We start from the raw sequence: 57,671 nt of genomic DNA on the forward strand, positions 1-57,671 counted from the left end.
TGAGCACCGTCTCCCGCCGCTGAAGGCCGGGCCGCGCGCCCGGCCTTTTCTTCACCCTGGCGGCCAGCCCGCCAGCCAGCACCATCGGCCGGGGGCCAGATCGGCCGGCAGCACGAGCGGCCCGAAGCTGCTGCGGTGCAGGGCCTCCACGCGGTTGCCTACCGCCGCGACCATGCGCTTGACCTGGTGGTACTTGCCCTCGGTCAGGGTCAGGCGAATGCCTCGTTCGCCGACGACCTCGCAAACCGCGGCGCGCACCGGTGCGGGGTCGTCGTCGAGCACCACGCCGGCGAGCAGCCGCTCGACCTGGGTGGCATCGACCGGGTGCTTGCAGCCGACCTCGTAGACCTTGGGCACATGGTGCTTCGGCGAGGTCAGCCGGTGGATCAGCGTGCCGTCGTCGGTCAGCAGCAGCAGGCCGGTCGTGTCTTCGTCGAGCCGGCCGATCGGCTGCAGGCCGCGCTCGCGCAGCGGGCCGGGCAGAAGCGTCAACACGCTGGGGTGGTGGCGCGGCTTCTGCGAACACTCGTAGCCGGCCGGCTTGTGCAGCATGACCAGCGCCTTCTCATGGAAGGGCCAGGCCTGGCCCTCGACTTCGAACACCAGGCCCTCGGTCGGGACGTCGGCGGCCGGGTCGTCCATGACCTGGCCGCCGATGCGTACCAGGCCCGCGTCGATCAGGCCGGCACAGGCGCGCCGGGTGCCGAAGCCCTGGCTGAACAGGATTTGCGAGAGTTTCACGCGGCGATGGTAGCTACCATCGCCGCTTTGCTCCGTGAGGGGGAGGGTGCCGATGCGACTGCTGCGCTGCCTGTTCATCCTGCCGCTGCTGGCCGCGGGCCTGTTCGGCCCGGCGTGGGCGGCGCCGGTTGCTGCCGCCCGTGCTCTGCATGCGCTGTTCGCCGAGGAATGGGAGCGCGCGCTGCGCGAGAGCCCTGAAATGGCGAGCTACCAGGGCGACACCCGCTACGACGACCGCTGGAGCGACCTGAGCCCGGCGGCCATCGCGACCACCGAAGCGGGCGACCGCGCGGCGCTCGCCAGGCTGCGCCGGATCGAGCGCCGCGCGCTGGGGCCCGACGATCGGCTCGACTACGACACGTTCGCGTGGCAGCTCGAGCGCCGCATCGAGGGCCAGCGTTTTCGCGAATACCTCGAGCCGATCAACCAGCGCAGCGGGGTCCAGCTGGCGTCCGACATCGCCGAGATCATGCCGTTCGACAAGCCGGCCGACTACCGCCGCTACCTCGCGCGCCTGGCCGCGCTGCCGCGGCTCGTGGACCAGGTGATCGTGCTGATGCGAGAGGGCCTGCGCGCCGGCCAGGTGACGCCGCGCGTGCTGATCGAGCGGGTGCCGGCGCAGATCGGCGCGCAGGTCGTCGACGACCCGGCCGCGAGCCCGTTCTACCGGCCGTTCCTGCGTTTCCCGGGCGGGATGAGCCATGATGAGCGCGCGGTGCTGGAGGCCGACGCCGCGCGCACGATCCGCGAGGCCGTCGTGCCGGCCTACCGCCGGCTGCAGGCCTTCGTGCAGGCCGAGTACCTGCCCAAGGCACGCCCGACGATCGCCGCCACCGACCGGCCCGACGGCGCGGCCTGGTACGCCTGGCGCGCCAGGCTGAACACGACCACCGACCTGAGCATCGACGAGATCCACCAGATCGGGCTGAAGGAGGTGGCGCGCCTGCGCGAGGCCATGGACAAGCTGCAGGCCGAGATCGGTTTCACCGGCAGCCGGCAAGCCTTCTTCCAGCACCTGCGCAGCGACCCGAAGTTCTTCGAGCCCACGCCCGAAGCGCTGCTGCAGGCCTACCGCGCTGTGGCCAAGCGCATCGACCCGGAGCTGGCGCGCGTGTTCCGCACGCTGCCGCGCATGCCCTACGGCGTGCGGCCCGTGCCGGCCGAGGCGGCGCCGGACGCGACCGCCGGCTACTACACCGGCGGCGCGTTCGACGGCAGCCGCCCAGCCTACTTCTACGCGAATCTCTACCGGCCCGAATCGCGCCCCCGCTGGGAGATGCTGCCGCTGACGCTGCACGAGGCGGTGCCGGGCCACCACCTTCAATTCGCCCGTGCCCTGGAACTGCGGGGCCTGCCCATGTTCCGCAAGACCGCCTACTTCGTCGCCTATGGCGAGGGCTGGGCGCTGTATGCCGAGCGGTTGGGCTACGACATGGGGCTGTACGGCGACCCCTACGATCGCTACGGCCAACTTGCCTACGAGATGTGGCGCGCGGTGCGGCTGGTGGTCGACACCGGCATGCACGCCAAGGGTTGGACGCGGGAGCAGGCGATCGCCTACTTCATGGACCACACGCCCAAGACGGAGCTGGACATCGTCAACGAGATCGATCGCTACATCGGCGACCCGGGCCAGGCGCTGGCCTACAAGCTCGGCGAGCTGAAGATCTCGGAACTGCGGCGCCGGGCCGAAGCGGCGCTCGGTGAGCGCTTCGAGCTGCGCGACTTCAACGATGCGGTGCTCGCGACCGGGTCGGTGCCCCTGGGCGCGCTGCAGGCGCACATCGAGGCCTGGCTGGCGGCCCAACAGGCGCTTCGGCGGCGTTGAGCCGGCCTGGGGTTCATTGCGGCACCCAATGCGCAATTCGGCACATGGCACCCCACCTGCGGTCGGAGAGAATCGGCCGGAGCGGCTCCGGGATGCCGCCATCGCAGAAACCATAACAACCGTGCTCTGCAGCTACCGTCACCGTCGTGTCGTGCTGGCCCTGTGTCGCTGTTTGACGGGCTGGCTGGCGACCGGGCTTGCGGTCTGGCTTGCGGTCGGGCTGCTCGCGGGCCCGGCGGTGGCGGCGCCGGCGCCGACACGCTGGGCGCAGGTGACCGAGGTGGCGTTCCAGCACCTGACGCAGGACAACGGCCTGCCCAACGAGATCGCCACCGCGGTGGCCCAGGACGGCGACGGTTTCCTCTGGGTCGGCACGCTGTCCGGCCTGGCCCGCTGGGACGGCTACCGCTTCCGCGTCTACCAGGCCAGCCCGCGCACCGCCGGGGCGCTGCCCGACAACTACATCCAGGTGCTGCACGGTGACCGCGCCGGGCGGCTGTGGATCGGCACCAGCGCCGCGGGCCTCGCGCGCTACGACGCCGTGGCGGACGCCTTCGTGCGCTACCCGGTCGGGCCGGGCGGGCTCAGCCACGTCAGCGTGCGAGCGATCATCGACGACGGGCGCGACGGGCTGTGGGTGGCCACCGATGGCGGGCTGGACCATCTCGATCCGGCCAGCGGAAAGTTCGCCCGCGACGAGGTCGGCGAGTCTGCGCTCGAGGGCCTGCGCATCAACGCGCTGCTGCGCGATGCGCAGGGCGGCCTGTGGGCCGGCACCTCGGCCGGCCTGTTCCATCGGGGCGCGACCGGCGACCGCTTCGCTGCCGTGCCGCTGCTGCCGGCCGGCGTGCCCCAGCCCGAGCTGCAGAGCCTGGCGCAGGACAGCGCGGGCCGCGTCTGGGCCGGCACACAGCAGCACGGCGCTTTCGTGCTCGCGCATGGCGCGCAGGGGCCGGCCCAACCGGTGCGCGAGAGCCCCCCGGCCCAGGCCCTGCCGGACGGCCTGGTAGGGCTGGAGCACCAGCAGGTCATCGCGATCCACGAGGTCAGGCCGGGCGAGATGTGGCTCGCGACGAACGGCCAGGGCATCGTCGCGGCCGACTGGGCGGCGCGCCAGACGCGCCGCATCCGCAACGTGCCGAGCTGGCCGCTGAGCCTGCCCAACAACGCCTTGCACGCGCTGTACCGTGACCGCGCCGGCCTGGTCTGGGTGGCGACTGACCGGGGCATCAGCCGGCACGACCCACGCCAGTCGGCGATCCTGACCCGTTTTGGCGCCGCTGGTGCGGGCGCGCCGGCGGCCGTGCGCGCCGGCACCGAGGTCAGCTGGATCCTGCCGATGCCGCAGGGCCGGATCTGGCTCGGTACGCACAAGACCGGCATCGAGATCCTGGATGCGAGCGGTGTGCGCGTCGGCGGCCTGCGGCCCGACCCGCACCGGCCCGACGGCGCGCTGCCGCCCGGCACGGTGTATGGCATGGACCGCGCCAGCGACGGCAGCGTCTACATCGCGACCAAGGGCGGGCTGTACTGCGCCAGCGCCGACGGCACGCACCTGCATCGCATCGCCTGGCCCGGGCGGGACCCCGCGAGCGCGACCTGGGCCGTGCTGGTCGACGGCGACACGGTGTGGGTCGGCGGCCAGAGCGATGGCCTGTGGAAGCTCGACCTGAAGAGCGGCGCCGCCACGCCGTTGCTGCGCGTCCCGGGCGATGCGTTGAGCGACCAGCGCATCGTCGTGCTCGCGCGCGGCTCGGCGGGCAGCCTGTGGGTCGGCACGCGCTACGGCCTGAACCGCTACGACCCGGCCAGCGGCGCGGTGCAACGCTACCTGCCCGACGCCGCGTCGCCGCACGGGTTGTCCGGCGGTTTCGTCTCCGCCGTTCGGGCGGATGGCCAGGGTCGCGTGTGGGTCGGCACCTACGGGGGGGGCATCGACATCCTCTCGCTGGATGGGCAGCAGCACGTCGCCGCGGTCACCCGGCTCGGTGCCGAGCAGGGCCTGCCGGACAGCAACGTCAACGCGCTGCTCGAAGACCGCCAGGGTCGTGTCTGGGTCAGCACCGACAGCGGGCTCGCGACGGTCGACCCGGCCAGCCATGCGATCCGGCCGCTGCGCCGCGCCGAGGGGGTCGTGTTCCCGGTCTACTGGAGCGGCTCGGCGGCCCGCACGGCCGACGGCGAACTGCTGTTCGGCGGTGCCGGCGGCATCACCATCGTGCGGCCCGAGCAGCTCCAGCCCTGGACCTACCGCCCCGCCGTGGTCGTGACCGACCTGCAGGTCGGCGGCAAGAGCGTGTCGCCGGCAGGACTGTTGGATCCGGCGGCGGGCCAGCCGGCGCGGCCCCTGGCCGTGCCGGCCGACGCGAACAGCCTGGCGGTGGAGTTCTCGGCGATCGACTACTCGGCGCCCGAGCGCAATCGCTACGCCTACAAGCTCGAGGGTTTCGATGCCGACTGGGTCGAAACCGATGCCGCGCGCCGCCTGGCGGCGTACACCAACCTGCCGCCGGGGCGCTACCGGCTGCTGCTGCGGGGCTCGAACCGCGACGGCGTCTGGAGCGAGCAGGCGCTGGCGCTGCCGATCCGGGTGCTGCCGGCCTGGCACCAGACGATGTGGTTCCGCACGACGGCCGTGCTGGTGCTGGTCGGGTTGCTGCTGGTGGTCGTGCAGGCCCGCACCCGGCTGCTGCGCGCGCGCCAGGCCGAGCTCGAGCGCAAGGTCGGCGAACGCACCGCCGAGCTCGAGGCCCTGCACAAGGCGCTGGAGGACAAGTCGCGCGTGCTCGAGCGCAGCAGCATCACCGACCCGCTGACCGGGCTGCACAACCGCCGCTTCCTGACCGAGCACATCGAGACCGACATCGCCGGCAGCCTGCGCCGCGCGCAGGAGGCACGCGCCGCGGGCGCGCTGCCGGCCGACACCGACAGCGTGTTCTTCCTGATCGACGTGGACTACTTCAAGCGCGTCAACGACCTGCATGGTCACGCGGCCGGCGACGCCGTGCTGGTGCAGTTCGGCGCTCGCCTGCGGGCGGTGATGCGCGAGTCCGACCACGTCGTCCGCTGGGGTGGGGAGGAGTTCCTGGCCGTGGCGCGCAACACCGACCGCGCGCAGGCCGAGGAGCTTGCCGAGCGCATTCGCGGCGTGATGGCCGACATTCCGTTTTCCGACGACGAGGGCCGCTCGCTCGCCCTGACCTGTTCGATCGGCTTCGCCTGCCTGCCCTACCTGCCCGCGCGCCCGCATGCGCTGGGCTGGCAGGACGTGGTGCGCCTGGCGGATATCGCGCTGCTGGCGGCCAAGCGCGCCGGCCGCAACGCCTGGGTGGGCTTGCATGCCACCGACGCGGCACAACCCGAGGGCCTGCTCGCCAGCGTGCAGGCCGGGCCGGATGAGCCGCTGCGCCGCGGCCAGATGCGCGCCAGCAGCAACAAGCCGGCGCCGGCCGTGCAGCAGGCCCTGGTGCCGGAGGCCGGCGGCACGGCGGCGTGGCCCTTCAGCGCTGCTGCCAGCTGACCCCTGCCAACTTGCCGCTGACCCGGCAACTTCGGTCCGCTCACAGGCGAAGGACCTGGACCTTGCACCATAGCCCCGAGAATTGAGGAAAGCTGAGGCGCCCATCGGCGTCGTACATCTTCCATAACGACAGCGCTGTGCACGGCAAAGGCGGTGCGCGAAACGTCACGGACACTTGAATGATCGCTTCCGGCGGTGTGGGCGGACACGGAATATCCCACCGATCTGGAATCAGGTTGGCGTCGAGCACAGGCGTCAATGAGCCGTCGTTCTCTCGGCGCGCGAGTACGAGGTGCGCGTCTTCGCAGCGGTAGCTGCGTCCTTCCCACGTGATGCTGCCGGTGTTCTGCACCTCCCAAGTCTTGACGAACTCCTGGCCGGCAGACACCACCTCGCCGTCCGGGTACGTAACGTCGCGCACGAAGCTGGCATGGTCACCGTCATGTCGCGTGGGCAGCAACGTGAGCGAGGCCGCACCCAACTCGTGATAGATCAGCCTGGCCAAGTGCAGCGGCGCCGTGTGCAGCGCTGCAGCCAGGCCCAGCAGCGTCTTGAATGTGACGTTGTGCAGATCGCCGCGCAGCAGCCGATAGAAGGTCTCGCGCGAGATGCCCGCGACTTGGCAAAGCTCTGTCTTGGACAGGCCCAGTTCCCTGCAGCGACGAAGCAGGAAGGCGGCGAGCATGCCTGCAATTCTGAGGTTAGGTCCACGATTGTCAAGCCGAACTGACAACGCACCTCCCACAATCGGCGAGCAGAAAACTGGCTGCCGTTCGACCCATGGGGGGCAAATATGAACTCCTGGCATGCGCCGTTGTTTCGTCGTGTGGAGTCTGCTAGTCGGTCCAACCGGTCTCTCCAAGCCCGATTCATTGTTGCTGGTGCGATATTGACCGAAATTGCTATGGGCACGGTCCTTCTTAGTGCCTGTGCCTTGGTGGAGCTAAGTGGAACGCTGACCAAGAAGACAGGCGAAGCAATGACGGACTATTCAAAGGATAACGAAGGCCTCGTCGGAAAGATGGCCGGCTTTGGAGGGCGAATCAATACGGCAGTGGGGACCGCTGTGGAGGGAGTTGGCAAAGACGGTAGAAGTGGGTCGACCGAAACAAGGGCGAATCGCGCGCCCAGCGCGGTGGCGGAGCAGTCAGTGGTCCAGATAGCAACCGATTCCGGCAAATCAGACTCGTCAAGGCCAGCATTTGCAGCCGACCGCGAACGAAATGGCGGAGGTCAGGAAGGTATTGCGGGTCCCAGCGTAATGTCGAACTCCGAGGCGCAGAGAATACTGACTCAACTTGGATTTCGACCCGGGCCAGTGGACGGGACCTTCGGTGAACGCACAGTCAGCGCGTTGATTTCCTTCCAGCGAGAAAAGGGCTTGATCCCCACGGGAAAGCTGGATCACGAAACCATTGAGGCGCTGCGCGCGGCCAAGCGATCCTTATAGATTTAAGCGGAGCCTGCCGCGCATTTTCCTTACTCTTCCGGCCAACGTTTGTTTCGCCAATTGAAAATCGTCCCGTTAAGGAATCTATGAGCAACAACTCAAGGTGCACCATTAGACTCACTCGCATCGGATCGGCGATATTATCGTTCTTGGCAACTTTCTTTCTGACGGCGGTCTTGTTGCCTTCTGACAGCTTGGCGGGGACTGAGGTATCTATATCTACTCAAGGCGGCAAGGTCTTGCTTTCGACCTCGGCCGCTTCGCAACGTATCAAGCAGGAGCTTGAGCGACAGATGTTGGCGATTGGGTATCTACTTCGGTCAGCGCAAGAGGGGATTCTTGTCTACGAAGGTGATGCGGATTCGGCGACTAACTTCATGTGGACCAACTCGTACACCGGCGAGAAGCCAAAGTTCCGGTTCCGTGTGAATATTGTCGACCTCTCTGATTCCCGCCGGGTTGTTCTCGCCAAAGTTGTATTCATACCGGGAACGAAGCTACGCCCGGAACACGAGGAAGATCGCGCTCGGACAACCGATCTGGAAGAAGCAGAAAGTCTGCTCCGGAAAGTTGCCGCGGGCCTCGATCAACACTAGAGGCTGGAGGCGCCGCCCGAACTAACTGCGGGCCTGTGAGGCCCGGTTCTTGGAAGTTGTCGACAAAACGTGCCGATACTCAGGCTAGGTTGCGCAACTCCCGCAGCGCGACCGACAGCATCGCCAGATCGGCGCTCTTCGCGTCGGCCAGCTCCGCCAGCACGCGCTGGGCGCGCTCCAGCGCGACGGCATTGGCCGCCTCCCAGGCCGCGAGCATCTTGGCCGAGCCGCCGTCGCCGGTGGCGAGCACCTCCTGCGTGATCGCGCGCTGCAGGCCGGCCAGGTCGTCGCCGAGCGCGGCCTTGGCCAGGCTTTGCCAGTGGCTGCTGCCGGGCAGATCGTCGATCTGCTGGCGCAGGCGCGCCAGGCCCAGCCGGCTGGCGACACCGACGTGCACTTCGCCCACCTCGGTCACGTCGCGCCGCGCGGCCTCGGCGACTTCGGCGATGTCGAGCGCTGCGAACAGGCCATCGGCACTCGCCACGCGTGCCGCCAGCGCGGCCGGCACGCCGGCGGCGACCCAGGCCTGCGCTTGCTGTGAACTCGCGGCCTGCGCGGCCAGCGGCTCGCGCAGTGCCTCCACCGCCGCACGAAAGCGGGTGAAGGTTTGCTCCATCGGCTCGGCGAGGCGCTTGTAGCGCAGGAACCAGGTGGTGGCCCGCGCCGTCAGCCAGCCCTCCTCGATCAGCATCTCGGACTGCACGGCATCCGGCACCAGGTTGTCCAAGGCCTCGACCTGCTGCCACAGCGCCACGTGGCCCATCACCTCGCGTGTGCAGAGGTAGGCGCGCACGACCTGCGCCGGCTTGGCGCCGGTCATGTCGGCCAGGCGGTGGACGAAGGTCGAGCCGACGCGGTTGACCATGCTGTTGAGCACGTGGGTCGCGACGATCTCCCGCTTCAGCGGGTGGCGCGGGATGTAGCTGGCCATGCTCTGGCGCAGCGGCGCCGGGAAGTAGCGCTCGAGCGCGCTGCCGATCCAAGGGTCCTCGGGCAGGTCGGATGCGGTGATCTCGTCGAACAGCCACATCTTGCTGTAGGCCAGCAGCACCGCGCGCTCGGGCGTGGTCAGCCCGATGCCGCGCGCGGCGCGCTCGGCGATCTCGTCGTCGGTGGGCAGGAACTCGATCGCGCGGTTCAGCCGCCCGGCCTTCTCGAGAAAGCGCATGAAACGCGCCTCCTGGTCCAGCAGCTTCGCGCCGAGGCGGCCGGTCACCGACAGGGCCTGGGTCTGGAAGTAGTTGTCGCGCAGCACCAGCGCGGCGACCTCGTCGGTCATCTGCGCCAGCGTCGTGTTGCGCTGCTTCTCGGTCATCTCGCCGTCGGCGATCGCCAGGCCGAGCAGGATCTTGATGTTGACCTCGTGGTCCGAGGTGTCAACGCCGGCGGAGTTGTCGATCGCGTCGGTGTTGATCGACACGCCGTTCAAGGCCGCTTCGATGCGGCCGAGCTGCGTGAAGCCGAGGTTGCCGCCTTCGCCGACGACGGCTGCGCGCAGCTCGCGGCCGTTGATGCGCAGCGCGTCGTTGGCGCGGTCGCCGACCTCGGCGTGGGTTTGCGTGCTGGCCTTCACATAGGTGCCGATGCCGCCGTTGTAGAGCAGGTCGACCGGCGCGCGCAGGATGGCCGACAGCAATTCGTTCGGCGCGAGGCGCTCGGCCTCGATGCCCAGCGCCGCGCGCGCCTGCGGCGAGATCGGGATCGACTTCTCCGAGCGCGCCCAGACGCCGCCGCCGGCCGAGATCAGCTCCTGGCTGTAGTCGGCCCAGGACGAGCGCGGCAGCTTGAACAGGCGCTCGCGCTCGGCGAACGAGCTGGCCGCATCGGGCGTCGGGTCGATGAAGATGTGGCGGTGGTCGAAGGCCGCGATGAGCCGGATGTGCCGGGACAGCAGCATGCCGTTGCCGAACACGTCGCCCGACATGTCGCCGATGCCCACGACGGTGAAGTCGGTCGTCTGGATGTCGGTGCCGCGTTCGCGGAAATAGCGCTTGACGCTTTCCCAGGCACCGCGGGCCGTGATGCCCATCGCCTTGTGGTCGTAACCCACGCTGCCGCCCGAGGCGAAGGCGTCGCCCAGCCAGTGGCCGTATTCCTTGCTGACGGCGTTGGCGTAGTCGGAGAAGGTGGCCGTGCCCTTGTCGGCCGCGACGACCAGGTAGGGGTCATCGCCGTCGAGCCGCGTGACCATCGGCGGCGGCACGACGGTGGTGCCGGCGAGGTTGTCCGTCAGGTCGAGCAGGCCGCGCAGGTAGTCCTGGTAGCAGGCCACGCCTTCCTTCAGGTAGGCTTCGCGCTCGCTGGGCGGCGGTGCCTTCTTCAGCACGAAGCCGCCCTTGGAGCCCACCGGCACGATGACGGTGTTCTTCACCATCTGCGCCTTGACCAGGCCCAGCACCTCGGTGCGGAAATCCTCCGGCCGGTCGGACCAGCGCAGCCCGCCGCGCGCGACCTTGCCGCCGCGCAGGTGGATGCCCTCGAAGCGCGGCGAGTAGACGAAGATCTCGTACAGCGGCTTGGGCTCGGGCAGGCCGGGCACCTTGGCCGACTCGAACTTGAACGACAGGAAGCTGCGCCGCGGCCCCGCCGCGCCCGAGTGGCCGACGCCGGTGCGCCAGAAGTTCGTGCGCAGCGTGGCCAGCACCACGGCCAGCAGTTGCCGCAGCACGCGGTCTTCCTGCAGGTTGCTGACGCGGTCCAGCGCCTGCTCGATGGCGTTGACCTGCGAGGCGGCCCCCTGCTCGTCGCGCACGCCGGGGTCCAGCCTGAGCTTGAACAGGTGCACCAGCATGCGGGCGATGCGCGGGTGGGCGATCAGCGTCGCCTCGACCGCGCTTTGCGACAACGCGAAGCCGATCTGCTTGAGGTAGCGGGCGTAGGCGCGCAGCACAACGATCTCGTCGGCGCCCAGGCCGGCGCGCAGCACGAGCCGGTTCAGGTCGTCGCTCTCGACCTCGCCGCGGTAGACGCGGCCGAAGCAGTCCTCGAACAGGCGCGACAGGGTCTCGGGCTCGATCTCGTCGGCCGCCGTGGCCCGCAGGTCGAAGTCGTGCAGCGACAGCGAGCCGGCGGCCGCATGAAGCCGGTAGTTCTGCTCGCCGAACACCCGCACGCCCATGTGCTCGAGCATCGGCAGGCTGTCCGACAGCACGATCGGCTCGCCCAGGCGGTAGACCTTGAAGCCGAGCGCGGCGGGCTCGCCGCCGAGGGGGCGGTACAGCGCCAGCGCGAGCGGTGATTCCGCTGTCAGCGAGGCCACGGCACGGACATCCGGCACGGCCGCACGCGCCGGCACACGCTCGCGGTACTCGGGCGGGAAGGCGCCGGCCCAGGCCTTGTACAGCGCGATGCCGCGCGCCTCGCCCTCGGCTTCGGTCAGCGCGTCGCGCAGGCTGTCGTCCCAGCGGCGCGCGGCCTCGGCCAGCTTGCGCTCGAGCTCGCGCCGGTCCACCACGGGCAGCTGGCCCGGCGTGGTGCGCACCGTGAAATGGATGCGGGCGAGCACCGTGTCGGACAGCAGCACGTCGAACTCGGCGCTGGTGCCGGCGAAGGCCTCCATCAGGATGCGCTGCATCTTCACCCGCAGGTCGGTCGCGTAGGCCTCGCGCGGCACGTAGATCAGGCACGAGACGAAACGGTCGAACGGGTCGCGCCGCAGGAACAGGCGCAGCCGCTGCCGATCGCCGAGCGCGAGGATGCCCAGGGCCGTGTCGTACAGCTCGTCGTCGCCGATCTGGAACAGCTCGTCGCGCGGGAAGGTCTCGAGGATGTGGGCCAGCGCCTTGGCCAGGTGGCCACCGGGCGGCAGCCCGGCGCGCTCGGCGATCGCCTCGACCTTGCCGCGCAGCAGGGGTGTCTCGGACACGCGCGCGCTGTACGCGCTCGAGGTCAGCAGGCCCAGGAAACGGTGCTCGCCGATCACCTTGCCCTGTGCGTCGTAGCGCTTGGCGCCGATGTAGTCGGTATAACCCGGGCGGTGCACGGTGGAGCGGGTGTTGGCCTTGGTGACCACCAGCGGGGGCGTCGGCGCATGGGCCAGCTCGCGCGCATTGGCCGGCAGCAGCGACAGGCCGGAAGAGCGCCTGTCGGCCTCGTCCTCCCGCAGCACGCCGAGGCCGGTGCCGGGCACCAGCCGCAGCGCGCTGTCGCCGTCCAGGTCGACCAGCTCGTGCTGGCGGTAGCCGAGCAGCGTCAGGTGGTCGTCGGCCAGCCATTCGAGGAAGGCGCGGCTTTCGGCCACGAGCGCGGCGGGCAGCGCGGCCGGGGCCCGGCCCAGCTCGGCGATCGCCTCGTGCAGCCGCGCGACCATCGGCCTCCAGTCTTCGACCGCGGCGCGCACATCGCCCAGCACACGCTCGATGCCGGCCACCAGCTCGGCCTTCTGCTGCGCATCGACCAGGCGATCGACCTCGATGTGCATCCACGATTCGCGCACGCCCGGCGCGGCGTCGGTGCCCGGCGCGATGGCGGTCAGCGCGCCGTCGGCAGCGCGCTCGACCAGGAAGATCGGGTGCACGATCAGGTGCAGCGTCAGGCCCTGGCGGTTGATCTCGGCCGAGGTCGAATCGACCAGGAACGGCATGTCGTCGTTGACCAGCTCGATCACCGTGTGGCGCGAGGCCCAGCCGTGCTCGGCCACCGTCGGGCTCAGGATGCGCACCCGGGGCTTGCCCGGCGTGCGGCTGGCGCCGAACTGCCAGTGGGACAGCAGGCCGCCGCACTGGTCTTCGGGTGTGCGGTCGGCCAGGTCGTCGGCGTCGAGCTGGCGCAGGCATTCGCGCGCGTAGCTCTCGAACATCGCCAGCCGCTCCGCCGGCAGCCGCGTGGCGGCGATGGCCAGCACGGCGGCGAGGCGGTCGCGGCGCAGTGAGTCGGTCGAAGCGCTCATCCCAGGATCTCCGTGTTGTTGTGGCTCGGTCGGCGGGGGCAGCTTACGCCTGCCGCGGCGGCGTTTACGAGATTCTTAAGAACCCCGCAGCGGATTCTTACGAACGCGGCAGGCCGCGTGCTCCTAAGCTTTCCCTACCCCAACGACACGACTTCACGGAGCCTGCATGAACACGATCCACCGCTACGATATCTACGCCTTCATCCACAAGGGCCTGCGCGCCTTCATGGCCCATACGCTGGTGCGCGTGGGCCGGCTCGACGCCCACGACGCCGACGAGGTCGCCGAGGTGGGCGCCGAAGTCCGCGCGCTGCTGGATGTGTGCCGCAGCCACCTCGAGCACGAGAACGACTTCGTGCACGCGGCCATGCAGGCACGCGCCCCGGGCAGCTGTGCCCCCGCCGCGGACGAGCACGAGCACCATCTCGAGGCGATCGCCGCGTTGCAGCAGCTGCTGGCCCGCGTGCCCGGCAGCACCGACGGCGCCCAGGCGCTGTACCGTGCGCTGTCGGCCTTCGTCGCCGAGAACTTCGAGCACATGCAGCGCGAGGAGACCGAGCACAACGCGGTGTTGTGGGCGCACTACCGCGACGAGGAGATCATGGACATCGAGCACCGCATCGTCGCCAGCCTGCGGCCCGAGGAGTCGCAGGTCACGATGCGCTGGATCCTGCCGCACCTGACGCCGGCCGAGCGCGCGGCGATGCTCGGCGGCATGCGCCAGGGCGCGCCGGCCGAGGCCTTCGACGGCATGTTGAGCATGATCCGGCCCCTGCTGGGCGGGCGCGACTGGCGCAAGCTCAGCCTCGCCCTGGACCTGTGACGCGATCGCCTCAGGCGTCCACGTCGAGCAATCGCACGCCGCCGCGCAGGCGCAGCCGGAACTGCCCGCGGCCCGTCTTCTCGATCGCCATCGCCGGGCAGCGCTCGGCGAGGCGACGCTGCAGCAGCACCAGCCGCGCTTCGAGGTTGTCGCCGACCTCGGGCAGGCCGAGGTCGGCGGCCACGCGCAGCTCGCGGTTGCTGAAATCGCAGCGGCCGCTCGCGGCCTGGGCCTGCAGCAGCTTCCAGAGGATGGCGCCGGCCACGCCCTTGATCAGGTACTCGCCATCGACGAACACACTGTGGTTGGCGCGGTAGTGGCGCACCTCCACCGTTTCGCTGGTGCCCGCCGCGGCCGGCGCGATCGTCGCCTCGGCCGCGCCGGCCACCGCATCGGCCCCCGGCTGCAGCGCCAGCACGCTGGTGGCCAGCAGATGGGCCAGCGTGACCAGCGCGTCCTCGTCGTCGTAGCCGAAACGCAGGTCTTCCGGGCTCTCGACGCACTGCACGCCCAGCAGCCGGCCCGCGCCTACGATGGGCACCGCGAGCTGGCTGTGCGGCTCTGCCAGGCCGGGGAAGGGAATCTCGGTCTCCAGCGGCCAGGCCCGGCGAGGGGCGCCGTCGCGCGCCGCGCGGCCGTAGCGGTACTCCATCGTCATGTGGTTGATGCGGATCGGCACGCGGTGGGCCGCGGCCTCGCCGATCACACCGTCGCCGAATGCGATCTCCGAGCCGACGCCCGTGCTGCCGTAGCCCCGGCTGGCCACGGTGTACAGGCGCTCGCCCGGCGCGTCGGCCATCATCAGCAGCGCATGGCTGATGCCGAATTCTTGCGCCAGCACCAACAGGGCGGTGTCGAACAGCAGCCCCAGCTCGCAGCACTCGGCCAGGCGCTGGCTGGCGCTGCGCAGTGCGTTCAGCAGGTTGCGCGGGGCGGCCGGGCGCGGCAGCGAATGGCCCGGCACGCGCTCGATCGCCTGCACCAGGTAGATGTCGGCGCCCTGCAGCTTGAACACGCCGCTCATGCCGGTGTGCGAGGCGATGCCGGCCAGCTTGGCCTTCATGTGCTGGAACAGGCCGCCGGCGGTTTCCGTGCGCAGGTACAGCAGCGACAGGCGGTACGAGGACCCGGTGACCGGGTCGATCACCAGCGCCGTGGCCTGCGGGTTCGTGAGGATGTTCTCGCGCGTCTTGTTGAAGAACTGGAACGACAGCGCGACATGGCGCGGGTCCACGTACTGCATCTGCGACACGTAGGCCACGTTCGGCGTGCCGTCGATCGCGCTGGTGGCCAGCACGGCCGGGATCGAGCCCTCCAGGCAGCTGCGGATCTGGTCGAGCGTGACGGTCATGGGCGGCTGGCCTGCAGCGGCATCGACTGGCCGGCCTGGGGCCCCGGCGTCTGCGCGAACGCACCGTGTGCGCTGAAGCGGATCGCCATCAGCTGCGACCAGTCGTGCAGGAACACGGCCTCGACGTATTCGGCGTCCCACCCGAGCAGGCGCAGGTCACTCGCGAACAAGGCCAGGTGGCGTCGGACCAAGGCGGCCTCGGCCGGCCCGGCCGGCACCGAACGCGCATCGCGACCCTTCAACTGCACCGTGCGGTTGGTGCTCGGCCGGGTGAAGACCGCGGCAACCTGCCGGTTGTGCGCGATGTCGCGCATCACGGCCTCGGCGGCCTCGGCGAACACCAGCACGGTGACTTCTCGCCCGTCGTCGCTGACGCGGCAGCCCACGCCCTTGGCGATCGACGGGATCAGCCGCTCGTCGCGCCCGGCCACGGTGATCGACAGGCCACTCTGGATGAAGGCGGCGATCTCGTCGGGCAGGCAGGCGGAGGCGGCGGGCGGCGGCGTCACCGGCCGATGCTAGCGCAGGCCGGCGGCGAGGCGAGCCGACGCACGGGGCGTGCCGCTCAGCCCGTCCGGATGAGCGAGATGTGCTCGGTGCCGCTTTCGGGCAGCCAGACCTCGCCCGGCCGGCCGAGGATCTGGCGCACGCCGGCGGCTTCACGCGGGAAGCCGAAGCGCTCGAACTGCTCATGGCCCGCGTCGAAGCGGAACACCGCGTTGCCGCCGAAATCGCTGGCCCAGACCATGTCGCGCTCGTCGACATAGACGGCGTAGGGGCGCGGCCCGCTGCCGGGCAGCTTCCAGGCGCGCCAGCTGCCATCCTTCGGGTCGTGCACCGACAGCTGACCGCTGTTCCATTCGCTGACCCACAGGCGCCCGCGGCTGTCGCTCCAGATGCGGCGCGCACCCTGTGCCTTGGTCGGTGGCTCGACGACGATCGAGTCGCCGGTCCGGCGGTCGATGCGCGCGATGAACGAGCCGGCCAGCGAGCACCACCAGACCTCGCCCGCCGGTGTCGCGCAAATGCCGTAGGGCCCGCGTCCGCGCGGGGCGGCCTTCACCTGCACCTCGCCGCGCCGGGGGTCGACGTGGCCGACGAAACCGCCCTGGCCGGTGAACCACAGGCGGCCGTCGCCATCGAAGGCAGCGGTGTTCAGGTTGGTGTTCGGCGTGCCTTGGGGCAGTGGGTAACGCTTGACCTCGCGGCCCGGCCAGCTCACGCGCTGGATCGCGTTCTGCCCGCTGTCGGTGAGCCAGGCCGCCTTGTCGGGGCCTTGCACCACGCCGTGTGGCGACGAGCCGGGGCCCAGGGGCACCAGCTCGGCGCGGCCGCTGTTCGGGTCGAACCAGCCGAGGTGGCCGCTGCGCTGTGCGGTGAACCACACACCGCCATCGGGCGCGGGGGCCACGTCGTGGATGCCGGTCGGCTCGGGTGTGCGCAAGGGCCAGGACTGCATCGCCGCGGGCGGCGCCGCACGAGGGCCGGGGCCGCAGGCCAGCAGGGCGAGCGCGGCGATCGCGTCGCGCCGGTCGATCGACAACAGCGGGTCGGGCATGGCCACCTCCGGCATCGCATCCAGCATCGGGCCGAGTGTGGCGCCAGCCGCGTCCGCACGCCGCGGCGTGCGGACGCACCCCCGCTCACGCCATGGGTGGGTAGCCCGGCAGGCAGGTGTATTCCGTTAACCACTTTTGTTGAGCCGCGATCGTCTCTTTAGGAGAAAACGCAATACCAAAGTCATCGCTCGCGGTTACTATGTGTTTCCAAGCTGCAAACGTTTCCCATCCGGAAGCGTGGCCTCGGCGGTGCTCGGTTGGGTGCACTGGAGGAGGAGAGTTTGAATAGCATTCCAGGCCCCATCCTGAGGGCCATCGAGTCGCTGCATCTGCCGGCGATGCCGCAGATCCTGTTGCGCTTTCTGGAGGAAGCGGGCAGCGAGAGCGCATCGGTCGACACGCTTGCGCAACTCGTGATGCGTGACCCGGCGTTGAGCGCGCGCATGCTCACCGTGGCGAATTCGGCCGCGTTTCGCCGCAACGGCGAGATGCGCGGCATCAAACAATCCCTGATGGCGCTGGGCACGCGCATGGTGCGCACCATCGCCTCCTGCCTGGTGGTGCAGAGCGTGTTCGCCCGCATGTCCGATGCGCGCCCGCAAGACCTGGCCGGCTTCTGGCGCCATTCCCTGTTCGTTGCCGAGCTGGCCCGCGCCACCGCGGCCGAGCTGCAGGTCGGCGAGGTCGAGTGCGAAGAGGCCTACCTCGCCGGTTTGCTGCACGATGTGGGCCAGCTCGTGCTGCTCGGTGGCCTGGGCAAGGCCTACGGCACGCTGCTGTCGCGCAGCCAGAGCGAGACCGATCTCGTCGGCAACGAGCGCCCGGTGCTGGCCACCGACCACGCCGCGGTGGGGGCCTGGGTCGTCGACCAGTGGGAGCTGCCCTCGCTGATGGCCGACGCGATCCTGTTCCACCACTGGGATCTGAACCAGGTGGCCACCGCCGATCGGCTGACCCGTATCCTCTGGGCCGCGCACTTCGCGACCGTGGCGCTCGAGCCGGCCTGGAGCGTCCCGGCGGAGATCGATGGGGTCAGTGCGCTGATCGGCATCGAGACCGCGCGCTTTCGCGTGCTGCGCGACGAGGCGGCCAGGCGGGTGGACGCGATGGCCACCGCGCTCGGCGTGGCCGAGGCCCCCGCCGAGCAGACCCTGCCGCAGTGGACGGGCGGCGAGGGCGCCAACGGGGCCGACGAAGAACCGGCCGCCGAGGACGCCGAGTCGAGGCTGCTGGCCACCGCCTCGGCGATGGCGGCCATGCAGCCCCTGCAGCAGAACTTCATCGGCGACGGTGACGGCGACGACGCCGACATGCTGGTGGCCGTGCGCGAATCGGCCCGCATCCTGTTCGGCGTGCAGCGGCTGGCGCTGCTGCTGGCGCTGCCGGGCCAGGCGACGTTGTCGGGCGCCGGCATCGGCGGCCAGCCCGCTGCCCTGCAGCGGCTGGAGATCGTCCTGAAGAGCGGCGCCAGCCTGTGTGCCGACGCCGCGCTGAGCTGCCAGCCGCGATCGACCTTCGATACCGAGAATGCGGGCTCGCCGGCGCCGGCCGACGTGCAGATCGCGCGCGCACTCGGCGGCGCGTCCGGCAGCGACGGCCTGCTCTACATCCCGATCTGCGGCCCGCAGGGCGTCGTCGGCGTGATGGTCTGCGGCGTGTCCACCGTGCAGCACGCGCGGCTGCGCAAGCGCCTGGCCTGGCTGCAGAGTTTCGCCACCCTGGTCGGGGCCAGCGTGGTGTCGTCGCGGCGCACGCGCGAGCGTCGCCAGCAGATCGAGGCCGACGCGGCCGGGCGCTTCCGGCTGCAGGGGCAGAAGGTCGCGCACGAGGCGGCCAACCCGCTGGGCATCATCCGCAACTACCTGACCATCGTCGACCTGAAGCTGCCCGATTCGAAGGCGCTGGGGCAAGACATCGCGGTGCTGCGCGAGGAGATCGAGCGGGTCTCCACCATCATCCGCCAGCTTGGCGAGGACGCCGCGCCGGTGGCGGCGCCGTCCGGTGCGCTCGACCTGAATGCGCTTGTCGAAGGCATGCGCGCGCTGTACGGCGAATCGCTGTTCGGCAGCCGCGGCATCACGCTGGATGTGCAGCCGTCGCCCGAGCCGGCGCTGGCGCGCGCCGAACGCGACGGCGTCAAGCAGATCCTGTTCAACCTGTGGAAGAACGCGGCCGAAGCGGTGGCGCCGGGCAGCGAGGTGCAGACCTCGGTGACGCCGGGCGTCGACCAGAATGGCCGCCGCTACATCGAACTGTGCGTGAGCGACAACGGGCCCGGCCTGCCGGCCGACGTGCTGAAGTCGCTCTACCAACCGCTGGATCCTGCTCGCCAACCCGGCCGCTCGGGTCTCGGCTTGTCGATCGTTCGCTCGCTGGTGGACCGCCTCGAGGGCCACATCAGTTGCCGCAGCCGTGCCGGCCATGGCACCAGCTTCGCCGTGCTCCTTCCCGAATCCGAAAGGGTTGATGGATGATGAATCACCTGGTGCCGCCGGACAGCCACGCCAACCTGAGAGCCCTGGGAGGCACGGATGCCCGGCAGCGCATCCTGATCGTCGACGACGAACCGCGGATGCGATCGAGCCTGAAGAGCATTCTGGCTCGCCCGGACAGGGACATCATCGAGACCGACTCCGGCGCCGCCGCCAAGCGCGCGCTGGCTGGCGAGGCCATGAGCCTGGTGCTGTTGGACATCGGCCTGCCCGACATCTCCGGGCTGGACATGCTGCGCTGGGTCTCGCAGCGCCACCCCGACACGCCGGTGATCATGGTCAGCGGCGATGCGCGCATCGAATCGGCCATCCGCGCGCTGCGCTACGGTGCGGTCGAGTTCCTGCGCAAGCCCGACGAGCTCGATGCGCTGGCCGTCAAGGTCGATGCCGCGCTGGAGCGGCGCCGCCTGCAGAGCGAGCACCGGCTGATGACCGCGCAGCTCGCGCAGTCCGAGCGGCTGCACCGCTTCCTCGTCGACAACTCGCCCGACATCGTCTATGCGCTCGACGAGCACGGCCGCTTCAGCTACGTCAATCCGCGCGCCGAGTCGATGCTGGGCTTCAGCCGCGAGGAGCTGATCGGCCAGCCCTTCACGGTCATCGTGCACGAGCTCGACCGCTCGACCGCGCGCGAGATCACCGGCCGGCCGGCCGGCGACACCCGGGCGCTGGCGAACGTCGAGCTTCGCCTGTTGCGGCGGCGCGAGCCGCAGGTGGCCATGCCGCGCCCTTTTGTCGTGACGATGGTCAGCGCCGTGGCCATCTACGGCGATGACGACCCGGGCTCGCCCGCGGGGGCCCAGCGCTTTCTCGGCACCTACGGTGTCGCACGCGACATCACCGAGCGCAAGCGCGTGGAGGAGATGATCACCTTCCAGGCGCTGCACGACCAGCTCACCGGCCTGCCGAACCGGCGCCTGTTCAAGGACCACCTCGAGCTCGCGCTGGCGCAGGCGGCGCGGCGCGGCGAGAAGGTCGGGGTGATGTTCATCGACCTCGACCGCTTCAAGCTCGTCAACGACACCTACGGCCACTTCGAGGGCGACGAGCTGCTCAAGAGCTTCGCGCAGCGCCTGCGCGGCTGCGTGCGGGCGGGCGACACGGTGGCGCGGCAGGGCGGTGACGAGTTCACCGTGCTGCTGCCCGACCTGACGCAGGCCGAGGATGCCCTGGTCATCGCGACCAAGATCTTTGCCGAGCTGCAGCGGCCGTTCCAGGTCGGCGGGCGCGAGTTCATCGCCACGGCCAGCATCGGCATCTCGGTCTACCCGAACGATGGCGAGGGTGCCGAGAACCTGCTGCGCAACGCCGACATCGCGATGTACGCCGTCAAGACCAGCGGCAAGAACGGCAGCCGGCTGTTCACGGCCGAACTGAAGGCCGGTCACCTGCCGCGGCTGGAGCTCGAGCGCGACCTGCGCGACGCCATCCCGAACGGCGAATTCCGCCTGCACTTCCAGCCGCAGTTCAGCCTGCGCAGCGGCCGCGTGATCGGCGTCGAGGGCCTGATCCGCTGGGAGCACCCGGTGCACGGCCTGCTCTCGCCCGGCACATTCATCGAGCTGGCCGAGGAGAGCGGGCTGATCGGCTCGATCAGCGACTGGGTCGTCGAGGAGGCCTGCGGCCAGCTCGCGCGCTGGCACGCCGAGGGCCACGCGGGACTGCGCATGGCGGTGAACCTGTCGCCGCGCGAGTTCGGGCGCGCCGACCTGGTCGACCGCGTCGCTTCCAGCATCGCGCGCCACCGCCTGCCGCGCGACGTGTTCGAAATCGAGATCACCGAGAACGTGCTGCTGCAGGACGTGCCCGGCGTGATCGACAAGCTCAAGCAACTGCGCGAGCGCGGCGTGCGCATCTCGATCGACGACTTCGGCACGCGCTACTCGTCGCTCAACTACCTGCGCCGCTTCCCGATCAACGCGATCAAGATCGACCAGAGCTTCGTGCGCGACATCGTCGGCGGCGAGCGTGTCTCGCCGATCATCCACGCCATCATCGGCATCGCGCGCGGCTTCGACCTGCAGCTCGTCGCCGAGGGCGTCGAGACCGAGCTGCAGCGCCAGGTGCTCGCCGACTTGGGCTGCGACGAGATGCAGGGCTACCTGTTCGCCCCGCCGTCGGTGGCCAGCGCGATGGCGCCGATGCTGCTGGCGCACCGGCCCACGGCGCAGGCGGCCTGACGCTCGGGCGGGCCGGCTTCAGAAGGCGCCCGGGTCGCCTGGAAACACCACCGGCGACTCGTAGCCGTCGGCCGACACGGCCGAGACGCCGAAGAACCAGTCGTCGATGACCACGTTCATCAGCGTCAGCCGGTTCGGCGGTTGCGCGTCGGCCGGCACGTCGCGGTGGTAGCGCCACTGCGGCTCGGTGGTGCTGCGCCACCAGACGCGGTAGCCAGCCGCGCCGGGCACCGGCTCCCACCTCAGTGTGGTGTCCGGCGACACGGCACCCTCGATCGCCACGCCCTGGGGCGGCGCCGGCGCGTTGGCCAGCGCGGCCAGCGTGACGAGGTTCAGCCGCGTCACCTGCGCGAGGTAGTCGAAGTCGACGAACTCGATCGTGTCGCCGTAGGGCACGCCGTGCTCGGTGCGCAGGTCCTGGTGCTGGTGGGTGTAATCCTCGTGCGCCTCGGTCACGCGCACCGCCGGGAAGCCGAGCTCAAGGAACGAGACCTGGTCGCCGCCACGGCCGTAGCGGTCGGTGCGGTAGACCATCTCGACGCGCAGGTTGGTCAGGTGCGCTTCCGCCTGCGCGGCCATGAAGCGCGCGAGGTTGCGCGAGGGTGAATCGAGCTCGCCGCCGTTGTAGCGCCGCTTGTTGGCCTGGGCCGGTGTCTCGGTAGCCTTGGTGCCCTCGGAGAACACCCGCACCGTGGCGTTGTCGTGCACGCCGTCCTGGCCGTGGCTGCTGCCGATGATGTCGTTGTTCAGGTCGGCCTCGACCTGCCAGCCCTGGGTGCGTGCATACGCGGCCAGCACCTTGCCGCCGTACAGGCCCTGCTCCTCGCCCGACAGCGCGGCATAGACGATGGTCGCGCGAAAGCGGTGCTTCGACAGCACGCGCGCCGCTTCGAGCACGGCGGCCACGCCGGAGGCGTCGTCGTTGGCGCCAGGGGCGTCGCTGGTCGCGTTCATGATGTCGGACACGCGTGAGTCCAGGTGGCCGGTGATCAGCACGACGCGGTTCGCATCGCTCGTGCCACGCTGGATCGCGACGATGTCCATCACCTCGGCCGGCTGCGGGATGCGCGGGCCGGTGAAAGTCTGCGACGGGGCCACGACCTCGAGGCACTGGCCGCAACCCGACGAGATCTCGCCGAAGCGCCGCTGCACCCAGCGCCGCGCGGCACCGATGCCGCGGGTTTCCGACCGGGTGTCCGACAGGGTATGGCGGGTGCCGAAGCCGACCAGCGAGACGATGGTGCCTTTCAACTCGGCCGGGTTCACGGCCGCGGCCACCTCGTCGAGCAGCGCGGGTTCGGTCGCCGCATCGGCGACGCCGGCCAGCGACGACAGGGCGGCGGCGAGGCCGGCAGCGATGGCAGGGCGGGTCAGGGGCACGGCGTTTCCTTCGCGGCAGGTCGGCAGGGGGTGGCACGCAGTCTACGGCGGCCGGCGCGTGGCCTGATTTTGAGCAAGGTTCGGCCAGGGCCGGCTCCCCACAATCGGTGGCATCGGGCGGCGTGTGCCCGACACCGAGAGGCCCCCGATGCGCTGGCTCAAGCCCTTCATCGAACACATGACGCTCGCGTCGGCGGTGCTGCTCGCGGCCTGCGCGGTCGAGTGGCAGAACGCCCAGCCCGCACAGGAGCTGGCGCGCCAGGCCAGGCCGCCCGGCTCGGTCTACACCGGTTGGCGTGTCTTCCAGGACCGCTGCGCACGTTGCCACGGCCCGGCCGCGACCGGCACGGCCGACGGCCCCGACCTGCTGCCGCGTGTGCGCGAGATGGGCCCGCGCCGTTTCGTCGGCCTGGTGCTGCAGCGCTACGACTGGTCCACGCCCTCCGGCGAGGCGCGCAGCGAAGGTGCCTTGCGCGAGGCCTGGATCGAGGACGTGCTGCAGCGCCGCGAAGGCCCGCTGACGATGCCGGCCTGGGAAGGCGAGCCGCGCGTCCACGCCCACATCGCTGATCTGTACGCCTACCTCTCGGCCCGCGCCGAAGGCACGCAAGGCCCGGGCCGGCCCGCGCCTTGAGCGCCGGGGCGCCGCACGCAGCGCCGCATGCGGGGCCCATGATGGACAGCGACGAGATCCGCGCCGTGGTGCTGGCGGCGATCGGCACGATCGCCCCCGAGGCCGACCTTCGCCAACTCGCGCCGGCGCGGCCGCTGCGCGAGCAGATCGAGCTCGATTCGATGGACTGGCTCAACCTGGGCGCCGAACTGCAGCACCGGTTGTCGATCGAGATCCCGCCGGCAGACCAGCAACGGTTCGACACGCTGGACGCGATCGTCGGCTACCTCGCCGCGCGGGGGGCGGCGCTGCCCCCGCCGGCATCGCCGGCGCCGGCCGTCGGTTTGCCCGCCGTGCTGCCCTGCACCCGCCACTGGGTGGCCGGCACGGCGGTCACGGTGCGGCCGATGCAGCCCGGGGACCGCGCGGCAGAGGCCGAGTTCGTCCAGCATCTGTCCCCCGAAGCCCGCTACCTGCGCTTCATGGTCACGATGCGCAGCCTGTCCGACGGCAAGCTCGACTACCTCACCCGCGTGGACCAGGACCACCACGTCGCGCTGGTCGCTGCCGCCGAGCAGGGCGGCCAGCCGGCGTTGCTCGGGGTGGCGCGCTACATCGTCGACAACACCGGCACCGGCTGCGAATTCGCGATCGCCGTCGACGACGCCTGGCACGGCACCGGCCTGGCCGGCATCCTGATGCAGGCCCTGGTCGATCACGCCCGCAGGCGCGGGCTGGCGACGATGGAAGGCCTGGTGCTGCGGACCAACACGGCGATGCTCAGGTTCGCGCGCCAGCTCGGCTTCGAGCAGCATCGCGATCCGCAGGATCGCGACACGGTGACGGTGCGGCGCGCGCTCTGATGCCGCTGTCGGAGTCGACACGCCACGCGCATGCCGGGCACGCAGCGCCGCAGCGAGCTCAAGCCAAGGCGCCGGCCGTCTCCTGCATCCGCGCGCTGACCTCGCCCAGGTGGTGCAGCGTGTCGCCGAACTGCATCTCGATCATCGTCAGCCGCTTGAAGTAGTGGCTGGCGATGTATTCGTCGGTCACGCCGATGCCGCCATGCAGCTGGATGCACTGCTGGCCGACGAAGCGGGCCGCGTTGCCGATCTGCACCTTGGCCTGGGCGATGGCCTGGCGGCGGCGCGGCTCGGGGTCATTCAGGCGCAGCGTCGCGTAGTAGCTCATCGAGCGGGCGAGCTCGAGCTGCATCTTCACGTCGGCAATGCGGTGACGCAGCGCCTGGAAGCTCGCGAGCGTGGCGCCGAACTGCTTGCGCGTGTTCATGTAGTCGACGGTGATCGCGACGAGCTTGTCCATCACACCGACGCCTTCGGCACAGACCGCGGCGATGCCCACATCGATGCCGGCCTGCAGCGCCTGCAAGCCATCGATGGTGATGAGCTGCGCCGGCGTGTCGGCCAGCGTCAGCTCGGCGGCGCGGGCGCCGTCCTGCGTCGGATAGCCGCGCACCGTCACGCCGGGTGCGCCGCGCTCGACGAGGAAGAGCGCAATGCCGGTGTCGTCGTCATCGCCGCCGCCCAGGTTGGCCGGCACGATGAAGGCATCCGCCTCGTCGCCGGCCGGCACCACGCTCTTGACGCCGCTGAGGTGGTGGGCGCCGCCTGCCTGGGCGGCGCGGGTCGCGACGCGGTCGAGGTGGTAGCGCGCGCCGCGCTCCTGGTGCGCGAGCACGACGAGCGCCGTGGCGTCGGCGATCTTGGGCAGCCACGCGGCCTGCAGCGCCTCGGGCGCATGCGCCAGCAGCGCCGGTGCGATCAGCGCGCTTTGCGCCAGCGGCGCGTTGACGAGGCCGCGGCCGAGCTCTTCCATCACCACCATCGCCTCGACCGGGCCGAAGCCCATGCCGCCATGCGCCTCGGGCACGGCCAGCGCGGTGAGGCCCAGCCCGGCCAGCTCGCCATAGACCTCGCGCGTGGCGCCGCCCGCTCTCGCGACCGCGTGCCGGCGCTCGAACGAGAAACCCTTGTCAACCCAGCGGGCCACCGCGTCGCGCAGCGAGACCTGGTCGTCGGTGAAGTCGAAATCCATGCTCAGGCTCCCAGGACCGTTTGCGACACGATGTTGCGCTGCACTTCGTTGCTGCCGCCGTAGATCGTCGTCTTGCGGTAGTTGAAGAAGGTGCTGGCCAGCGGCGCGCAGTGCGCGGCGCCACCGGGCCACAGGCCGCCCAGCGCCTGGTCGCCCTGCCAGCCGGCGTCCATCGCCTCGTGCAGGTAGGGCCAGGCGAAGGGGCCGGCGGCCTGCATCATCAGCTCGCTGTAGCGTTGCTGGATCTCGCTGCCACGGATCTTCAGCAGGCCCGCGATGTCCAGGCTCTGCTTGCCGCTCTTCTCGGCGCTGAGCACGCGCAGCACCAGCATCTCGAGGGCGACGATGTCGACTTCGAGCAGCGCGATCTGGTCGCGAAAGCGCAGGTCGTCATACACACCCTCGGCCTTCGCGATGCGCTTCAGGCGCTCGAGCTCGCGCTTGGAGCGGTTCACGTCGGCGATGTTGGTGCGCTCGTGCGCCAGCAGGTGCTTGGCGTAGGTCCAGCCCTTGTTCTCCTCGCCGATCAGGTTCTCGGCCGGCACCTCGACGTTGTCAAAGAAGACCTCGTTCACCTCGTGCTCGCCGTCGAGCATGATGATCGGCCGCACCGTCACGCCGGGCGACTTCATGTCGATCAGCAAGAAGCTGATGCCGGTCTGCGGCTTGCCTTCGGTGCTGGTGCGCACGAGGCAGAAGATCCACTCGCCGTACTGGCCCAGCGTTGTCCAGGTCTTCTGGCCGTTGACGAGGTACTTGTCGCCCGAACTTGTCGAGATACGTTCGGCACGGGTCTTGACGGAGGCGAGATCCGAGCCCGAGCCCGGCTCGGAATAGCCCTGGCTCCACCAGACCTCACCCGAGGCAATGCCGGGCAGGAAGCGCCTTTGCTGCTCGGGCGAGCCGAAGGCCATGATGACCGGCGCCACCATCACCGGGCCGAAGGGCACGATGCGCGGCGCGCCGGCCAGGGCGCATTCCTCTTCGAACAAGTGCTTCTGCACCGCATTCCAGCCCGGGCCGCCGAACTGCTGGGGCCAGGCATAGCCCAGCCAGCCCTTGGCACCGAGGATCTTGGCCCAGCGCTGCATGTCGTCGCGCGTCAGGCGCATCGAATTGAGCACCTTGTGGCTCAGCTCGGCCGGCAGGTTGGCGCGCACCCAGTCGCGCACCTCGTGGCGGAAGGCCTGCTCTTCCGCGGTCAGGTTCAGGTCCATCGCTGGCTTGTCTCCGGTTGATCAGGCTTTGTAGCACGACCGTGCTTTTTTGCCTTGTCCCGTGCGCGACAGACGCTGGCCCGACGGCGACTACTCCACCCGCCGCACCCGTGCCGTCCGGTTGGACTGCTCGAACTCCAGGTAGAACGCGCCGAGCGCGCCGCGCCGGACGGTGACCTTGGGGTCGCGCAGGTTCATCACCGCGTTGCTGTCGTCGATCACCTGCCAGACCTGCCCGTTGGCCAGCTTGATGCGCTCGCGCGGGCCCCAGCCATCGAAGCGGCCGGGGATGTGGCTCTCGATCGAGGGCAGCGCCTCTTTCGCGGTGCGCTGCTCGAAGCCGAAGTTCTCGGGTGTGAAGGCGACGGGCGGCGGCGCGGCGCGCAGCGCGCCGGGCGGCGGGGCCGGCGGCAGGCGCAGATCGTCGTAGCAGGCCAGGCGAAGCTGCGGGTCGTCACGCGTGCGGCAGGCCTGGATCGCGTCGACCAGCGAGGGCTGCGCCCAGGCCGGTGCCGCGGCCAGCAGGGCGCAGCCCAGCGCATGGGGCAGAAGGTGCTTCAGCGCGTTCATCGTGGGGTTCTTTCAGGGCTTCTTCTCGAGCCGCATCGTGTCACCCTCGCGCCGCATGTTGAAGCGCGACAGGAAATTGTTGCCCAACAGGATGTGGGGCATGTTGGCCGGCACCACGCCCGCGGTGAGGTTGTAGACCTCGACGTCGCCGATGCGAACCGAGTTCAGGCTGACCTCGTAGACCGGCACGTTGCCGCCGGCCGTGTTGGCCATGCCCCGGCGGCCACCGTCGTACTTCAGGCCCAGGCGCTGCGCATCGGCGACGCCCATGGCGATCGTCGTCGCGCCGGTGTCGACCATGAAGGTGGCGCTCTTGCCGTTGATCGTGCCGTCGGCCAGGAAATGCCCGCCGGGGCCCATCGGGAGCACGATCGCGCTGCCGCCACCGCCGCCGCCCCCACCGCCCAGGCTGACCGGCGCGGCGCCCAGGCGCAGCGTCAGGGGTTTGCCGCCGATCAACACCACCGCCTCGTCGGCGCCCAAGGAACGCAGCGTGACGCCCTTGGCGCTGCCACCGACGGCCATGGTCTGCATCTGGCCATCGATGACGAGGATGGCTTTCGAGCTGCCCAGCGTGCCCGACAGCAGCACGCTTTGCGCGCGGGCCGGCGCGGCCAGCCAGGGCGCCGTCGCCAGCGCCGACAAGGTGAGCACGGCGCGGCGGCGGGGGGCATGCATGGGGTGGGCTTTCAGTCGCGGAAGTTGTTGAACGAGAGCGGTACTTCCGTCACATCCTTGCGCAGCAAGGCCATGGTGGCTTGCAGGTCGTCGCGCTTGGCGCCGGTGATGCGCACCGTGTCGCCCTGGATGGCGGCCTGCACCTTCAGCTTGCTCTGCTTGACGAGTTGCTGGATCTTCTTGGCCGTGTCGCTGTCGATGCCGGCCTTGACCGGCACGACGAGCTTGAGCTTGTCGCCGCCCAGTTTCTCGGGCTTGGCGGTCAGGTCGAGGAAGCGCACGTCGACGTTGCGCTTGCTCAGCTTGGCCAGCAGCACGTCCTTCACCTGGCCGAGTTGGAAGTCGCTGTCGGCGAAGAGCGCGAGCGTCTTGTCCTTGCCTTTGTCGGCGAGTTCGATGCGCGCATCCGAGCCCTTGAAATCGAAGCGGGTGCCGATTTCCTTGTTGGCCTGTTCGGTCGCGTTGCGCAGTTCAACGAGGTTAGGTTCGAGGACGGTATCGAAGCTGGGCATGGTAAGTCAGGGTGAATCCGGAGGATCGACGAAAATTCTGCCATGCAGGACCCTAAGCCGGCCACCACCGGAACCCTCGCCATCGAGAACGACGCGCCTTTGCGCCGGCACAACAGCTTCGGCCTGCCGGCCACGGCGCGGCGCCTGGTGCGCATCACCGGTGATGCCGATGTGCGGCGCGTGCTGGCCCACCCCGAGCTGGGCCGGGCGCCGAAGTTCGTGCTCGGCGGCGGCAGCAACGTGATCCTGACGCGCGACATGCCCGAACTGGTGCTGAAAGTCGAGGTGCGCGGCTTGCGGCTGGTCAACGAAACCGACGAGGCGGTGATCGTCGAGGCCGGTGCCGGCGAAGCCTGGCACGATCTGGTCGCCTGGACGCTGGACCACGGCTGGCCGGGCCTGGAAAACCTCGCGCTGATCCCGGGCACGGTCGGCGCCGCGCCGGTGCAGAACATCGGCGCCTACGGGCTGGAGCTGGCCGATCGTTTCGAATCGCTGGACACGGTGGATCTGGTGACCGGCCGCACCGTGACGCTGAACCGCGCGCAGTGCAGGTTCGGCTACCGCGAGAGCCTGTTCAAGGGCGCGCTGGCCGGCAAGAGCGTGATCACGCGGGTGCGGGTGCGGCTGCCCAGGCCGTGGCAGCCGGTGCTCGGCTACCTCGATCTCGAGCGCAAGATGGCCGAGACGGGCAACCATGCCCCGGATGCGCGCACGGTCTTCGACTGGGTCTGCGCGATCCGCCGCGCCAAGCTGCCCGATCCGGCCGAGATCGGCAACGTGGGCAGTTTCTTCAAGAACCCGCTGGTCAGCGCCGAGCAGTGCCGCGACATCATCACCCGCGACCCGCACGTCGTGCACTACCCGATGGCCGACGGCCAGTTCAAGCTCGCCGCCGGCTGGCTGATCGACGCCTGCGGCTGGAAGGGCAAGGTGATCGGCCACGCCGGCGTCTACGAGAAGCAGGCGCTGGTGCTGGTGAACAAGGGCGGCGCGATCGGCTCCGAGGTGGTCACGCTGGCCCGGGCGATCCAGGAGAGCGTGTACGGCCGCTTCGGCATCCGGCTGGAGCCGGAGCCGGTGATTGTTTGACCCCCACGCCCCCTGCCGGGGGCTGCCCCCAGGGCCACGGAGGGGCCCTTCGGACCCCCGGGGCTCGCGCAGCGGACCGGCCAAGCCGGATCCGCGCACGCCACTTGATGGGCGGCGGCTCCTGCGGAGCGCCTTCTGTTCTGTCTACGCGACGAAGCCCAGGCGCCGGCACAGGGTGTGGGTATCTGCCCACAGGCGGCGCAGCACGCCGGCCTCGGCCTCGGCGTCGGCGGGGGTCCATGGCGCGGCGTGGTGCTCGATCGCTTCGGCCCGCACCGCCAGCGCGGCACAGCCCAGCAGCTGCGCCGCGCCCTTGAAGCGGTGCGCAACCGTCGGCACATCGGCGCCGTCGACGTGCTCGAGCGCGGCCTGCAGGTCGGCCCAGGCGTGGCTGTCGTCGGTGAAGAAGCCTTCCAGCAGCGGGCGCACGCCCTCGAGCGAGATCAGGCCGCACAGCTCGCCGATGGCGCCGATGTCGAGCAGGGCCCCGTTGCCGCGGGGGGAGGGGGCCTTCGCGGGCGCGGCCGCGGGTGACGAGGGCGCAGCCAGCGGGGGTGGCGCCGTGGCCGGCGCCGGGCCCGGCACGCCGAACAGATCGAGCAGCAGCGCATCGAGCTCGGCCGGCTGGAAGGGCTTGGTCAGGTGGGCATCGGCGCCGGCTTCGCGAGCCCGGTCGCGGGCCGCGTCGAAGGCGTCGGCAGTGACGGCGATGATCTTCACCCGGCGCAGCGGTGGTGGTTTGGCGCGCAACGCGCGGGTGGCGCTCAGGCCGTCCTGCACCGGCATGTGCACGTCCATCAGCACCAGGTCGGGCATGGCGCGCTCGGCTTCGGCCAGCGCCTCGGTGCCGTTGTCGGCAAAGCGCACGCGGTGGCCGGCGCGCTGCAGCAGCGCGCCGAGGTACTGGCGGTTGACGGCATGGTCTTCGGCGACCAGCACGTCCAGCGGGCGCGGCAGGTGACGCGCGCGCGGGCGGGCGTCGGCGGCCGGCTCGGCCAGCGCTTCGGCGGGCAGCACCGGCAGCGGCAGCACGAGGCTGAACTCGCTGCCTTCGCCGGGGCGGCTGTCGACGTCGATGTCGCCGCCCATCAGCCGGGCGAGGCCGCGCGAGATTTCCAGCCCGAGCCCGGTGCCCCCCTGGGCGCGGGTGACGCTGGTGTCGGCCTGGCCGAAACGCTCGAACAGGTGCGCACGCGCGGCGGCGTCGATGCCGATGCCGGTGTCGCGCACGTGGAAGGCGAACCAGGCCACGTTGGCCGGCGTCGGCCCGGCGCCCGGGTTCGGCGTGGCGAGTCGCTCGACGCGCAGTTGCACCCGGCCGGCCGCGGTGAACTTGATCGCGTTCGACAGCAGGTTGAACAGGACCTGCTTCAGCCGCGTGGCATCGGCCCGCACGGCCACCGGCAGGCCCGGCGCGAGTTGCAGCTCCAGCGCGAGCTGCTTGGCCTCGGCGGCCGGCGCCATCGCGGCGTGCACCGATTGCGCCAGCGCGGCCAGGTCCACCGGGCCCAGGTGCAGCGCCAGGCGGCCGTCTTCGAGCCGCGAGACATCCAGGATGTCGTTCAGCAGCGCGAGCAGGTGCTGCGTCGATTCGCGGGCCGTGTGCAGCGTGCGGCGCTGGTCCTCGTCGAGCCGGCTGTCGTCGAGCAGGCTCAGCATGCCCAGCACCCCGTTGAACGGCGTGCGCAGCTCGTGGCTCATGTTGGCTAGGAACACGCTCTTGCTCTGGTTGGCCACCTCGGCGGCCGCGCGGGCGGCGTCGAGCCGCTGTGCGAGCTCGGCCAGCTCTGCCTGGCGTTGCGAGGCGGCGTGCAGCTGACGCACGAGCAGCAGCGCGAAGCCCAAGGTCACTAGGCTTTGCAGCAGCGTCAGTGCGAGGGTGGTGCGCTGGTGCTCGTGCAGCGCACGGTCGCGCTGGCTGCTGCGCTGCACCGCAAACTGGCTGGCCAGCTGCGTCAGTTCACGCACCGGGACGAACAGCGCGTCGGCCTGTGCGCGCAAACGGGCCACATCGTCGGCCGTGAGCATGGCCTCGCTGTTGTCGGCCAGCAGCGGGTCGGCGTGCCGCACGAAGTCGTTCAGGCGGGCCAGCGTGGCCAGGTGCTGCGGCGTGCCGGGCAGCTCGGCATGCACGCGCTGCGGGTCGACCAGCGCGATGCGGCTGACGAAGATCTCGTAGCGCTTGCGCAGTTCGTCGACCGCGGCGGTCGTCGGCGCCTGGCCGGCGGGCATGTCCTCCAGCCCGTCCTGCAAGGCGTGGAATTCGGTTTCGAGCTGGAAGAAGCTCCAACTCGTGTTGTTGTCGGCGAGCGCTTCGGCCCGGCCGATCAACCCGTCCAGCCGTGCCTGCAGCCAGATGGTGGCCGCGAGCATCGCCGCCAGCACGGCCCCCACGCCCCACAACAGCCGGGAAACCGCCGCGGGCGGCCGGGGCGAGGTCACGATTGCACGATCAGTCGGCGCACCTGCCACGCCGAGCGCGCGTAGTAGCGCTCGGAGCGCAGCTGCGGGTCGCTGTCGAAGGGGTAGACGATGAACAGCGGCCCCTTGTCGCGCACACGCATCGCCTCGCCGTTGTGCAGCCGCGCCAGCACGACATCGAACTGTGCGGTGTCATCGACCGGAATCTCGCAGCGGTAGTCGTTCAGCGCCACGGCGACAAGCCGCTGGCCGGCCGCCCCGACCTCGGCCAGCACGTCGCGCAGCAAGGGGCCGGTGAAGGTCTGCGGGCCCTGGTGCCATGGCGTGTGGGTCACGAGTTGCCGCTGCGGCAGCGCGGCCAGCATCTCGAGGTCGAAATCGGCCCGCGCATCGGCATTGGTGCGGCGGATCTGGCCGTCGATGCTCAGTACCACCGTGCCGTGCGGCTGCGCCAGCAGCGCTGCGCGCGGCGGCACGGCGGCGTGCGCCCCACCCCAGGCAAGCAGGCCGGCCAGGCAGCGGCGGCGGGTCAGCAACAGGGTGGACATGGGGGCGAGAAGGGCAGCGGCCGCCGCGCTGGGCGGCCCACGGAATCGGCGGGAAATTGTAAGCGGCACCCCGGTCAACACCGGGGCGGCAAGGGTTGCTTGTCGCGCCTGCGACAGGTGGCCCTCGGGTGGCCCCGGTGGCGAGCCGCCGATCGGCGGGCTATACCCCGGGGCATGGCTGCCGCGCCGGCTGCCGCCCCTTCGTTCATCCGGACTGGACCGCCATGATCCCTGCCCACCGCCCGCACCTGAAGCACTGGCCGCGCCGGCTGCCGCTGGAGTTGACCGTGCCCGAGACCACGCTGTGGTTCAACCTCGAGGTCTCGGCCGCGCGCTACCCGCGCAAGCCGGTCACCTGGTTCCTGGGCCGCGCGATGAGCTACGCCGAGCTCAAGGCCCAGGCCGAGGCGCTGGCCGGCTGGCTGCAGCGACAGGGGGTGGGCAAGGGGGACCGCGTGGCGATCTTCCTGCAGAACTGCCCGCAGTTCCTGGTCGCGTTCTACGCGGTGATGCGGGCCGATGCGGTGGTGGTGCCGGTCAACCCGATGAACCGGGCCGACGAGTTCGGCCACTACATCAGCGATCCGGAGACCAAGGTGGTCATCTGCGCCGCCGACCTGGCCGGCATCGTGGCCGAGGCGAACGGCCGGCTGCCCGAGGCGCAGCGCGTGCGCGCCGTGCTCGCCACGCGCTATGCCGATGCGCTGCCCGACACCATTCCGCCCGAGCAGGCCCCGCAGCCTGCGATTCTGCAGTGGCTGCTCGCCGACCCGGCGCTGCCCGCCGGCTGCACGCGCTGGACCGATGCGCTGGCCGCTGGTTTCGCGCCCGCCGGGCCGCCGCAGGCGCAGCCCGACGACCTGGCCCTGCTGCCCTACACCTCGGGCACGACCGGCCTGCCAAAGGGGTGCATGCACACCCACCGCACGCTGCTGCCCAACGCGATCGGCGGGGGTCTGTGGGGCTTTGCCTCGGCCGAGTCGATCAGCCTCGCGGTGGTGCCGATGTTCCACATCACCGGCATGCTCTATGGCGTGATCGGGCCGGTGATGTCGGGCCTGACGATGGTCGTGCTGCCGCGCTGGGACCGTGAACTCGCCGGGCGGCTGATCTCGCACTACCGGGTCACGCACTGGACCTGCATCCCGACGATGATCATCGACCTGTTCGCAAGCCCGAACTACAAGAGCTTCGACCTGTCGAGCCTGGTGTATCTCTCGGGCGGCGGTGCCGCGATGCCCGAGGCCGTGGCGCAGCGCCTGCTCGACGAGTTCGGCCTGAGCTTCGCCGAGGGCTACGGCCTGACCGAGACCGCGGCACCCAGCCACGCCAACCCGCCCGAAAAGGCCAAGCTGCAGTGCCTGGGCATGCCGATCTTCGGCGTCGATTCGATGGTGGTCGACCCCGAGACCCTCGAAGAACTGCCGATCGGCCAGACGGGCGAGATCATCACCAGCGGCCCGATGGTCTTCCAGGGCTACTGGAAACATCCCGAGGCCACGGCCGCGGCGTTCGTCGAGAGGGACGGTCGGCGCTACTTCCGCACTGGCGACCTGGGCCGCATGGACGAGGACGGGTACTTCTTCCTCACCGACCGGCTCAAGCGGATGATCAACGCCAGCGGCTACAAGGTCTGGCCGTCGGAGGTCGAGCTGCTGCTGTACGGCCACCCGGCGGTGGCCGAGGCCTGCGTCATCGCCGCCAAGGACGAATACCGCGGCGAGACCGTCAAGGCCATCGTGGTGCTGCGTGCCGAGGCCAAGGGCAAGGTGACCGAGCAGGACGTCATTGCGTGGGCCCGTGAGCACATGGCGGCCTACAAGGTGCCGCGCATCGTGCAGTTCGCCGACACGTTGCCCAAGTCGGGCTCGGGCAAGGTGATGTGGCGGATGTTGCAGGAGGCCGAAGCAAAGGCCTGATTGTCGATGCGGAAACGCTTACACCCTGGTACGCCGGCTGGCATCGACACGGCCTAACGCCGGGCACGCGCTACACCGGTGGCTCGGTGGGCTTTGATGGCACCGAAGGCGGCTGGAGCAATGACCAGTGGTTCGGCGGCCTGGAAGCCGTGCCCGGTAGTTCGTCGCGGCGGGCAGCGACTTCCATCTTCACGCCGGCAGCCCGGTCATCAACGCGGGCAGCGGCGCAGTCTCAGCGCTCGTCAAGGACGACCTGGACTTGCGCCGTCGGCCAAAGTTGGGCACCTGCGACATCGGAGCGTACGAAGCACTGGTGCCTTGAGCAACGTCGCCGCCGTAAGGGACGCCCGCTAAGATCCGCCCCCATCGCCGCGCGGACGACCCCCATGTCGAGGGGCCGCTGACGCATCTGAGGGAGGGTGATATGGAATTGGTGTCTTGGCACGCACTGCTGAGCGCTGCGCGCGCGTTCGTCGCGGTGGCGGTTGCCGCCGCTGGCCTGTCGGCCTGCGATGGGCCGACGCACCCGCCGCCGCGGATGGAGCTGACAGTCACCTCCACCGATGCGCCAGCAGCCGTCCGCGGCGAGGATTCGCACTTCCTGATCACGGTCACCAACCCCTCCTCGCACGAGGTGAGGGATGTCGAGCTCCTGGAGTTCACGGACTACGCCAAGACGGGCTTCCGCTCGGCGACCTGCAGCGCTCGGGGTGGCGCTACTTGCCCTGACTTGACGCCGGGCCCATGGACCACGCCGGTGATGCCTGCAGGCAGCTCGCTCACCTTCGACGTGGCGGTGGCTGTCTACTTCACCGTGACTTCGACTTTTGAGAATGTCTTTATCGTCCAATCGTCGCGCCGTCTTGACAGCGTGAGCGCCACGGGCCATGGCGCCGTAGTGGCTGATGCGCGCTCCGGCACCTATCGCATCTACGGCAGCGGAGGTGGTCTTTCGAACGCCACGCTGGAGATGATGGGCAACACCTTGACGCTGGACGATGGCGAAACCTCGCCCATCCACAAGCTGGACGATGGCAGCTATTTGTCGTCGAACGGCGTCCGGTTCGGCACAGGGCTCGACGTGTTGATTGGCCAGATCGATGCCGATGGCGGGCCGGAGCCCTTCATCGCTGCCCGCCGCTTCGTTACTGCCGCAGCAGAGCTCGACGGGCTCTCATTCAACATGTTCGCGAGTGACTTCGCCGGTGGAGGTGCTCGCCAGACGCGCGCGTTCGCGGCATGGTTCGAGGGAAATACGTTGACGACGTGTACCGACTCGCTTCTCTCTGCAGAGAACTGCCCCGCCGCGTCGCTGCGCCATTACGACCTGACCGTCGTCGACGGCATCTTCACCGGGGTCGACGCGATCCACGGCGACAGCCAGAAGTTCCAGGTGGCGAAGTCCGGCAGCTCGCTCGTCTTCCTTCGCGCCGACACGGGCCCCGACTTCCATGGCCTGCAGGTGGGCATCGCGGTCCAGGGTTGGGCAGAGGAACTCGTCGCCTTCGGGACCAACACGAGGGGTGATTGGGGCTGGGTACGAATATGGGCCACCAACTATCTCGCGAACTGGACAACAGCGAGCTCGGCAACCGTGGACGAATCCGCCTCGATGTCGCCGGTACCTGGTGCGAACAGCGGCCTGTCGCAGGGACAAAGATCGAGTGACGGCGCGACGATCTACGCGGCGTTCGATACGGCGCTGGCCGTGGTCATTGCCGACGGCGAACTGCAGCTCTTTTCTGAGTTGCCGCCGCTGCCCTGACGGCGGTGTCGGCGCGCGCCCTCGCGCCGCACCGGCGCGCCCGAGTTTGCGCAGGCTGCGGCGCCTTGGGCCACACCTCAGAACAACGACTTCCCCGTCAGTGTCGTGAATCTCTCCAGCGCGTGGCTGCCGGCCAGCGAGTTGCCTGAGGGCTCGAGCTCGGGTGACCAGACGCACACCCCGAGCTGGCCGGGGATGTGGCCGACGATGCCGCCGCCGACGCCGCTCTTGCAGGGGATGCCAACGCGGTAGGCGAAGTCGCCGGCGGCGTCGTAGGTGCCGCAGGTCAGCATCAGGGCCGACAGGCGCTTGGCCGAGCTGGCGTCGAGGATGCGCTCGCCGCTCCACGGGTTGACGCCGCCGTTGGCGAGAAAGGCCACCGCGCGCGCCAGGTCCACCGCGTCCATGCGGATCGCGCAGTGGCGGCAGTAGGCATCGATCACCTCCTCGACCGGGTTGACGAGGTTGCCGAAGCTGCGCATGAAGTGGGCCATCGCGCGGTTGCGAAAGCCGGTGGCCAGCTCGCTTCGGGCGACGCGGTCGTCGTACTGGATCGTGGCGTTGCCCGTCAGCCGCCGCACGAACTCGACCAGCGCCGTCTCGGGGTTGACGAAGCGCGTGCACAGCACGTCGGTGACGACCAGCGCGCCAGCGTTGATGAACGGGTTGCGCGGCTTGCCCTGCTCGGTCTCGAGCTGCACCAGGGAGTTGAACGCGGTGCCCGAGGGCTCGCGCCCGACACGGGCCCACAGCGCGTCGCCCTCGCACTGGAAGGCCAGTGTCAGCGCGAATAGCTTGGACACCGACTGGATCGAAAAGGGCACGCGCGCGTCGCCCGCCGCGTGCACCGTGCCGTCGAGCGTGACGACCGCCATGCCGAACTGATCGCCGCGCACCTTGGCCAGCTCGGGGATGTAGGCCGCGACCTGGCCGTGGCCGAGCAGCGGTTGGACCTCGGCGTGAATCTGGTCGAGGATGGACTGGTAGTCGGTGGGCGTTGGCGCAGGCATTCAGCGTGTGGCGGGTATCGGCTGGGGTGCGAAGCCTAACGGCCGAGCTGCTGCCACAGGTAGGCGATCTCCAGCGCCTGGCGGTCGGCGCGCTGCGCGTTGTCGGCCGCGGCGCTGTGGCCGCCCTCGATGTACTCGTGGTAGAGCACCGGGTGGCCCTGCTCCATCATGCGCGCGGCCATCTTGCGGGCGTGGCCGGGGTGAACGCGGTCGTCGCGCGTGCTGGTGACGATGAAGGGCTTGGGGTAGCGAACGCCGGGCTTGAGGTTCTGGTAGGGGCTGTACTTCGAGATCCAGGCCCATTCCTCGGGAACGTCGGGGTTGCCGTACTCGGCCATCCAGCTCGCGCCGGCCAGCAGCTGGTTGAAGCGCCGCATGTCGAGCAGCGGCACCTGGCAGACGACGGCGTTGAACAGGTCCGGCCGCTGCACCATCACCGCGCCGACCAGCAGGCCGCCGTTGCTGCCGCCCTCGATGCCGAGGTGGCGGGCGTCGGTGATCTTGGCGGCGATCAGGTCCTCGGCGACGGCGATGAAGTCGTCGTAGCTCTTCTGCTTGTTCTGCTTGATCGCGGCCTGGTGCCAGGCCGGGCCGAACTCGCCGCCGCCGCGGATGTTGGCCAGCACGAACACGCCGCCCTTGGCGTACCAGCCGCTGCCGAAAGCGCCCGAGTAGAACGGGTTCATCGGCACCTCGAAGCCGCCGTAGCCGTAGAGCATCGTCGGGTCGCTGCCGTCGGCCTTGGCGCCCTTGGGCCAGATCACGAAGTAGGGCACCTTGGTGCCGTCCTTGGAGGTCGCGAAGCGCTGTTCGGTGCGCATGCCGGTCGCGTCGAAGAAGGCCGGGCGGGCCTTGAGCTTGTCCAGCGTGTCGTTGGCGGTGCTGCCGAGCGACAGCGTGTCGGGCGTGAGGAAGTCGGTGTAGGTGGCGAAGAAGTTCTCGCCCAGCGGGTCGTCGGCCACCTGCGGGTCGTGCAGGCCGCTGATCTGCAAGGTGCCGGGGTAGGGCGCGACGATGTCCTTCTTGACCCATCGGCCCGCGGCGTCGTGGCGCCAGGCCTCGGCGCGGCCGGCCACGTTGTCGAGCACGTTCAGCAGCACCTGGCTGCGGGTGAACGAGTGGCTGGCCAGCGAGCGCGTGGCGGTCGGCGTGAACAGCGCCGTGAACTTGCGCTCGCCGCGCAGGTAGGCCGCGGCGTCGGCCACGAGCAGCGAGCCGCGCGGCCAGGTGGCGCCACCGACGGCCCAGTCGCTGCGCAGGTCGATCAGCACCTGGTCGCGCCAGAAGCCGAGCTGCGCGTCGGCCGGCTTGTCGATCGCGACCACCTTGTCACCTTGCAGCAGGGCGACCTCGGTGTTGTAGAAATCAGTCGAGCGGCCGACGTTGACGCGCTCGAAACCGGGCGTGTGGTCGACCGACGCGAACGCGGCCACGTCGGTGGCCTGGCCCTCGTACACCGTCACCGCCGAGGCCAGCGGCTGGCCGCGCTTCCAGCGCTTGATCACGCGCGGGTAGCCGGAATCGGTGAGCGAGCCGGGGCCGAAATCGGTGCCGACGAGGACCGTGTTCTCGTCCAGCCAGTCGACCTCGGTCTTGGCCTCGGGCAACGTGAAGCCGCCGGCGACGAAGGTGCGCGTCGCGAGGTCGAACTCGCGCACGACGTTGGCATCGGCGCCGCCACGCGACAGCGCGATCAGGCAGCGGGTCGACTTGCCGCCCAGGCAGTTGGCGTGGGCCCAGACCCAGTTCTCGTTCTCGGCCTTGGCCAGGGCATCGAGGTCGAGCAGCACGTCCCAGGCCGGCTGGGGCTTGCGGTACTCGGCCAGCGTGGCGCGTCGCCACAGGCCGCGCGGGTGCTGCTCGTCGCGCCAGAAGTTGTAGAGCCAGCCGCCCTGGTGGCGCGCCACCGGGATGCTCTCCTTGGAGTCGAGGATCTCCTTGAAGCGGGTGCGATTGGCCTGGAAGTCGGGATGAGCCTCGAGCACCGGGCGCGAGACGGCGTTGCGCTCGCGCACCCAGGCCAGCGCGCGTTCGCCGGTCACGTCCTCGAGCCAGAGGTAGGGATCGACCGCCATCGTGGCGGCCGGCGGGGTGGAAGCGCGAGGTGTCTGGGCCATGGCGGGTTGGCCGGCGGAGATGCACAACGCAGCCGCCAGGACATGAAACAGGGTTTTGGACATGGGCGGGGTTTCGCTGGTGGCGAGGGCGCCGGCGCCTCGGGTGGACGCAGGCGCGGCGGATCATAGGCGAGCCCGGCGCCCGTCTCGATCAAGCTCGTTCAACGACCCCGGCCACGCCGAGGCCGGCCTTTTGCGGCGGCTCAGCGGCGGGCCCTGATTTCCTTGAGTGCCCGCGGCTCCAGCGCGACCGAGTCGCGCCCGTTGCCGACCCAGACATGGCCTTCCTGCACGGTGACCTGCAGCTGCATGCTGCGCTCGGCCAGGGCGGCGAGTGCCTGGCTCTCGGCGGCGGGCACCTGCCAGACCTCGAGGTTGGCCAGGCGCGAGACCTTGCCCTCGATGCCGTTCCACCAGATCGGCGTCGAGTTGCTGTAGGACCAGATGCGAACCCGTTCGGCGCGGCCACAGGCCTTGGCCAGGCGGCGGTCGTCGGGCTGGCCGACCTCGATCCACTGCACCAGGGCACCGGTCAGGTCCTTCTGCCACAGGTCGGGCTCGTCGGTGTCCGACAGCCCGGCGGCGAACTCGAGCGCGCCGCGGTCGGTGTCGGCCGGCACCGCGAGCGCGAACGCCAGCAGCCGCATCATCATGCGTTCGTCGGTTTCGGAGGGGTGGCGGGCCAGGGTCAGCGCATGGTCGGCGTAGAGCGCGCGGTCCATGTCGGCGATCTGCAGCTGGGCCTTGAAGACGGTGGATTTGAGGGCCATGGTGCGAGCCCCGCCGGAGATGGTGGGCCGCGCATGGTATCAACCGCCCGTCACCGGGCCTCGGCCCGAGGTACGTAGCCGCACCACCGGCCGCTGCGGCTTGCGCCGCGCGACCTCCTCGAAGCCGGCCGCGTCGAACATCGATTTCGCGCCGAACCACATGGCGTCGTCGCTGGCGCGCTGCGGCCTGTCCACCGGGTAGGCCTCGAGCAGGTGGATGCGCTGCCGGCGCGCCCACTCGACGGCGCCGGCCAGCAAGGCCGCGGCGACGCCCTGGCCGCGGTGCTCGGCCGGCACGACGAAGCAGACGATGGACCACACGGGCAGATCGTCGACCGGCTTCATCACCGGCGACTTCTGCAGCTTGGCGTAGCGCTCGCGTGGCGCGATCGAGACCCAGCCGACCGGCGCGCGGCCGCGGTAGCCGAGCAGCCCGACCGGCTCACCGGCGTCGACCAGCGCCTTCAGCGCGGCGCGATTGGCCGCCGATCGCGTCGTGCCCTTCGGCGGCGCCGGCGGGGTGCCGCTCACCCGGTAGTACATGCACCAGCAGCCACGGGCCACCGAGCAGCCCCTGGCCAGGAAGATCGCCTCCAGGTCCGCCCAGCGCTCGGGCGTCAACGGATGGATGGTGAGCCTCGTGTCGCCCATCGGCGCGTCAGCCCTTCTCGGCCAGGGCCTTCAGGTTGGCCAGGCCGGCGTCGAAGTCCTTGCCGGCCATGTCGTTCATGAACAGGCCCATCCAGCGTGCGATGGGGTTCCTGCCCATGTCGCCGTCCATCGCCCAGGTGACCTTGGTGCCTGGCCCTTCGGGGTCGAAGCGCAGCACGCCGGTGGAGGTGCTGTCGAAATCGGGGAAGTACAGGTCGAAGGTCACGCGCCGGTTCGGCTCGGCGGCCGTCAGCGTCATCCTGCCGTCGCCTTCGCTCGCGCTCTTCCAGGCCCAGCCGGAGCCCGCGCCGGACGCCGCGCCGAAGTACTCGATCTTCATCGCCGCGTCGCGCCGGTTCCAGACCGTCCATTCCTTCCACCGGTGCGGGTCGGCCACCAGGGGGTAGGCCTTCTCGGCCGGCGCGTTGACGACGATGCTGCGCTCGATGTGGAACTTGGGCGACAGCAGCATGCCGCCACCGAACAGCACGAGCGCGAGCAGCGCCACGACGATGGCGACGATCTTCAGGATCTTCATGGCATGCCCCTCCCTGGCGCTCAACGCCCGTGTTGGCCGTGTCGGCCGGCTCAGTCCCGCACGCCCGACAGGGTCTTGTTCACCCGCAGCGCCAGCAGCGTGCAGGCGGCCCCCGACAGCAGGTACAGGCTGACCGCCACCAGCCCGAAGCGGGCCGACAGGCCCAGCGCCACCAGCGGCGCGAAGGCGGCGCCGACGAGCCAGGCGAGGTCGGCGGTCAGCGCGGCGCCGGTGTAGCGCAGGTGCGGCAGGAAGTTCGAAGTCACCGAGCCGGCCGCCTGGCCGTAGGAAAGGCCCAGCAGCACGAAGCCGATCAGGATGAAGGCGTCTTCGCCGGCGCTGCCGCCGCTCAGCAGCCACGGGGCCGCCAGGCTGAAGCCGGCGATCAGCACCGCCACGCCGCCCAGCGTGCGGCGGCGGCCGACACGATCGGCCACCAGGCCCGACAGCAGCATCGCCACCGCGGCCAGTGCGGCGCCGACCAGCTCGACCGACAGGAACTGGCCGATCGAGCGCTCCGAGTACAGCATGACCCACGACAGCGGGAACACCGTGACCAGGTGGAACAGCGCGTAGCTGGCCAGTGCGGCGAAGGCGCCGATGAAGATGTTGTGGCCCTGCTGCGACAGCAGCTCGCGCACGCTGCAGGGATCGAGCTCGTGCAGCTCGAGCTGGCGTTCGTACTCGTGCGTCACGACCAAGCGCAGCCGGGCGAACAGCGCCACGACGTTGATCGCGAAAGCCGCGAAGAAGGGGTAGCGCCAGCCCCAGGTGAGAAAGTCGCTCGCCGACAGCTCGCCCCACAGGTAGGCAAATATGCCGCAGGCCACGAAGAAGCCCAGCGGCGCGCCGAGCTGGCCCAGCATCGCGTACCAGCCGCGGCGCTTCTCGGGCGCGTTCAGCGCCAGCAGCGAGGGCAGGCCGTCCCACGAGCCGCCCAGCGCGAGGCCCTGGCCGATGCGGCACAGCGTCAGCAGGGCGATCGCCAGCCCGCCGGCGTGCTCGTAGCCCGGCAGCAGCGCCATGCCGACCGTCGAGCTGCCCAGCAGGAACAGGGCCACCGTCAGCTTGGTGCCGCGCCCGAAGTGGCGCTGGATCTGCATGCCGGCCAAGGTGCCCAGCGGCCGCACGACGAAGGCCACCGCGAACAGGGCGAAGGCGAGCAGGGTGCCCTCCAGCCGGCCGACGAAGGGGAAGAAGACCGACGGGAAGACCAGCACCGAGGCGATGCCGTAGACGAAGAAGTCGAAGTACTCGGACGCGCGGCCGATCACGACGCCGACGGCGATGTCGCCGGGGGCAACGCTGGCTGGCAGTTCGTTCGGGTCGGAGGAGGGGGATGCGGGGAGGGGATGGGGCAGGGCGGGGTGTGCGGCAGAAGTCATGTTTTGAGCTGGGCCAGGAGGGGGCTGGGACAAATTGTCCAATCGTTGATTTGTATCAATCAGGATAGATTCCCGCCCGCTGCGCAACTATCGTTTACCCGCGCCAAGGAGCGACGGGCCGCTCCCGAGCTCCTTGACCCCCACGGGGGGCGGGCCGGGCGCAGCTCGGCCCTGGGGGCGCACACCGTATCCCTGATGCAACTGCTTCGTACTGCCGCCGGCCGCATCGCGCCGGCAACCCTCGCGCTTGGCCTGGCCGGCTGCCTGTCCGGCTGTGACTGGGTGGTGATGAAGCCGCATGGCGACATCGCCGCCCAGCAGTCCCAGCTGATCGTCACCTCCACGCTGCTGATGCTGCTGATCATCGTGCCGGTGATCGCGCTGACGCTGGTCTTCGCCTGGCGCTACCGCCAGTCGAACGCCGCGGCCACCTACACGCCCGATTGGGACCATTCGACCCGGCTGGAGCTGGTGATCTGGGGCGCGCCGCTGCTGATCATCATCGCGCTGGGCACGATCACCTGGATCAGCACCCACAAGCTGGATCCGTACCGCCCGCTGGACCGCATCGATGCCGCGCGCCCCGTGCCGGCCGAGGTGAAGCCGCTGGAGGTGCAGGTCGTCGCGCTGGACTGGAAGTGGCTGTTCGTCTACCCCGAGCAGGGCATCGCGACGGTCAACGAGCTGGCCGCGCCGGTCGACCGGCCGATCCAGTTCCGCATCACCTCGTCCAGCGTGATGAACGCCTTCTACGTGCCGGCGCTGGCGGGCATGGTCTACGCGATGCCGGGCATGGAAACCCAGCTGCACGCGGTGATCAACAAGGCCGGCCAGTACGAGGGCATCTCGGCCAACTACAGCGGTGCCGGCTTCTCGAACATGCGCTTCGGCTTCCTCGGCCTGTCGGACGCCGATTTCGCCAAGTGGGTCGACGGCAACCGCGTCTCCGGCCGCACGCTGGACCGTGCCGGCTACCTCGCGCTCGAGCAGCCCAGCGAACGCGAGCCGGTGCGCCGCTACGCGAGCGTCGAGCCGGGCCTCTACGGCACGATCCTGAACCGCTGCGTCGATGCCAACAAGATGTGCCTGCACCAGATGATGGCCATCGACGCCGCCGGCGGCGCCGGCAAGGCCGGTGTGGCCGGTCTGACGCGCCAACCGTGGCGCAACGAGGCCGGCGCCGTCGCCGAACGCACCGTCGTCGCCGCGCTGTGCACGCCGGCCAACCCGGGCGGCGCGCCCACCGCACAGCTCGGCGTCACCGCGCAACCCTGAGGCCGCGAGTCCCTTATGTCCACCGACCTGAATTCCCTCATCCTCGGCCGTCTCAGCTGGGAGGCCGTGCCCTACCACGAGCCCATCCTCGTGGCCACCTTCGCGATGGTCGCGCTCGGCGGCCTGGCCGCGCTGGCCGTGCTGACCAGGTTTCGCCTCTGGGGCCCGCTGTGGCGCGACTGGATCTGCAGCATCGACCACAAGAAGATCGGCATCATGTACATCGCGCTGGGCATCGTGATGCTGCTGCGCGGTTTCGCCGATGCGCTGATGATGCGCGCCCAGCAGGCCATGGCCTTCGGTGATGCGGCCGGCTTCCTGCCGCCGCACCACTACGACCAGATCTTCACGGCGCACGGCGTGATCATGATCTTCTTCGTGGCCATGCCGCTGGTCACCGGCTTCATGAACTACGTGGTGCCGCTGCAGATCGGCGCGCGCGACGTTGCCTTCCCGTTCCTGAACAACTTCAGCTTCTGGATGACCGCCGGCGGTGCGGTGCTGGTGATGATCTCGCTGTTCATCGGCGAGTTCGCGCGCACCGGCTGGCTGGCCTACCCGCCGCTGTCGGGCCTGCTGGCCAGCCCCGACGTCGGGGTCGACTACTACCTGTGGTCGCTGCAGGTGGCCGGCATCGGCACGACGCTGTCGGGCATCAACCTGATCGCGACCATCATCAAGATGCGCGCGCCGGGCATGACGATGATGAAGATGCCGGTCTTCACCTGGACCTCGCTGTGCACCAATGTGCTGATCGTCGCGACCTTCCCGGTGCTGGCGGCCGCGCTGGCCTTGTTGACGGCCGACCGCTACCTCGGCACCGCGTTCTTCACGAACGACCTCGGCGGCAACGCGATGCTCTACGTGAACCTGATCTGGATCTGGGGCCACCCCGAGGTCTACATCCTGGTGCTGCCGGTGTTCGGCATCTTCTCGGAGGTCGTCTCCACCTTCAGCGGCAAGCGCCTGTTCGGCTATGCGTCGATGGTCTACGCGACGGTGGTGATCACGATCCTGTCGTACCTCGTGTGGCTGCACCATTTCTTCACGATGGGCTCGGGCGCCAGCGTCAACTCGTTCTTCGGCATCACGACGATGATCATCTCGATCCCGACCGGGGCGAAGATCTTCAACTGGCTGTTCACCATGTACCGCGGCCGCATCCGCTTCGAGGTGCCGATGCTGTGGACGGTCGGGTTCATGGTCACCTTCGTGATCGGCGGCATGACCGGCGTGCTGCTGGCGGTGCCGGCGGCCGACTTCGTGCTGCACAACAGCCTGTTCCTGATCGCGCACTTCCACAACGTGATCATCGGCGGCGTGGTGTTCGGCATCTTCGCCGGCATCAACTACTGGTTCCCCAAGGCCTTCGGCTACAAGCTCGACCCGTTCTGGGGCAAGTGCTCGTTCTGGTTCTGGCTGGTCGGCTTCTGGGTCGCCTTCGCGCCGCTGTACGTGCTGGGCCTGATGGGCGTGACGCGCCGCATGAGCCACTTCGACGACCCTTCGCTGCAGATCTGGTTCCAGATCGCCGCTGCCGGCGCGGTGCTGATCGCCCTGGGCATCGCCTCGTTCCTCGTGCAGCTCGTCGTCAGCTACCTGCGCCGCGAGCAGCTGCGCGACCGCAGCGGCGACCCGTGGAATGCCCGCACGCTGGAATGGTCGACCGCCTCGCCGCCGCCGGACTACAACTTCGCCTTCACGCCGATCGTGCACGAGCAGGACGCGTGGTTCGACATGAAGAAGCGCGGCGCGCAGCGCCCGACCAGCGGCTTCAAGCCGATCCACATGCCCAAGAACACGGCCGCCGGCTTCGTCATCGCGATGCTGGCCACGGCCTGCGGCTTCACGCTGATCTGGCACATGTGGCTGCCGGCGGCGCTGGCCTTCGCGGCCACGGTCGGCGCGGCTGTTCTGCACACCTTCAACTACCGGCGCGACTTCCACATTCCCGCCGATGCCGTCGCGCACAGCGAGCAGACCCGCACGCTGCAGCTGGCCGCGGCCTGAAACCACCAACTCGACCTGCCATGCTGAGTCCGATCCCTGTCACCGCCGCCGGCACGCCGCCGGTCTTCTACGACGACGGCACGCACCACCCGCAGCAAGGCACGCTGCTGGGCTTCTGGCTCTACCTGATGAGCGACTGCCTGGTGTTCGCCGTGCTGTTCGCGGTCTATGCCGTGCTGGGCCGCAGCTACGCGGCGGGCCCCTCCGGCGCCGACCTGTTCGACCTGCCGATCGTCGCCGCCAACACCGCGCTGCTGCTGCTGTCGTCGATCACCTACGGCTTCGCGATGATCGCGATGCAGCACGGCAAGAAGAAGCAGCTGCTCGCGTGGCTGGCCCTCACCGGCCTGTTGGGGCTGGGCTTCCTGTCGCTGGAGCTGACCGAGTTCGCCCACCTGATCCACGAAGGCGCTGGCCCGCAGCGCAGCGCCTTCCTGTCGTCGTTCTTCACGCTGGTCGGCACGCACGGCCTGCACGTCACCTTCGGCACGATCTGGCTGGTCACGCTGATGGTCCAGGTGAACAAGTTCGGGCTCATCAACGAGAACAAGCGGCGCCTGGTGTGCCTGTCGATGTTCTGGCACTTCCTCGACGTCGTCTGGATCGGCGTCTTCACCTTCGTCTACCTGATGGGAGTGCTTCCGTGAGCACCCAAGACCACGCTTCGCACGACCACCATCACGATGATGTGGGCTACCACGCCACCCTGCGCGGCTACGCGACCGGCTTCGTGCTGTCGGTGGTCCTGACGGCGATCCCCTTCTGGCTGGTGATGGGCCAGGTGTTGCCTTCGCCGAAGCTGACCGCTTTCGTGATCCTCGGCTTCGCCGCGGTGCAGATGGTCGTGCACATGATCTACTTCCTGCACCTGAACGCGAAGGTCGAGGGCGGCTGGTCGCTGCTGGCACTGACCTTCACCGTGGCGCTGGTGGTCATCCTGCTGGCCGGGTCGATCTGGGTCATGTACCACATGAACACCAACATGATGCCCAAGGCCGACGCGCAGATGATGCGCAACATGCCCTGACGGCCATGCAAGCCGACGGCCGAGCCCCTCGTTCGACGCGGGCCTTGATCGCACTGGTCGGGGCCCTGGCGCTGGCCTGCGCCGGCTTTGCGGCGCTGGGCGCCTGGCAGGTCGAGCGGCTGGCCTGGAAGCAGGGGCTGATCGCCCGCGTCGAGCGGCAGCGCCATGCGGCGCCGTCACCCGCGCCGGGCCCGGCCCAGTGGGCGGCGCTGCAGCGCGATGCCGACGAATACCGCCAGGTCACCGTGCGCGGCGAGTTCGTTCATGCGCGGGAGACGCTCGTGGCGGCCACCACGGTGCTGGGCAGCGGCTACTGGGTGTTGACGCCGCTGCACAGCGACGAGGGCCATTGGGTGCTCGTGAACCGGGGTTTCGTTCCGCCCGAGTGGCGCGAACGCGCCCGCCGGCGTGCGGACGAACCGCAGGGCATGCAGGTCGTGACCGGCCTGCTGAGGCTGTCCGAGCCCGGGGGCCGCCTGTGGCAGCACAACGACCCGCAGGCTGGCCGCTGGTACTCGCGCGACGTGGCGGCCATCGCCGCTGCGCGCGAGCTGCCGGCCGCCACGCCCGGCGTGCCGATGGCGCCCTACTTCATCGACGCGGGGGCCGACGGACCCAACGTGCGCGGCGCCGCCTGGCCTCGCGCCGGCCTGACGGTCGTGCACTTCAGCAACAATCACCGGGTCTACGCCGCCACCTGGTTCGCGCTCGCCGCGATGGCCGCCGGCGCCATCGGCTACCTCCTGATCGACGAGCGGCGGTTGCGCCGGATGGCTGGAGACTTCCCCGTTGTCATCCACTCCACTGCCCGACATCTCGCCGAACCCCGACGCTGAGGCGCTGCGGCCCACGCTGGGCGAGGGGGATCGCGCGCCGGTGCAGCTGGCCGGGCGGAAGAACCTGCTGCAGCTGATCCAGCTGCGCTGGCTCGCGGCGGCCGGGCAACTGGCCACCATCGTGCTGGTGCAGTTCGCCCTCGGCGTCGCGCTGCCGCTGGAGAAGATGCTCAGCCTGCTGGCGGTGCTGGCGCTGTTCAACCTGGCGAGCTGGCTGCGCAGCCGCCTGGCGCTGCCGGTGGGCAACGGCGAGCTGTTCGCGGGGCTGATGGTCGATGTCGCGGTGCTGACCGGGCAGTTGTACTTCGCCGGCGGTGTCACCAACCCCTTCATCCACCTGTACCTGCTGCTGGTCGCCGTGGGGTCGGTGCTGCTGCGGCCGCACTTCATCTGGGCGCTGGTGGTCGTGACCAGCCTGTGCTTCGTGGGCTTGACGCAATGGCACCGTCCGCTCGCGATGGCCGAGCTGTCGAACCCCGCGCTGACGCCCGAGTACATCGGCGGGCTGTTGCTGTGCTACGTGCTCAATGCCTCGCTGCTGGTGATCTTCATCACCCGCATCGGCCGCAACCTGCGCCAGCGCGACGCCCGCCTGGCCGACCTGCGCCAGCGGGCTGCCGAAGAGGAGCACATCGTCCGCATGGGGCTGCTGGCCTCGGGCGCGGCGCACGAACTGGGCACGCCGCTGGCGACGCTGTCGGTGATCCTCGGCGACTGGGCGCGCATGGCCCCCTTCGCCGGGGAGCCCGAGCTGCGGGCCGAGATCGAGGAGATGCAGCTGCAGCTGCAGCGCTGCAAGAGCATCGTCGGCGGCATCCTGATGTCGGCCGGCGAGTCGCGCGGCGATGCGCCCCTGCACACCACGCTGCATCGTTTCCTCGACGGGCTGGTCGAGGAGTGGCGCACGACCCGGCCGGTGGCCCGGCTGGAATACCGGCGCGACGGCGTGCCGGACCTGCCGATCATCTCCGACTCGGCGCTGAAGCAGATGATCGGCAACATCCTCGACAACGCGCTCGAGGCTGCGCCTTCCGCTCCGCTGACCCTGCTGGCCGCCTGCAACGACGACACCTTGTCGCTGCGTGTGCTCGACGAGGGCCCCGGCTTCCCGCCCGAGATGCTGGTGCAGTTCGGCAAGCCCTACCAGTCGAGCAAGGGCCGGCCCGGCGGCGGGCTGGGGTTGTTCCTGTCGGTCAACGTCGCGCGCACGCTGGGGGGCCGCATCGTGGCCCGCAACCGCCCCTTCGGCGGCGCGGAGGTCATCGTCACGCTGCCGCTGGCGGCGCTGATGCCGCCAGAATAGGCCACCGATGATGGACCCTGAACGGCTGCTGCTGATCGTCGAGGACGACGACGCGTTCGCCCGCACGCTGGTGCGCTCGTTCGAGCGCCGCGGCTACCGCGTGCTGCGCGCGGCCTGCCTGGACGACATCCGCCGCCTGCTCGAGGCGAACCGCCCCGGCTACGCGGTGGTCGACCTGAAGCTGGCGGCGGGCGATTCGGGCCTGGCCTGCGTGCAGCACCTGCACGGATTCGACGCCGCGATGCTGATCGTCGTGCTGACCGGCTACGCGAGCATCGCCACCGCGGTCGAGGCGATCAAGCTCGGTGCCTGCCACTACCTGGCCAAGCCGGCCAACACCGACGACATCGAGGCCGCGTTCGCGCGCGGCGCGGGCGACGCCGAGGTCGAGCTGACCGAGCGCACCTCGTCGATCAAGACGCTGGAGTGGGAGCGTATCCACGAGACCCTGGCCGAGACCGGCTTCAACATCTCGGAAACGGCGCGGCGCCTGGGCATGCACCGCCGCACCCTGGCACGCAAGCTGGAGAAGCAGCGCGTCAAGTAGCCGCGCCCCGCGGCAAAGGCGCGCGGCGATTGGGGTGAATGGGCAGGGGCGCCGGGCGGCAGCGATGGCATCATCGAACGCGCCTGGACTGATACCCCGAACCGCATGAGCATCGCCGCCGACCCGAGCACCAACCCGCTGCTCGAACCCTGGACAGCGCCCTTCGGCCTGCCGCCGTTCGACCGTATCCGCCCCGAACACTTCGCCCCGGCATTGGCCGAGGCGATGCGGCAGCACCGGGCCGAACTGGACGCGATCGGCATGCAGCCCGAGCTGCCGACCTTCGAGAACACCGTCGAGGCGGTCGACCGCGCCGGTGCGCTGCTCTACCGCATCGAGTCGCTGCTGGGCAACCTGACGGCCTCCGAAACCTCGCCGGCGCTGCAGGCTGTGCAACGCCAGATGGCCGCGCCGCTGGCCGCGCACGACAGCGCGGTCAAGATGCACCGTTCTGTGTTTGCGCGGCTCGACCTGCTGCACCGCGACCGCGCCGCGCTCGGCCTGCCGGCCGAAGGCCTGCGCCTGATCGAGCGCCTGCACCTGGATGCCGTGCGCGCCGGCGCCCGCTTCACGCCGGACGAGCAGCGGCGCTACTCGGCCATCATGCAGGAGCTGGCGGAGTTGACGACGCGCTTCGCGCAGAACGTGCTGGCCGACGAGTCGAGCTACCTGCTGCCGCTGAACGACGAGGCCGATCTGGCCGGCCTGCCCGCATTCGTGCGGGCGGCGGCCAGCCAGGCAGCCGCCGAACGGGGCCTGCCCGAGGGTGCGCATGCGATCACGCTGAACCGCTCGCTGATCGTGCCCTTTCTGACCTTCTCGCAGCGGCGCGACCTTCGCGAGAAAGCCTGGCGCGCCTGGGTGGGCCGCGGCGAAACCGGCGGGCCGACCGACAACCGCGCGCTGGCCCGCCAGATCCTGCGGCTGCGGCGCCAGCAGGCCCAGGCCCATGGCTTCGCCAGCTACGCCGACTATGCGCTGGCCGACACGATGGCGGGCCACCAGGGCGCGGTGCGCGATCTGCTCGGCGAGGTGTGGACGCGGGCGCTGCCGGCCGCGGAGCGTGAGCGGCAGGCGCTGGCCGAGACGATGCGCAGCCACGGCGTCGACGAGCCGTTGGCGGCCTGGGATTGGCGCTACTGGTCGGAGAAGGTGCGCCAGGCGCGCTACGCGATCGACGAAGCCGAGCTGAAGCCGTATTTCGCGCTCGACAACATGGTGCAGGCACTGTTCGACTGCGCCGGGCGGCTGTTCGGTGTGCGCTTCGAGGCGCGGCCCGAGATCCGGGCTTACCACCCGGACGTCAAGGCCTACGAGATGTTCGATGCCGAGGGCCGCAGTGCGGGCCTGTTCCTGCACGACAACTTCGCGCGCCAGAGCAAGCGCTCGGGTGCCTGGATGAGCGACTTCAACTACCAGTCGCGCAACCGCGCGGTGGCGGCGCCGATCATCGTCAACAACAACAATTTCGCCAAGGCCGCCCCGGGCCAGCCGACGCTGCTGTCGTTCGACGATGCGCGCACGCTGTTCCACGAGTTCGGCCACGGCCTGCACGGCCTGCTCTCACGCGTCACCTACCACCGGCTGGCCGGCACGCAGGTGCTGCGCGATTTCGTCGAGTTGCCGTCGCAGCTGTTCGAGCATTGGCTCGGCCAGCCCGAGGTGCTGGCGAGACATGCGCGCCACTGGCAGACCGGCGAGTCGATCCCGGCCGCGCTGATCGAGCGCCTGCAGGCGGCGCAGCGCTGGGGCCAGGGGTTCGACACGGTGAGCTACCTCGGCAGCGCGCTGGTCGATCTGGCGCTGCATGCGCGCAGCGAGGCCGAGGCGCCGCAGGACTTGAGCGCGTTCGAGCGCGAAGAGCTCGCGCGCCTGGGCATGCCCGAGGCGATCGGCGTGCGGCACCGGCTGGCGCACTTCCAGCACCTGTTCGCCGGCTCGAGCTACGCCTGCGGCTACTACGTCTACCTCTGGGCCGAGGTGCTGGACGCGGATGCCTTCAACGCCTTCGAGGAGGCCGGCAATCCATTCGATGCGCAGGTGGCGGCGCGCTTGCACCGCCACATCTATGCGGTGGGCGACACGGTGTCGCCCCAGCAGGCTTACACCGACTTCCGCGGCCGCTTGCCGGCGATCGAGCCCTTGTTGTCGAAGCGCGGCTTGCTCGAAGGAACGAACCTCGGCTGAGCAGGGCGCTGACCACGGTCGTGGCGCGGGGCCGCGTCGGCGCGGACGAAGCCAGGGCGGTCGGGCCGCTCGCGATGCTCGAACGGCGCGCGCTCGCGTTGCTCGAACGCCGGGCGCTCGCGCTGCTCGAAGGGGCTGCGGTCGGCCGGCGGGCGGCGATCACCGCCGAAGCGGTCCTGCCCCGGCTGGGCGTACGCAGGGCGCGGGCCGCCACGGTGGTTGTTGTTGTTGAAGTAGTCGCCGACGCGGCCATAGCCCGGGCCCTTGCCCCGCGGTGCGCCGCTGCGCGGCGGGCGCTGGAAGGTGTCCGGCGCCGGGCGGGTCGGCTCCAGGCCCTCGACGGTCGCGACCGGGATCGGCTGCGTCGTGTAGTGCTGGATGCGGCGGATCATCGGCACGTCGCGGCGCTCGGCCAGCGTCACTGCGCGGCCCGAGCGGCCGGCGCGGCCGGTGCGGCCGATGCGGTGCACGTAGTCTTCCGCCTTCAGCGGCAGGCCGTAGTTGATGACGTGGCTGATGGTCGGCACGTCGATGCCGCGCGCGGCGACGTCGGTCGCCACCAGGATGCGCAGCTGGCGCGAACGCAGGCCCTGCAGCACGCGGTTGCGGCGACCTTGCGGCATGCCGCCGTGCAGCGACGCGACCTTGTGGCCCATCTCGTGCAGGCGATCGGCCAGGCGGTCGGCGTCGATCTGAGTGCTGGTGAAGACGACGGCCTGGTCGACCTCTCGCTCGGTCAGCAGGGCATCGAGCAGCGCGTGCTTGTGGTCGAGGTCGTCGGCCCACATCAGCTGCTGGGCGATGTTCTCGTGCTTGGCGGTGTGGCCAGTGATCTGGATGCGCTCGACGTCGGCGCGCTGCAGGCGCTGGGCGAGCTGGCCCACTTCGCCGTCGAAGGTGGCGCTGGCCATCAGCGTCTGGCGCTTCTCGGGCAGCGAGGCAGCGATGTGCTCGATGTCCTCGATGAAGCCCATGTCGAGCATGCGGTCGGCTTCGTCCAGCACCAGCATCTCGACGTTCTCGAGCACGGCCTTGCCGCTGCCGAGGTGGTCGATCAGGCGGCCCGGGGTGGCCACCAGGATGTCCAGCGGGCTGCGCAGCGCCTTCAGCTGGGCCGGATAGGGCACGCCGCCGACGACCGTCGTCACCGACAGGAACTGCACGTGGCGGCCGTAGTCGGACGCGGCCTTGCAGACCTGCATCGCGAGTTCACGGGTGGGCACCAGCACGAGGATGCGCGGGCCGCGCACCACGCCGCGCTGCGGCTTCTGGGCCGGGTCCTTGCGGGCCTCGAGGACACGCATCAGCGCGGGCAGCACGAAGGCGGCGGTCTTGCCGCTGCCGGTGTTGGAGCACACGCGAAGATCCTTGCCGGCCAATGCGGCCGGGATGGCGCGCGCCTGCACGTCGGTGGGTTTTTCGTAGTTGGCGGATTTGAGCGCGCGCAACAGGGCCTCGTCGAGGCCGAGCGATTCGAAAGTCATGAAGAGTCCTGGCCGCCGGAACCTTGCGGCCGGCGTGCGGTGGGGCTAATGAAATACATCGCCGCCGACCGCGCCCGCCGACGTTCGCGTCGTGCGGGCCTTCAAGGACTTCGTTGGCACCGGCGAAACCGGCCCACCGAACAGACTGGGAGGTCAGAGGGGATGAGCGTGCAAGCACTGCCTGGTGAACCAGCCCGTGAAGGTGGCCCACGTCAGTGCAGCCGCGCATTCTAGCGTAAACCCGGATCCGATGCACAAAGCTTTGCATGGCTCGGGTCATGCGGGCACCGGCCGCGCCGTGATCCATGACCCAGAATCCGGGCTTCAACACGCCGACCGATGCCCCGTTCATGCCCCGCGTGCCGGGTGGACCACGCCGAACCGTCCGCCCCCGAGTCTGCCGAGACCTCCCGCGCCCGCTGCCCGCTGCCCGCTGCCGCGCTGGCGCTCGGTCTCGTGCTGTTCGCGCTGGCCGGCCCGAGCAGCGCCCAGCCCGCGCCGCCCGGCGATGCCGCCTCGGCGTCCGCTGGCCCGCCGAAGCCGGCCGCGCAGCGTGTCGAGGTCACCGGCGCGCGGCAGAGCGACACCGAGGAGCGCCGCCGGTCGACGGCGGCCAAGATCATCGTCGGCCGCGACGAGATCGAGCGCTTCGGTGACGCCTCGCTCGGCGAGTTGCTCAAGCGCCTGCCGGGCGTCACGATCGGCGGCACGCCGGGGCGCGGCGGCGCGATCCGCATGCGCGGGCTGGGCAGCGGCTACACGCAGATCCTGCTCGACGGCGAGCGCGTGCAGGGCGGCTTGTCGCTGGACTCGATCGACCCCGAGATGGTCGAGCGCATCGAGATCCAGCGCGCGCCCACGGCGGAGACCGGCGCGCGGGCGATAGCCGGCACGATCAACATCATCACCCGCGAGGGCTTCCGCAAGCAGCTCAACGACCTGAAGCTCAGCGCCGGCGTCGAGAACGGCATCGTCTCGCCGGGCGTGAGCTGGACGCGCGAAGACAAGTGGGGCGATCTGGCCTACAAGCTGTCGCTCAACGCCTGGTCGTGGCGGCGTGACGACGATGGCGTCACGACGACGAGCGCCCCGGGCTACGAGCAGCGCGAGGAGAGCAGCTCGGTCAGCCGGCGCCATGGGCTGAACGCCAATGCGCGGCTGCAGTGGCCGCTCGGCGAGGGCGAGTCGCTGATGCTGATGCCCTTGCTCGTGTTCTCCGAGGGCGACGGCGTGCGCCGCTCGGTGGCCAGCACCGAAGGCACGCCGCCGCCGGGCCTGCAGGCCTACGACCGCAGCACCAGCGACAGCGACGGCCGCTTCCTGCTCGCCCGCCTGAACGGCCAGTGGCGCCAGCGGCTGGGCGACGGCCGCGTCGAGTGGCGCGGCGGCGTGGCGGCCTCGCAGTCGACGAATCATTCGCTGCGCCGCGAATTCAACGGCGACGAGGCCCTGCCCATGCTCGACGAGAGCACCGACTCGCGCGAGCGCAACGGGCACCTGAATGCCAAGTACACGCTGCTGGTGGGCGAATCGAACAGCCTGGTCGCCGGCACCGAGCTCGACGCCGCGCACCGCAGCGAAGACGGCCGCACCACGCTGCGAGACCCGGCCACCGGCGAGCCGGTGCTCAACCCCGACAGCCACGAAGCGCTGCTCGACAACCGAGACGCGCTGCAGGCCTCGACCCGGCGCTATGCGCTGTACGCACAGGACGAATGGAACCTGACGCCGCAATGGGCCGCGCACGCCGGCCTGCGCTGGGAGGGCATCACGACCGAAGGCGAAGGCGACGATGCGGGCGGCACGCGCAACGAATCCAGCGTCTGGACGCCACTGCTGCACGCGGTGTGGAAGCCCGAGCCGAAGGGCCAGGACCAGGTCCGCTTCAGCCTGACGCGCAGCTATCGCTCGCCGACCTTGCAGAACCTGCTCGGCCGGCTCAACGTCTCGTCGCGCTACCCAACCGGCGACAACACGCCGACCAGCCCAGACCGGGCCGGCAACCCGGACCTGCGGCCCGAGCTGGCCACCGGCATCGACATCGCGCTCGAGCGCTACCTGCCCGGGGGCGGCATGCTCAGCGCCAACGTCTTCCACCGCCGCATCACCGACCTGATGCGCACCCTGACCACGCTGGAGCAGGTGCCGGGCTTCGACAACCCGCGCTGGGTCGCGCGGCCGCGCAACGTGGGCGAAGCGACCACGCAAGGCATCGAGCTCGAAGCCAAGCTGCGCCTGAACGAGCTGGTCGACGAGGCGCCGGCGGTCGACCTGCGCGCCAACCTGAGCGTCTTCAGGTCGAAGGTCGACAGCGTGCCCGGCCCGAACAACCGGCTCGACCAGCAGCCCGGCGGCACCGCGAACCTCGGCGCCGACTACCGTTGGCCGGGCACGCCGTTGACGATCGGCGGCAACCTGAACCTCACGCCGGGTTACACGACGCGGCTGTCGGAAACGCAGTGGCTGGTGCAGTCGGCCAAGCGGGTGGTCGATGCGTATGTGCTGTGGACGATCAACCCGGCCATGCGGCTGCGCGTGACCGCGAGCAACCTGCTGCACGAGGACAGCGAGAGCACCAGCCTGGTCGACGAGGAGCGCGCCGACGCGGTGGCCTCGACCTTCGTCAACTGGCGCTTGCAGCTGGAGCTGAAACTCTGACCGATGCCTCGCCGAGCTGCACGACGCGGCCGGCGCGGATCTTCGCCGTCTTGCGCAGCTCGACCTCGCCGTCGACACGGACCTCGCCGTTGACGATCAGCTGGCGCGCGTAGCCGCCGCTGGGCGCGAGGCCGGTGGCCTTGAGCAGGGCATCGAGCGCGATGTGTTCGCCGCGCAGTTCGAAAGCGATCGTCTGGGTCATCGGCTCGATTGTCGCGCGTGGGCCGCGAGGGGTTGACAGCGCCGCGTGCTCGCCGCAAAGTGCGCACCCTCGGCGCCGCGCTCGCGGCACCTCACCCAACCGCAAGGAGGCAGCCATGGATGAAGTCGTCACCACCCGCCTTGCGGTTCGCCGGCATCACGCCACGCATCCTTGCGCTGACTGACAGCGCCCCGGCCCTCGCTGCCGGGCGATCCGCACCCCACCTGTTTCGTTCTGGCCCTTCGGCCAGGCGCCGGCTTGCGCGCGCCGCTTCATGCGGCCCGCGCGAGGCCCACTCGTCTTTGCGGATCACGCTGTCATGTTCGACACGATCGACTTTCAAGCCCTGCGCGCCATCGGCCTGACCCAGGCCCTCGTCGCGCAGATGTTCAACCTCCAGACCGAAGCCAGCGATCGGCTGATGCGCGTGACCGAAGTGCAGCGCGACCGCGTGCGGCTGCACGACGGTCACGCCGAGCACATCGCGCAGATCTGGCCCACGCTGCGCATCGCCTTGCAGATACAGGACGAGTCGCTGGTGGTGGGCGACTGGGTCGCCGCCCGGCGCGATGCCGCGCTCGGCGACACCTGCTGGGTGGCGGCGCGCGTGCCGCCGGTCAACCACCTCGTGCGTCGCGACAGCAGCGGCCGGCGCCAGGCGTTGGTCAGCAACGTCGACACGGCGCTGCTGGTGATGGGCGCCGGGCAGGATTTCAACCTGCGCCGGCTCGACCGCTATCTTGCGCTGGTGCGCCTGGCCGGCGTGGCGCCGCTCGTGGTGCTGAGCAAGGCCGATCTGTGCACGGATCCCGCAGCGCGTGTCGACGCGGTGCGGCGCCACCTGAGCGGCCAGGTCGACGTGCTCGCGCTGAATGGCCTCGATCCGGCCAGCATCGAGGTGCTGTCACCCTGGCTCGGCGAGGGCCAGACGCTGGTGCTGCTGGGCTCCAGCGGCGCGGGCAAGAGCACCTTGACCAACACGCTGACCGGTGCGATGGGCGACGCCGTGCAGTCGACGGGCGGCGTCCGGCGCGGCGACGAACACGGCCGCCACACGACCACCACGCGCTCGCTGCATCGCTGCCTGGCCGGGGCTTGCATCATCGACACGCCGGGGCTGCGCGGGCTGCAGGTCGATGCCGACGAGGCGCAGCTCGATGCGGTCTTCGACGACATCTCGCGCCTCGCGCCGCTGTGCCGTTTCCGCGATTGCCACCACGAGGACGAGCCTGGCTGCGCGGTGCGCCCCGCCGTGCCGGCCGGGCGACTGCTGAGCTACCACAAGCTGCAGCGCGAGGCCCAGCGGCACGAGATGACGGTGCTCGACCGGCACCGGCTGATGGCCGAGTGGAAGGCGCGCGGCCGCGTGGCGAAGGCGATCAGCCGGGCCAAGCGCGGTTGATGGGGCACCCGGCCGCGCCGGCTACTTCGGCTGGCCGGCTTTCCACTCCTGCACCACCTTCATCGCCGCAC

At 70.1% G+C, this 57,671-nt stretch carries 45 protein-coding genes and 1 pseudogene (1 of these 46 running past the window's edge); 23 read left to right on the plus strand and 23 right to left on the minus strand.

Annotation, left to right across the window (positions count from 1 at the left end):
- Window positions 1-51: 51 nt before the first annotated feature.
- Window positions 52-741 carry a 16S rRNA pseudouridine(516) synthase gene (locus VJ693_RS25135; RefSeq protein ID WP_324158837.1) on the minus strand — a complete coding sequence of 230 codons (690 nt, stop codon included), beginning with the start codon at window positions 739-741 and terminating at the stop codon, window positions 52-54.
- Window positions 742-793: 52 nt separating this feature from the next.
- Between VJ693_RS25135 and VJ693_RS25140 the strand changes: the two genes are divergently transcribed.
- Both VJ693_RS25140 and VJ693_RS25145 read left to right on the plus strand, forming a co-directional pair.
- The gene (locus VJ693_RS25140; RefSeq protein ID WP_324158838.1) at window positions 794-2,569 is read left to right on the plus strand and encodes a DUF885 domain-containing protein; all 1,776 of its coding nucleotides are present in this window, start codon (window positions 794-796) and stop codon (window positions 2,567-2,569) included.
- A 151-nt stretch (window positions 2,570-2,720) separates the two neighbouring features.
- On the plus strand, window positions 2,721-6,089 hold the full coding sequence (locus VJ693_RS25145) for a two-component regulator propeller domain-containing protein (protein WP_324158840.1): 3,369 nt from the start codon (window positions 2,721-2,723) through the stop codon (window positions 6,087-6,089).
- Between the two features lie 40 nt (window positions 6,090-6,129).
- Here the strand turns inward: VJ693_RS25145 and VJ693_RS25150 are convergent, their stop codons facing one another.
- The gene (locus tag VJ693_RS25150; protein ID WP_324158842.1) at window positions 6,130-6,774 is read right to left on the minus strand and encodes an NBR1-Ig-like domain-containing protein; all 645 of its coding nucleotides are present in this window, start codon (window positions 6,772-6,774) and stop codon (window positions 6,130-6,132) included.
- A gap of 576 nt (window positions 6,775-7,350) precedes the next feature.
- Between VJ693_RS25150 and VJ693_RS25750 the strand changes: the two genes are divergently transcribed.
- Both VJ693_RS25750 and VJ693_RS25155 read left to right on the plus strand, forming a co-directional pair.
- Window positions 7,351-7,539: a peptidoglycan-binding domain-containing protein gene (locus VJ693_RS25750; protein ID WP_414652370.1), complete on the plus strand. Its 189-nt coding sequence runs from the start codon at window positions 7,351-7,353 to the stop codon at window positions 7,537-7,539.
- Window positions 7,540-7,688: 149 nt separating this feature from the next.
- The gene (locus VJ693_RS25155; protein WP_324158844.1) at window positions 7,689-8,135 is read left to right on the plus strand and encodes a hypothetical protein; all 447 of its coding nucleotides are present in this window, start codon (window positions 7,689-7,691) and stop codon (window positions 8,133-8,135) included.
- Between the two features lie 79 nt (window positions 8,136-8,214).
- Here the strand turns inward: VJ693_RS25155 and VJ693_RS25160 are convergent, their stop codons facing one another.
- The gene (locus VJ693_RS25160; protein WP_324158845.1) at window positions 8,215-13,023 is read right to left on the minus strand and encodes an NAD-glutamate dehydrogenase; all 4,809 of its coding nucleotides are present in this window, start codon (window positions 13,021-13,023) and stop codon (window positions 8,215-8,217) included.
- Window positions 13,024-13,189: 166 nt separating this feature from the next.
- Between VJ693_RS25160 and VJ693_RS25165 the strand changes: the two genes are divergently transcribed.
- Window positions 13,190-13,846 carry a hemerythrin domain-containing protein gene (locus VJ693_RS25165; RefSeq protein ID WP_324158847.1) on the plus strand — a complete coding sequence of 219 codons (657 nt, stop codon included), beginning with the start codon at window positions 13,190-13,192 and terminating at the stop codon, window positions 13,844-13,846.
- Between the two features lie 10 nt (window positions 13,847-13,856).
- On the opposite strand, the gene VJ693_RS25170 is transcribed toward VJ693_RS25165, so the two are convergent.
- From VJ693_RS25170 to VJ693_RS25180, 3 genes are read right to left on the minus strand one after another with little or no spacing between them, the layout of a single operon-like run.
- Window positions 13,857-15,197, minus strand: a complete 1,341-nt coding sequence (locus tag VJ693_RS25170; protein ID WP_324158849.1) for a GAF domain-containing protein — start codon at window positions 15,195-15,197, stop codon at window positions 13,857-13,859.
- Window positions 15,194-15,706 carry a hypothetical protein gene (locus tag VJ693_RS25175; protein ID WP_324158850.1) on the minus strand — a complete coding sequence of 171 codons (513 nt, stop codon included), beginning with the start codon at window positions 15,704-15,706 and terminating at the stop codon, window positions 15,194-15,196. Before VJ693_RS25175 ends, VJ693_RS25170 begins: the two co-directional genes overlap by 4 nt.
- A gap of 56 nt (window positions 15,707-15,762) precedes the next feature.
- Window positions 15,763-16,782, minus strand: coding sequence for a virginiamycin B lyase family protein (locus VJ693_RS25180; RefSeq protein ID WP_324158852.1), 1,020 nt, complete (start codon window positions 16,780-16,782; stop codon window positions 15,763-15,765).
- 255 nt (window positions 16,783-17,037) lie between these two features.
- On the opposite strand from VJ693_RS25180, the gene VJ693_RS25185 reads away from it, so the two are divergent.
- On the plus strand, window positions 17,038-19,230 hold the full coding sequence (locus tag VJ693_RS25185) for an HDOD domain-containing protein (RefSeq protein ID WP_324158854.1): 2,193 nt from the start codon (window positions 17,038-17,040) through the stop codon (window positions 19,228-19,230).
- Window positions 19,230-21,428: a putative bifunctional diguanylate cyclase/phosphodiesterase gene (locus tag VJ693_RS25190; protein WP_324158856.1), complete on the plus strand. Its 2,199-nt coding sequence runs from the start codon at window positions 19,230-19,232 to the stop codon at window positions 21,426-21,428. The genes VJ693_RS25185 and VJ693_RS25190 overlap by 1 nt, the downstream gene beginning before the upstream one ends.
- A gap of 18 nt (window positions 21,429-21,446) precedes the next feature.
- Here VJ693_RS25190 and VJ693_RS25195 read toward each other — a convergent pair whose 3' ends face one another.
- Complete coding sequence (locus VJ693_RS25195; RefSeq protein ID WP_324158858.1) at window positions 21,447-22,808, minus strand: M20/M25/M40 family metallo-hydrolase; 1,362 nt, start codon at window positions 22,806-22,808, stop codon at window positions 21,447-21,449.
- Window positions 22,809-22,956: 148 nt separating this feature from the next.
- Here VJ693_RS25195 and VJ693_RS25200 point away from each other — a divergent pair, with 148 nt between their 5' ends.
- Both VJ693_RS25200 and VJ693_RS25205 read left to right on the plus strand, forming a co-directional pair.
- Window positions 22,957-23,442, plus strand: a complete 486-nt coding sequence (locus VJ693_RS25200) for a c-type cytochrome (RefSeq protein WP_324158860.1) — start codon at window positions 22,957-22,959, stop codon at window positions 23,440-23,442.
- Window positions 23,443-23,483: 41 nt separating this feature from the next.
- Window positions 23,484-24,284, plus strand: a complete 801-nt coding sequence (locus tag VJ693_RS25205) for a GNAT family N-acetyltransferase (protein WP_324158862.1) — start codon at window positions 23,484-23,486, stop codon at window positions 24,282-24,284.
- Window positions 24,285-24,342: 58 nt separating this feature from the next.
- Here VJ693_RS25205 and VJ693_RS25210 read toward each other — a convergent pair whose 3' ends face one another.
- The 5 genes from VJ693_RS25210 to VJ693_RS25230 form a co-directional block, all read right to left on the minus strand.
- Window positions 24,343-25,476, minus strand: coding sequence for an acyl-CoA dehydrogenase family protein (locus VJ693_RS25210; RefSeq protein WP_324158864.1), 1,134 nt, complete (start codon window positions 25,474-25,476; stop codon window positions 24,343-24,345).
- Window positions 25,477-25,478: 2 nt separating this feature from the next.
- Complete coding sequence (locus VJ693_RS25215) at window positions 25,479-26,693, minus strand: acyl-CoA dehydrogenase family protein (RefSeq protein ID WP_324158865.1); 1,215 nt, start codon at window positions 26,691-26,693, stop codon at window positions 25,479-25,481.
- A gap of 90 nt (window positions 26,694-26,783) precedes the next feature.
- Window positions 26,784-27,263: a hypothetical protein gene (locus VJ693_RS25220; RefSeq protein WP_324158867.1), complete on the minus strand. Its 480-nt coding sequence runs from the start codon at window positions 27,261-27,263 to the stop codon at window positions 26,784-26,786.
- A gap of 12 nt (window positions 27,264-27,275) precedes the next feature.
- Window positions 27,276-27,941 carry a retropepsin-like aspartic protease gene (locus VJ693_RS25225; RefSeq protein WP_324158868.1) on the minus strand — a complete coding sequence of 222 codons (666 nt, stop codon included), beginning with the start codon at window positions 27,939-27,941 and terminating at the stop codon, window positions 27,276-27,278.
- A gap of 11 nt (window positions 27,942-27,952) precedes the next feature.
- Window positions 27,953-28,453, minus strand: coding sequence for a YajQ family cyclic di-GMP-binding protein (locus VJ693_RS25230; RefSeq protein WP_324158870.1), 501 nt, complete (start codon window positions 28,451-28,453; stop codon window positions 27,953-27,955).
- Between the two features lie 42 nt (window positions 28,454-28,495).
- Between VJ693_RS25230 and murB the strand changes: the two genes are divergently transcribed.
- The gene (murB, locus tag VJ693_RS25235) at window positions 28,496-29,545 is read left to right on the plus strand and encodes a UDP-N-acetylmuramate dehydrogenase (RefSeq protein ID WP_324158871.1); all 1,050 of its coding nucleotides are present in this window, start codon (window positions 28,496-28,498) and stop codon (window positions 29,543-29,545) included.
- A 144-nt stretch (window positions 29,546-29,689) separates the two neighbouring features.
- On the opposite strand, the gene VJ693_RS25240 is transcribed toward murB, so the two are convergent.
- Window positions 29,690-31,987, minus strand: a complete 2,298-nt coding sequence (locus VJ693_RS25240; protein WP_324158873.1) for an ATP-binding protein — start codon at window positions 31,985-31,987, stop codon at window positions 29,690-29,692.
- Window positions 31,984-32,514, minus strand: coding sequence for a molybdopterin-dependent oxidoreductase (locus VJ693_RS25245; RefSeq protein WP_324158875.1), 531 nt, complete (start codon window positions 32,512-32,514; stop codon window positions 31,984-31,986). The genes VJ693_RS25240 and VJ693_RS25245 overlap by 4 nt, the downstream gene beginning before the upstream one ends.
- Before the next feature lie 224 nt (window positions 32,515-32,738).
- Between VJ693_RS25245 and VJ693_RS25250 the strand changes: the two genes are divergently transcribed.
- The 3 genes and pseudogenes from VJ693_RS25250 (at window position 32,739) to VJ693_RS25255 (ending at window position 36,198) form a co-directional block, all read left to right on the plus strand.
- Window positions 32,739-34,433 (plus strand): long-chain fatty acid--CoA ligase, encoded by a 1,695-nt coding sequence (locus VJ693_RS25250; RefSeq protein WP_324158877.1) that lies wholly within the window; start codon window positions 32,739-32,741, stop codon window positions 34,431-34,433.
- 190 nt (window positions 34,434-34,623) lie between these two features.
- Window positions 34,624-34,755 (plus strand): annotated as a pseudogene (locus VJ693_RS25755) (choice-of-anchor Q domain-containing protein); the annotation flags it as partial.
- A 102-nt stretch (window positions 34,756-34,857) separates the two neighbouring features.
- Window positions 34,858-36,198: a hypothetical protein gene (locus tag VJ693_RS25255; RefSeq protein WP_324158879.1), complete on the plus strand. Its 1,341-nt coding sequence runs from the start codon at window positions 34,858-34,860 to the stop codon at window positions 36,196-36,198.
- A gap of 77 nt (window positions 36,199-36,275) precedes the next feature.
- On the opposite strand, the gene VJ693_RS25260 is transcribed toward VJ693_RS25255, so the two are convergent.
- The 6 genes from VJ693_RS25260 to VJ693_RS25285 all read right to left on the minus strand — a co-directional run bounded on the left by VJ693_RS25260 (window position 36,276) and on the right by VJ693_RS25285 (window position 42,669).
- Window positions 36,276-37,208 carry a glutaminase gene (locus VJ693_RS25260; protein ID WP_324158881.1) on the minus strand — a complete coding sequence of 311 codons (933 nt, stop codon included), beginning with the start codon at window positions 37,206-37,208 and terminating at the stop codon, window positions 36,276-36,278.
- A gap of 35 nt (window positions 37,209-37,243) precedes the next feature.
- Complete coding sequence (locus tag VJ693_RS25265; protein WP_324158883.1) at window positions 37,244-39,325, minus strand: prolyl oligopeptidase family serine peptidase; 2,082 nt, start codon at window positions 39,323-39,325, stop codon at window positions 37,244-37,246.
- A 203-nt stretch (window positions 39,326-39,528) separates the two neighbouring features.
- Entirely contained in the window at window positions 39,529-40,095 is a 567-nt protein-coding gene (locus VJ693_RS25270; protein ID WP_324158885.1) for a YaeQ family protein, read from the minus strand.
- A gap of 39 nt (window positions 40,096-40,134) precedes the next feature.
- A complete protein-coding gene (locus VJ693_RS25275; protein WP_324158887.1) occupies window positions 40,135-40,746 on the minus strand; it encodes a GNAT family N-acetyltransferase in 612 nt (203 codons plus the stop codon).
- Between the two features lie 7 nt (window positions 40,747-40,753).
- Entirely contained in the window at window positions 40,754-41,284 is a 531-nt protein-coding gene (locus VJ693_RS25280) for an SRPBCC family protein (protein WP_324158889.1), read from the minus strand.
- Window positions 41,285-41,334: 50 nt separating this feature from the next.
- The gene (locus VJ693_RS25285) at window positions 41,335-42,669 is read right to left on the minus strand and encodes an MFS transporter (protein WP_324158890.1); all 1,335 of its coding nucleotides are present in this window, start codon (window positions 42,667-42,669) and stop codon (window positions 41,335-41,337) included.
- 195 nt (window positions 42,670-42,864) lie between these two features.
- On the opposite strand from VJ693_RS25285, the gene cyoA reads away from it, so the two are divergent.
- The 8 genes from cyoA to VJ693_RS25325 all read left to right on the plus strand — a co-directional run bounded on the left by cyoA (window position 42,865) and on the right by VJ693_RS25325 (window position 51,854).
- Window positions 42,865-43,944, plus strand: a complete 1,080-nt coding sequence (gene cyoA / locus VJ693_RS25290) for a ubiquinol oxidase subunit II (RefSeq protein ID WP_324158892.1) — start codon at window positions 42,865-42,867, stop codon at window positions 43,942-43,944.
- A gap of 15 nt (window positions 43,945-43,959) precedes the next feature.
- Entirely contained in the window at window positions 43,960-45,954 is a 1,995-nt protein-coding gene (gene cyoB / locus VJ693_RS25295; RefSeq protein WP_324158894.1) for a cytochrome o ubiquinol oxidase subunit I, read from the plus strand.
- Window positions 45,955-45,974: 20 nt separating this feature from the next.
- Entirely contained in the window at window positions 45,975-46,601 is a 627-nt protein-coding gene (gene cyoC, locus VJ693_RS25300; protein ID WP_324158896.1) for a cytochrome o ubiquinol oxidase subunit III, read from the plus strand.
- Entirely contained in the window at window positions 46,598-46,981 is a 384-nt protein-coding gene (gene cyoD, locus VJ693_RS25305) for a cytochrome o ubiquinol oxidase subunit IV (protein ID WP_324158898.1), read from the plus strand. The genes cyoC and cyoD overlap by 4 nt, the downstream gene beginning before the upstream one ends.
- A 44-nt stretch (window positions 46,982-47,025) precedes the next feature.
- Window positions 47,026-47,817, plus strand: a complete 792-nt coding sequence (locus VJ693_RS25310) for an SURF1 family protein (RefSeq protein ID WP_324158900.1) — start codon at window positions 47,026-47,028, stop codon at window positions 47,815-47,817.
- A 4-nt stretch (window positions 47,818-47,821) separates the two neighbouring features.
- A complete protein-coding gene (locus tag VJ693_RS25315) occupies window positions 47,822-49,120 on the plus strand; it encodes an ATP-binding protein (protein ID WP_414652371.1) in 1,299 nt (432 codons plus the stop codon).
- A gap of 10 nt (window positions 49,121-49,130) precedes the next feature.
- The gene (locus VJ693_RS25320) at window positions 49,131-49,667 is read left to right on the plus strand and encodes a response regulator transcription factor (RefSeq protein ID WP_324158972.1); all 537 of its coding nucleotides are present in this window, start codon (window positions 49,131-49,133) and stop codon (window positions 49,665-49,667) included.
- Window positions 49,668-49,772: 105 nt separating this feature from the next.
- Window positions 49,773-51,854: a M3 family metallopeptidase gene (locus VJ693_RS25325; RefSeq protein ID WP_324158904.1), complete on the plus strand. Its 2,082-nt coding sequence runs from the start codon at window positions 49,773-49,775 to the stop codon at window positions 51,852-51,854.
- Here VJ693_RS25325 and VJ693_RS25330 read toward each other — a convergent pair.
- Window positions 51,770-53,338, minus strand: coding sequence for a DEAD/DEAH box helicase (locus tag VJ693_RS25330; RefSeq protein ID WP_324158906.1), 1,569 nt, complete (start codon window positions 53,336-53,338; stop codon window positions 51,770-51,772). The two genes, VJ693_RS25325 and VJ693_RS25330, sit on opposite strands and share 85 nt — an antisense overlap.
- Window positions 53,339-53,704: 366 nt before the next feature.
- Between VJ693_RS25330 and VJ693_RS25335 the strand changes: the two genes are divergently transcribed.
- Entirely contained in the window at window positions 53,705-55,996 is a 2,292-nt protein-coding gene (locus tag VJ693_RS25335) for a TonB-dependent receptor (RefSeq protein WP_324158908.1), read from the plus strand.
- Here VJ693_RS25335 and VJ693_RS25340 read toward each other — a convergent pair.
- On the minus strand, window positions 55,962-56,198 hold the full coding sequence (locus VJ693_RS25340) for an RNA-binding S4 domain-containing protein (RefSeq protein WP_324158910.1): 237 nt from the start codon (window positions 56,196-56,198) through the stop codon (window positions 55,962-55,964). The genes VJ693_RS25335 and VJ693_RS25340 overlap by 35 nt on opposite strands.
- A 319-nt stretch (window positions 56,199-56,517) precedes the next feature.
- On the opposite strand from VJ693_RS25340, the gene rsgA reads away from it, so the two are divergent.
- Complete coding sequence (rsgA, locus tag VJ693_RS25345; protein ID WP_324158912.1) at window positions 56,518-57,600, plus strand: ribosome small subunit-dependent GTPase A; 1,083 nt, start codon at window positions 56,518-56,520, stop codon at window positions 57,598-57,600.
- A 21-nt stretch (window positions 57,601-57,621) separates the two neighbouring features.
- On the opposite strand, the gene VJ693_RS25350 is transcribed toward rsgA, so the two are convergent.
- Window positions 57,622-57,671, minus strand: the final stretch of a protein-coding gene (locus VJ693_RS25350; RefSeq protein ID WP_324158914.1) for a peroxiredoxin. It continues 523 nt past the right edge of the window; the window shows 50 of its 573 coding nt (coding positions 524-573); its start codon lies off the right edge, out of view; its stop codon occupies window positions 57,622-57,624.

This window comes from Ideonella sp., from assembly GCF_035254525.1.
Lineage (GTDB): Bacteria > Pseudomonadota > Gammaproteobacteria > Burkholderiales > Burkholderiaceae_C > Ideonella.

Bases quoted from the DNA above. Each gene is read 5' to 3' on its own strand.
- VJ693_RS25320 (WP_324158972.1), top strand. From the start codon at position 49,131: ATGGACCCTGAACGGCTGCTGCTGATCGTCGAGGACGACGACGCGTTC.
- cyoC (WP_324158896.1), top strand. From the start codon at position 45,975: ATGCTGAGTCCGATCCCTGTCACCGCCGCCGGCACGCCGCCGGTCTTC.
- VJ693_RS25325 (WP_324158904.1), top strand. From the start codon at position 49,773: ATGAGCATCGCCGCCGACCCGAGCACCAACCCGCTGCTCGAACCCTGG.
- VJ693_RS25285 (WP_324158890.1), bottom strand. From the start codon at position 42,669: ATGACTTCTGCCGCACACCCCGCCCTGCCCCATCCCCTCCCCGCATCC.
- rsgA (WP_324158912.1), top strand. From the start codon at position 56,518: ATGTTCGACACGATCGACTTTCAAGCCCTGCGCGCCATCGGCCTGACC.
- VJ693_RS25225 (WP_324158868.1), bottom strand. From the start codon at position 27,941: ATGCATGCCCCCCGCCGCCGCGCCGTGCTCACCTTGTCGGCGCTGGCG.
- VJ693_RS25340 (WP_324158910.1), bottom strand. From the start codon at position 56,198: ATGACCCAGACGATCGCTTTCGAACTGCGCGGCGAACACATCGCGCTC.
- VJ693_RS25205 (WP_324158862.1), top strand. From the start codon at position 23,484: ATGGACAGCGACGAGATCCGCGCCGTGGTGCTGGCGGCGATCGGCACG.
- VJ693_RS25275 (WP_324158887.1), bottom strand. From the start codon at position 40,746: ATGGGCGACACGAGGCTCACCATCCATCCGTTGACGCCCGAGCGCTGG.
- VJ693_RS25255 (WP_324158879.1), top strand. From the start codon at position 34,858: ATGGAATTGGTGTCTTGGCACGCACTGCTGAGCGCTGCGCGCGCGTTC.
- VJ693_RS25230 (WP_324158870.1), bottom strand. From the start codon at position 28,453: ATGCCCAGCTTCGATACCGTCCTCGAACCTAACCTCGTTGAACTGCGC.
- VJ693_RS25215 (WP_324158865.1), bottom strand. From the start codon at position 26,693: ATGGACCTGAACCTGACCGCGGAAGAGCAGGCCTTCCGCCACGAGGTG.
- VJ693_RS25220 (WP_324158867.1), bottom strand. From the start codon at position 27,263: ATGAACGCGCTGAAGCACCTTCTGCCCCATGCGCTGGGCTGCGCCCTG.
- VJ693_RS25245 (WP_324158875.1), bottom strand. From the start codon at position 32,514: ATGTCCACCCTGTTGCTGACCCGCCGCCGCTGCCTGGCCGGCCTGCTT.
- VJ693_RS25160 (WP_324158845.1), bottom strand. From the start codon at position 13,023: ATGAGCGCTTCGACCGACTCACTGCGCCGCGACCGCCTCGCCGCCGTG.
- murB (WP_324158871.1), top strand. From the start codon at position 28,496: ATGCAGGACCCTAAGCCGGCCACCACCGGAACCCTCGCCATCGAGAAC.
- cyoB (WP_324158894.1), top strand. From the start codon at position 43,960: ATGTCCACCGACCTGAATTCCCTCATCCTCGGCCGTCTCAGCTGGGAG.
- VJ693_RS25750 (WP_414652370.1), top strand. From the start codon at position 7,351: ATGTCGAACTCCGAGGCGCAGAGAATACTGACTCAACTTGGATTTCGA.
- VJ693_RS25170 (WP_324158849.1), bottom strand. From the start codon at position 15,197: ATGACCGTCACGCTCGACCAGATCCGCAGCTGCCTGGAGGGCTCGATC.
- VJ693_RS25260 (WP_324158881.1), bottom strand. From the start codon at position 37,208: ATGCCTGCGCCAACGCCCACCGACTACCAGTCCATCCTCGACCAGATT.
- VJ693_RS25165 (WP_324158847.1), top strand. From the start codon at position 13,190: ATGAACACGATCCACCGCTACGATATCTACGCCTTCATCCACAAGGGC.
- VJ693_RS25330 (WP_324158906.1), bottom strand. From the start codon at position 53,338: ATGACTTTCGAATCGCTCGGCCTCGACGAGGCCCTGTTGCGCGCGCTC.
- VJ693_RS25200 (WP_324158860.1), top strand. From the start codon at position 22,957: ATGCGCTGGCTCAAGCCCTTCATCGAACACATGACGCTCGCGTCGGCG.
- VJ693_RS25180 (WP_324158852.1), bottom strand. From the start codon at position 16,782: ATGCTGGATGCGATGCCGGAGGTGGCCATGCCCGACCCGCTGTTGTCG.
- VJ693_RS25250 (WP_324158877.1), top strand. From the start codon at position 32,739: ATGATCCCTGCCCACCGCCCGCACCTGAAGCACTGGCCGCGCCGGCTG.
- cyoA (WP_324158892.1), top strand. From the start codon at position 42,865: ATGCAACTGCTTCGTACTGCCGCCGGCCGCATCGCGCCGGCAACCCTC.
- VJ693_RS25265 (WP_324158883.1), bottom strand. From the start codon at position 39,325: ATGGCCCAGACACCTCGCGCTTCCACCCCGCCGGCCGCCACGATGGCG.
- VJ693_RS25270 (WP_324158885.1), bottom strand. From the start codon at position 40,095: ATGGCCCTCAAATCCACCGTCTTCAAGGCCCAGCTGCAGATCGCCGAC.
- VJ693_RS25150 (WP_324158842.1), bottom strand. From the start codon at position 6,774: ATGCTCGCCGCCTTCCTGCTTCGTCGCTGCAGGGAACTGGGCCTGTCC.
- VJ693_RS25280 (WP_324158889.1), bottom strand. From the start codon at position 41,284: ATGAAGATCCTGAAGATCGTCGCCATCGTCGTGGCGCTGCTCGCGCTC.
- VJ693_RS25140 (WP_324158838.1), top strand. From the start codon at position 794: ATGCGACTGCTGCGCTGCCTGTTCATCCTGCCGCTGCTGGCCGCGGGC.
- VJ693_RS25190 (WP_324158856.1), top strand. From the start codon at position 19,230: ATGAATCACCTGGTGCCGCCGGACAGCCACGCCAACCTGAGAGCCCTG.
- VJ693_RS25210 (WP_324158864.1), bottom strand. From the start codon at position 25,476: ATGGATTTCGACTTCACCGACGACCAGGTCTCGCTGCGCGACGCGGTG.